At 69.2% G+C, this 55,104-nt stretch carries 60 protein-coding genes and 2 pseudogenes (1 of these 62 only partly in view); 24 read left to right on the top strand and 38 right to left on the bottom strand.

What is annotated here, in order from left to right:
- Positions 1 to 1,646: the 3' portion of a protein kinase gene (locus A5659_RS13515; protein ID WP_066861047.1), read on the top strand. Its footprint begins 103 nt before the window's first position; the window shows 1,646 of its 1,749 coding nt (coding positions 104-1,749); the start codon falls outside the window, past its left edge; it ends in the stop codon at positions 1,644 to 1,646.
- Positions 1,647 to 1,649: 3 nt separating this feature from the next.
- On the opposite strand, the gene A5659_RS13510 is transcribed toward A5659_RS13515, so the two are convergent.
- The 6 genes from A5659_RS13510 to yajC all read right to left on the bottom strand — a co-directional run bounded on the left by A5659_RS13510 (position 1,650) and on the right by yajC (position 9,862).
- On the bottom strand, positions 1,650 to 4,028 hold the full coding sequence (locus A5659_RS13510) for a bifunctional (p)ppGpp synthetase/guanosine-3',5'-bis(diphosphate) 3'-pyrophosphohydrolase (RefSeq protein WP_066861064.1): 2,379 nt from the start codon (positions 4,026 to 4,028) through the stop codon (positions 1,650 to 1,652).
- A gap of 43 nt (positions 4,029 to 4,071) precedes the next feature.
- The gene (locus A5659_RS13505) at positions 4,072 to 4,596 is read right to left on the bottom strand and encodes an adenine phosphoribosyltransferase (RefSeq protein ID WP_066882148.1); all 525 of its coding nucleotides are present in this window, start codon (positions 4,594 to 4,596) and stop codon (positions 4,072 to 4,074) included.
- A gap of 7 nt (positions 4,597 to 4,603) precedes the next feature.
- A complete protein-coding gene (locus tag A5659_RS13500; protein ID WP_067181752.1) occupies positions 4,604 to 6,313 on the bottom strand; it encodes an ABC transporter substrate-binding protein in 1,710 nt (569 codons plus the stop codon).
- A 5-nt stretch (positions 6,314 to 6,318) separates the two neighbouring features.
- Complete coding sequence (gene secF, locus A5659_RS13495; RefSeq protein ID WP_067181749.1) at positions 6,319 to 7,593, bottom strand: protein translocase subunit SecF; 1,275 nt, start codon at positions 7,591 to 7,593, stop codon at positions 6,319 to 6,321.
- Positions 7,594 to 7,596: 3 nt separating this feature from the next.
- Positions 7,597 to 9,432: a protein translocase subunit SecD gene (secD, locus tag A5659_RS13490; protein WP_067181746.1), complete on the bottom strand. Its 1,836-nt coding sequence runs from the start codon at positions 9,430 to 9,432 to the stop codon at positions 7,597 to 7,599.
- A gap of 103 nt (positions 9,433 to 9,535) precedes the next feature.
- Positions 9,536 to 9,862, bottom strand: a complete 327-nt coding sequence (gene yajC / locus A5659_RS13485) for a preprotein translocase subunit YajC (RefSeq protein ID WP_066863870.1) — start codon at positions 9,860 to 9,862, stop codon at positions 9,536 to 9,538.
- A 230-nt stretch (positions 9,863 to 10,092) separates the two neighbouring features.
- Here yajC and gabT point away from each other — a divergent pair, with 230 nt between their 5' ends.
- Positions 10,093 to 11,433, top strand: coding sequence for a 4-aminobutyrate--2-oxoglutarate transaminase (gene gabT, locus A5659_RS13480; RefSeq protein ID WP_066882211.1), 1,341 nt, complete (start codon positions 10,093 to 10,095; stop codon positions 11,431 to 11,433).
- Positions 11,434 to 11,581: 148 nt separating this feature from the next.
- Entirely contained in the window at positions 11,582 to 15,106 is a 3,525-nt protein-coding gene (car, locus tag A5659_RS13475) for a carboxylic acid reductase (protein ID WP_067181743.1), read from the top strand.
- Between the two features lie 64 nt (positions 15,107 to 15,170).
- Here the strand turns inward: car and A5659_RS13470 are convergent, their stop codons facing one another.
- The 6 genes from A5659_RS13470 to ruvC form a co-directional block, all read right to left on the bottom strand.
- Entirely contained in the window at positions 15,171 to 15,863 is a 693-nt protein-coding gene (locus A5659_RS13470; RefSeq protein ID WP_066863865.1) for a hypothetical protein, read from the bottom strand.
- Between the two features lie 132 nt (positions 15,864 to 15,995).
- Entirely contained in the window at positions 15,996 to 16,379 is a 384-nt protein-coding gene (locus A5659_RS13465) for a DUF1304 domain-containing protein (protein ID WP_067181739.1), read from the bottom strand.
- A gap of 118 nt (positions 16,380 to 16,497) precedes the next feature.
- A complete protein-coding gene (locus A5659_RS13460; RefSeq protein ID WP_066882157.1) occupies positions 16,498 to 17,193 on the bottom strand; it encodes a hypothetical protein in 696 nt (231 codons plus the stop codon).
- 256 nt (positions 17,194 to 17,449) lie between these two features.
- Positions 17,450 to 18,511: a Holliday junction branch migration DNA helicase RuvB gene (ruvB, locus tag A5659_RS13455; protein WP_067181736.1), complete on the bottom strand. Its 1,062-nt coding sequence runs from the start codon at positions 18,509 to 18,511 to the stop codon at positions 17,450 to 17,452.
- Entirely contained in the window at positions 18,508 to 19,110 is a 603-nt protein-coding gene (gene ruvA / locus A5659_RS13450) for a Holliday junction branch migration protein RuvA (protein ID WP_067024645.1), read from the bottom strand. Before ruvA ends, ruvB begins: the two co-directional genes overlap by 4 nt.
- Positions 19,107 to 19,673, bottom strand: a complete 567-nt coding sequence (gene ruvC, locus A5659_RS13445; RefSeq protein WP_066882161.1) for a crossover junction endodeoxyribonuclease RuvC — start codon at positions 19,671 to 19,673, stop codon at positions 19,107 to 19,109. The genes ruvA and ruvC overlap by 4 nt, the downstream gene beginning before the upstream one ends.
- 179 nt (positions 19,674 to 19,852) lie before the next feature.
- Here ruvC and A5659_RS13440 point away from each other — a divergent pair, with 179 nt between their 5' ends.
- From A5659_RS13440 to A5659_RS13415, 6 genes are all read left to right on the top strand, one after another.
- Positions 19,853 to 20,464 carry a DUF4178 domain-containing protein gene (locus A5659_RS13440; RefSeq protein ID WP_066863852.1) on the top strand — a complete coding sequence of 204 codons (612 nt, stop codon included), beginning with the start codon at positions 19,853 to 19,855 and terminating at the stop codon, positions 20,462 to 20,464.
- A gap of 17 nt (positions 20,465 to 20,481) precedes the next feature.
- Positions 20,482 to 20,979: a DUF2617 family protein gene (locus A5659_RS13435; RefSeq protein ID WP_067181731.1), complete on the top strand. Its 498-nt coding sequence runs from the start codon at positions 20,482 to 20,484 to the stop codon at positions 20,977 to 20,979.
- Positions 20,976 to 21,407 carry a DUF4247 domain-containing protein gene (locus A5659_RS13430; RefSeq protein WP_067181768.1) on the top strand — a complete coding sequence of 144 codons (432 nt, stop codon included), beginning with the start codon at positions 20,976 to 20,978 and terminating at the stop codon, positions 21,405 to 21,407. Before A5659_RS13435 ends, A5659_RS13430 begins: the two co-directional genes overlap by 4 nt.
- Before the next feature lie 26 nt (positions 21,408 to 21,433).
- On the top strand, positions 21,434 to 21,889 hold the full coding sequence (locus tag A5659_RS13425; protein ID WP_066863848.1) for a DUF350 domain-containing protein: 456 nt from the start codon (positions 21,434 to 21,436) through the stop codon (positions 21,887 to 21,889).
- A 41-nt stretch (positions 21,890 to 21,930) separates the two neighbouring features.
- On the top strand, positions 21,931 to 23,487 hold the full coding sequence (locus A5659_RS13420; RefSeq protein ID WP_369829378.1) for a polyamine aminopropyltransferase: 1,557 nt from the start codon (positions 21,931 to 21,933) through the stop codon (positions 23,485 to 23,487).
- A 76-nt stretch (positions 23,488 to 23,563) separates the two neighbouring features.
- Positions 23,564 to 24,028, top strand: a complete 465-nt coding sequence (locus A5659_RS13415; RefSeq protein WP_066863843.1) for an RICIN domain-containing protein — start codon at positions 23,564 to 23,566, stop codon at positions 24,026 to 24,028.
- A 10-nt stretch (positions 24,029 to 24,038) separates the two neighbouring features.
- On the opposite strand, the gene A5659_RS13410 is transcribed toward A5659_RS13415, so the two are convergent.
- From A5659_RS13410 to A5659_RS13355, 12 genes are all read right to left on the bottom strand, one after another.
- Positions 24,039 to 24,794: a YebC/PmpR family DNA-binding transcriptional regulator gene (locus A5659_RS13410; RefSeq protein WP_066863840.1), complete on the bottom strand. Its 756-nt coding sequence runs from the start codon at positions 24,792 to 24,794 to the stop codon at positions 24,039 to 24,041.
- Positions 24,795 to 24,931: 137 nt separating this feature from the next.
- Positions 24,932 to 25,531: a pyridoxal 5'-phosphate synthase glutaminase subunit PdxT gene (gene pdxT, locus A5659_RS13405; RefSeq protein ID WP_066863837.1), complete on the bottom strand. Its 600-nt coding sequence runs from the start codon at positions 25,529 to 25,531 to the stop codon at positions 24,932 to 24,934.
- A gap of 7 nt (positions 25,532 to 25,538) precedes the next feature.
- On the bottom strand, positions 25,539 to 26,378 hold the full coding sequence (gene tesB, locus A5659_RS13400; RefSeq protein ID WP_066863834.1) for an acyl-CoA thioesterase II: 840 nt from the start codon (positions 26,376 to 26,378) through the stop codon (positions 25,539 to 25,541).
- Positions 26,379 to 26,387: 9 nt separating this feature from the next.
- The gene (pdxS, locus tag A5659_RS13395) at positions 26,388 to 27,299 is read right to left on the bottom strand and encodes a pyridoxal 5'-phosphate synthase lyase subunit PdxS (protein ID WP_066863831.1); all 912 of its coding nucleotides are present in this window, start codon (positions 27,297 to 27,299) and stop codon (positions 26,388 to 26,390) included.
- 69 nt (positions 27,300 to 27,368) lie between these two features.
- Positions 27,369 to 28,394, bottom strand: a complete 1,026-nt coding sequence (locus tag A5659_RS13390) for an NUDIX domain-containing protein (protein WP_066863828.1) — start codon at positions 28,392 to 28,394, stop codon at positions 27,369 to 27,371.
- Positions 28,394 to 29,518 (bottom strand): glycosyltransferase family 4 protein, encoded by a 1,125-nt coding sequence (locus tag A5659_RS13385; protein ID WP_067024629.1) that lies wholly within the window; start codon positions 29,516 to 29,518, stop codon positions 28,394 to 28,396. The genes A5659_RS13390 and A5659_RS13385 overlap by 1 nt, the downstream gene beginning before the upstream one ends.
- Positions 29,518 to 30,456, bottom strand: coding sequence for a phosphatidylinositol mannoside acyltransferase (locus A5659_RS13380; RefSeq protein WP_156748900.1), 939 nt, complete (start codon positions 30,454 to 30,456; stop codon positions 29,518 to 29,520). Before A5659_RS13380 ends, A5659_RS13385 begins: the two co-directional genes overlap by 1 nt.
- Positions 30,457 to 30,500: 44 nt before the next feature.
- Positions 30,501 to 31,148, bottom strand: a complete 648-nt coding sequence (gene pgsA / locus A5659_RS13375; protein ID WP_067181725.1) for a phosphatidylinositol phosphate synthase — start codon at positions 31,146 to 31,148, stop codon at positions 30,501 to 30,503.
- Positions 31,145 to 31,729: an HIT domain-containing protein gene (locus A5659_RS13370; RefSeq protein WP_066863818.1), complete on the bottom strand. Its 585-nt coding sequence runs from the start codon at positions 31,727 to 31,729 to the stop codon at positions 31,145 to 31,147. Before A5659_RS13370 ends, pgsA begins: the two co-directional genes overlap by 4 nt.
- A gap of 2 nt (positions 31,730 to 31,731) precedes the next feature.
- A complete protein-coding gene (gene thrS, locus A5659_RS13365) occupies positions 31,732 to 33,798 on the bottom strand; it encodes a threonine--tRNA ligase (protein ID WP_067181722.1) in 2,067 nt (688 codons plus the stop codon).
- A 68-nt stretch (positions 33,799 to 33,866) separates the two neighbouring features.
- A complete protein-coding gene (locus tag A5659_RS13360) occupies positions 33,867 to 34,493 on the bottom strand; it encodes a PaaI family thioesterase (RefSeq protein WP_067181718.1) in 627 nt (208 codons plus the stop codon).
- Between the two features lie 36 nt (positions 34,494 to 34,529).
- Entirely contained in the window at positions 34,530 to 35,414 is an 885-nt protein-coding gene (locus A5659_RS13355; RefSeq protein ID WP_231997824.1) for an aldo/keto reductase, read from the bottom strand.
- A 58-nt stretch (positions 35,415 to 35,472) separates the two neighbouring features.
- Here A5659_RS13355 and A5659_RS13350 point away from each other — a divergent pair, with 58 nt between their 5' ends.
- Positions 35,473 to 35,973, top strand: a complete 501-nt coding sequence (locus A5659_RS13350) for a DUF1990 family protein (protein WP_066866084.1) — start codon at positions 35,473 to 35,475, stop codon at positions 35,971 to 35,973.
- Positions 35,974 to 35,976: 3 nt separating this feature from the next.
- Here A5659_RS13350 and A5659_RS13345 read toward each other — a convergent pair whose 3' ends face one another.
- Entirely contained in the window at positions 35,977 to 36,432 is a 456-nt protein-coding gene (locus A5659_RS13345; protein WP_067024659.1) for a DoxX family membrane protein, read from the bottom strand.
- A gap of 90 nt (positions 36,433 to 36,522) precedes the next feature.
- On the opposite strand from A5659_RS13345, the gene A5659_RS13340 reads away from it, so the two are divergent.
- Positions 36,523 to 37,221, top strand: a complete 699-nt coding sequence (locus tag A5659_RS13340; RefSeq protein WP_067181711.1) for a metalloregulator ArsR/SmtB family transcription factor — start codon at positions 36,523 to 36,525, stop codon at positions 37,219 to 37,221.
- Here the strand turns inward: A5659_RS13340 and A5659_RS13335 are convergent.
- The 5 genes from A5659_RS13335 to fdxA all read right to left on the bottom strand — a co-directional run bounded on the left by A5659_RS13335 (position 37,202) and on the right by fdxA (position 40,042).
- Positions 37,202 to 38,158: a nitronate monooxygenase family protein gene (locus A5659_RS13335; RefSeq protein WP_067181708.1), complete on the bottom strand. Its 957-nt coding sequence runs from the start codon at positions 38,156 to 38,158 to the stop codon at positions 37,202 to 37,204. The two genes, A5659_RS13340 and A5659_RS13335, sit on opposite strands and share 20 nt — an antisense overlap.
- Positions 38,159 to 38,163: 5 nt before the next feature.
- The gene (locus A5659_RS13330) at positions 38,164 to 38,508 is read right to left on the bottom strand and encodes a cupin domain-containing protein (protein ID WP_067181705.1); all 345 of its coding nucleotides are present in this window, start codon (positions 38,506 to 38,508) and stop codon (positions 38,164 to 38,166) included.
- A gap of 50 nt (positions 38,509 to 38,558) precedes the next feature.
- Positions 38,559 to 38,984, bottom strand: a complete 426-nt coding sequence (locus tag A5659_RS13325; RefSeq protein WP_067181702.1) for a hypothetical protein — start codon at positions 38,982 to 38,984, stop codon at positions 38,559 to 38,561.
- Positions 38,981 to 39,607: a metalloregulator ArsR/SmtB family transcription factor gene (locus A5659_RS13320; protein ID WP_231997825.1), complete on the bottom strand. Its 627-nt coding sequence runs from the start codon at positions 39,605 to 39,607 to the stop codon at positions 38,981 to 38,983. The genes A5659_RS13325 and A5659_RS13320 overlap by 4 nt, the downstream gene beginning before the upstream one ends.
- 87 nt (positions 39,608 to 39,694) lie before the next feature.
- Positions 39,695 to 40,042, bottom strand: a complete 348-nt coding sequence (gene fdxA / locus A5659_RS13315; protein ID WP_066882188.1) for a ferredoxin — start codon at positions 40,040 to 40,042, stop codon at positions 39,695 to 39,697.
- 144 nt (positions 40,043 to 40,186) lie between these two features.
- On the opposite strand from fdxA, the pseudogene A5659_RS13310 reads away from it, so the two are divergent.
- The 4 genes and pseudogenes from A5659_RS13310 to A5659_RS13295 all read left to right on the top strand — a co-directional run.
- Positions 40,187 to 40,723: pseudogene (locus tag A5659_RS13310) on the top strand (methyltransferase domain-containing protein); the annotation flags it as partial.
- Positions 40,724 to 40,888: 165 nt separating this feature from the next.
- Positions 40,889 to 41,098 (top strand): hypothetical protein, encoded by a 210-nt coding sequence (locus tag A5659_RS13305; protein ID WP_197497999.1) that lies wholly within the window; start codon positions 40,889 to 40,891, stop codon positions 41,096 to 41,098.
- A 178-nt stretch (positions 41,099 to 41,276) separates the two neighbouring features.
- Positions 41,277 to 41,540 carry a hypothetical protein gene (locus A5659_RS13300; protein WP_066882193.1) on the top strand — a complete coding sequence of 88 codons (264 nt, stop codon included), beginning with the start codon at positions 41,277 to 41,279 and terminating at the stop codon, positions 41,538 to 41,540.
- Between the two features lie 96 nt (positions 41,541 to 41,636).
- A complete protein-coding gene (locus A5659_RS13295; RefSeq protein WP_067181694.1) occupies positions 41,637 to 42,284 on the top strand; it encodes a TetR/AcrR family transcriptional regulator in 648 nt (215 codons plus the stop codon).
- Here the strand turns inward: A5659_RS13295 and A5659_RS13290 are convergent.
- From A5659_RS13290 to A5659_RS13270, 5 genes are all read right to left on the bottom strand, one after another.
- A complete protein-coding gene (locus A5659_RS13290) occupies positions 42,272 to 43,501 on the bottom strand; it encodes a lyase family protein (protein ID WP_067181691.1) in 1,230 nt (409 codons plus the stop codon). The genes A5659_RS13295 and A5659_RS13290 overlap by 13 nt on opposite strands.
- A complete protein-coding gene (gene pcaG, locus A5659_RS13285; protein ID WP_066882199.1) occupies positions 43,498 to 44,061 on the bottom strand; it encodes a protocatechuate 3,4-dioxygenase subunit alpha in 564 nt (187 codons plus the stop codon). The genes A5659_RS13290 and pcaG overlap by 4 nt, the downstream gene beginning before the upstream one ends.
- Complete coding sequence (gene pcaH / locus A5659_RS13280) at positions 44,054 to 44,827, bottom strand: protocatechuate 3,4-dioxygenase subunit beta (protein ID WP_067181688.1); 774 nt, start codon at positions 44,825 to 44,827, stop codon at positions 44,054 to 44,056. The genes pcaG and pcaH overlap by 8 nt, the downstream gene beginning before the upstream one ends.
- 66 nt (positions 44,828 to 44,893) lie before the next feature.
- Positions 44,894 to 45,379, bottom strand: coding sequence for a hemerythrin domain-containing protein (locus A5659_RS13275; protein ID WP_066866110.1), 486 nt, complete (start codon positions 45,377 to 45,379; stop codon positions 44,894 to 44,896).
- On the bottom strand, positions 45,376 to 46,347 hold the full coding sequence (locus A5659_RS13270) for a Rieske 2Fe-2S domain-containing protein (protein ID WP_067181684.1): 972 nt from the start codon (positions 46,345 to 46,347) through the stop codon (positions 45,376 to 45,378). The genes A5659_RS13275 and A5659_RS13270 overlap by 4 nt, the downstream gene beginning before the upstream one ends.
- A 276-nt stretch (positions 46,348 to 46,623) precedes the next feature.
- On the opposite strand from A5659_RS13270, the gene A5659_RS13265 reads away from it, so the two are divergent.
- From A5659_RS13265 to A5659_RS13245, 5 genes are read left to right on the top strand one after another with little or no spacing between them, the layout of a single operon-like run.
- The gene (locus A5659_RS13265; RefSeq protein WP_067181681.1) at positions 46,624 to 47,970 is read left to right on the top strand and encodes a Rieske 2Fe-2S domain-containing protein; all 1,347 of its coding nucleotides are present in this window, start codon (positions 46,624 to 46,626) and stop codon (positions 47,968 to 47,970) included.
- Positions 47,967 to 48,503 carry a 3-phenylpropionate/cinnamic acid dioxygenase subunit beta gene (locus tag A5659_RS13260; protein ID WP_067181677.1) on the top strand — a complete coding sequence of 179 codons (537 nt, stop codon included), beginning with the start codon at positions 47,967 to 47,969 and terminating at the stop codon, positions 48,501 to 48,503. The genes A5659_RS13265 and A5659_RS13260 overlap by 4 nt, the downstream gene beginning before the upstream one ends.
- Positions 48,500 to 48,766: a dihydrodiol dehydrogenase gene (locus tag A5659_RS13255; protein WP_066882209.1), complete on the top strand. Its 267-nt coding sequence runs from the start codon at positions 48,500 to 48,502 to the stop codon at positions 48,764 to 48,766. The genes A5659_RS13260 and A5659_RS13255 overlap by 4 nt, the downstream gene beginning before the upstream one ends.
- Complete coding sequence (gene hcaB, locus A5659_RS13250; RefSeq protein ID WP_067181673.1) at positions 48,763 to 49,557, top strand: 3-(cis-5,6-dihydroxycyclohexa-1,3-dien-1-yl)propanoate dehydrogenase; 795 nt, start codon at positions 48,763 to 48,765, stop codon at positions 49,555 to 49,557. Before A5659_RS13255 ends, hcaB begins: the two co-directional genes overlap by 4 nt.
- Entirely contained in the window at positions 49,554 to 50,285 is a 732-nt protein-coding gene (locus A5659_RS13245; RefSeq protein ID WP_067181669.1) for a class II aldolase/adducin family protein, read from the top strand. Before hcaB ends, A5659_RS13245 begins: the two co-directional genes overlap by 4 nt.
- Here the strand turns inward: A5659_RS13245 and A5659_RS13240 are convergent.
- On the bottom strand, positions 50,270 to 51,088 hold the full coding sequence (locus A5659_RS13240) for an IclR family transcriptional regulator (protein ID WP_067181666.1): 819 nt from the start codon (positions 51,086 to 51,088) through the stop codon (positions 50,270 to 50,272). The genes A5659_RS13245 and A5659_RS13240 overlap by 16 nt on opposite strands.
- 50 nt (positions 51,089 to 51,138) lie before the next feature.
- Here A5659_RS13240 and A5659_RS13235 point away from each other — a divergent pair, with 50 nt between their 5' ends.
- Together A5659_RS13235 and A5659_RS13230 are read left to right on the top strand one after the other, a co-directional pair.
- Positions 51,139 to 51,981: an SGNH/GDSL hydrolase family protein gene (locus tag A5659_RS13235; protein WP_082976050.1), complete on the top strand. Its 843-nt coding sequence runs from the start codon at positions 51,139 to 51,141 to the stop codon at positions 51,979 to 51,981.
- 3 nt (positions 51,982 to 51,984) lie between these two features.
- Positions 51,985 to 52,650, top strand: coding sequence for a DedA family protein (locus tag A5659_RS13230; RefSeq protein WP_067181659.1), 666 nt, complete (start codon positions 51,985 to 51,987; stop codon positions 52,648 to 52,650).
- On the opposite strand, the gene A5659_RS13225 is transcribed toward A5659_RS13230, so the two are convergent.
- On the bottom strand, positions 52,651 to 53,268 hold the full coding sequence (locus A5659_RS13225) for a TetR/AcrR family transcriptional regulator (protein WP_067025285.1): 618 nt from the start codon (positions 53,266 to 53,268) through the stop codon (positions 52,651 to 52,653). It abuts the gene before it with no gap.
- Between the two features lie 154 nt (positions 53,269 to 53,422).
- Between A5659_RS13225 and A5659_RS13220 the strand changes: the two genes are divergently transcribed.
- Positions 53,423 to 53,860: an anti-sigma factor antagonist gene (locus tag A5659_RS13220; RefSeq protein ID WP_067181656.1), complete on the top strand. Its 438-nt coding sequence runs from the start codon at positions 53,423 to 53,425 to the stop codon at positions 53,858 to 53,860.
- A 22-nt stretch (positions 53,861 to 53,882) separates the two neighbouring features.
- Entirely contained in the window at positions 53,883 to 54,968 is a 1,086-nt protein-coding gene (locus A5659_RS13215) for a glutamate--cysteine ligase (RefSeq protein WP_067181648.1), read from the top strand.
- A gap of 31 nt (positions 54,969 to 54,999) precedes the next feature.
- On the opposite strand, the pseudogene A5659_RS27750 reads toward A5659_RS13215, so the two are convergent.
- A pseudogene (locus A5659_RS27750) lies at positions 55,000 to 55,104 on the bottom strand (sulfite exporter TauE/SafE family protein); the annotation flags it as partial.

Genomic DNA, 55,104 nt, shown 5'->3' with positions numbered 1-55,104 from the left:
GGGTGGTGGCGCTCAAAGTGCTCCCGCCGCATCTGGCCGAGGATCAGGACTTCCAGCAGCGTTTCCGCCGTGAGGCCCGCATCGCGGCCGGCCTCACCGACCCGCACGTGGTGCCGATTCACGGCTACGGCGAAATCGACGGCCGGCTCTACGTCGACATGCGACTGATCGAGGGCCGCGACCTGTCGCACTACATCGCCGAAAGCGGCGGCCGGCTCAGCCCGGAGCAGACGGTAGCGGTCATCGAACAGGTTGCGGCAGCGCTGGATAGCGCGCGACAGGCGGGCTTGATCCACCGCGACATCAAGCCGATGAACATCTTGATCACCACCGCGCGCAACTTCGTCTACCTGATCGACTTCGGCCTTGCCCGCGCGGAGGCCGATACTCAGCTCACGCAGACCGGCGCCACGATGGGCACCGTCGCCTACATGGCGCCCGAGCGCTTCAAGGGCAAAACCGATCATCGTGCCGACGTCTACTCGTTGGCCTGCGTGCTGCACGAGTGCCTGACCGGCAAGCGCCCATTCGCGGGCGACAGCCTCGAAGAACAGCTCAACGCGCACCTGAACGCCCCGCCGCCGCGACCGTCGGCGATCGCGCCCGAGGTGCCCGCGGCCTTCGACGCGGTCGTCGCCCGGGGCATGGTCAAGGACCCCGAACAGCGGTATCAGACGGCGATGGAGCTCGCCGAGGCCGCCAGGGCCGCGCTGCCGAGCCCGGCGACGGGACCGGTCGGCGTCGCCCCGCCGGCACCGCCACCGCAGCCCGGCGGCAGCCCGGATCCGCGGCAAGCACCCGGCCGCCCAACGCATTCCAGGCGTTTGCTGGTGGGCATCGTCGGCGCGTCGGCACTGGCGCTGGCGGCGGTGGCGGCGCTGGTCTTCGCGTTGGTGACCCAGAGTCACGGCTCCGCGGACAGCGCGGCATCCTCCACCCAGACCCGGGCCCGGGCGCCCGGCAGGACCGGATCCAACCCCGGTTCCAGTGGCCCGGCGTCGGCGACGGCGCCGCCGCTGCCGGCGTTCGCACCGCCGCCCGACCTGGGTGCCGACTGCCAGTACCGGTCGGTGCCCGATCCGGTCAGCCGGCCGGTGAACCCGCCCCCGTCGGGCCGGGTGTCGACCACTCCCCCGCAGATCGGCGCCGTCATCTCCACCAACGTCGGTGACATCGCGATCCAGCTCGCCAATTCCGAGTCGCCGTGCACGGTGAACAGCTTCATCAGCCTGGTCAAGCAGCAATTCTTCGACAACACCCAATGCGCCCGGTTGATCAGCTCGCCCGATGGCGGGTCGCTGTTGTGCGGCGGCCCCGAGGTGGACGGATCCGGTGGCCCCGGTTACGAATTCGCCGACGAGTACCCCGCCGACCAATACAAGCCCGACGACCCCGCGCTGCGCGCGACGGTGGTGTATCCGCGCGGCACCATCGTCATGGCCACCGAGGGACCCAACACCAACGGCAGCCAATTCGCCTTGATCTTCCAGGATTCCGAGATGGAACCGCAGAGCACGGTGCTGGGCACCATCGACCAGGCGGGGCTGGCCACCCTGGACAAGATCGCCCGGGCCGGTATCGCCGGCAATCGGCAGAGCGGCGCGCCCACCAACCCGGTGAAGATCACCTCGGTGCGGCTGAGCTAGGGCTTAGGCCGCGGACGTCACGCGGTAGACGTCGTACACGCCTTCGACGTTGCGCACGACGTTGAGCAGGTGGCCGAGATGCTTGGGGTCGCCCATCTCAAAGGTGAAGCGGCTGATCGCAACCCGGTCACCGGAAGTGGTCACCGACGCGGACAAGATGTTGACCTTCTCGTCGGCCAGCACCCGGGTGACGTCCGAGAGCAGCCGGTGCCGGTCGAGCGCCTCGACCTGGATGGCCACCAGAAACACCGACGACGGCGAAGGCGCCCAATGCACTTCGATGATCCGCTCGGACTGCTGCTGCAGCGAGGCGGCGTTGGTGCAGTCGGTGCGGTGCACGCTCACCCCACCGCCGCGGGTGACGAACCCCATGATCTGGTCGCCGGGCACCGGTGTGCAGCACTTCGCCAGCTTGGTCAGCACACCCGGCGCACCGGGCACCGAGACGCCGACGTCGTCGCTGCTGCGCGGGCGGCGCAACATCGTTGTCGGCGTGGAGCGTTCGGCGAGGTCCTCCTCGGCCTGGTCGATGCCGCCGAGCTCGGCCAGCAGCCGCTGCACGACGTGCCGGGCCGACACGTGGCCCTCACCGATCGCGGTGTAGAGCGCGGAGACGTCGGTGTAGTGCAGCTCGCGGGCCACCGCCGCGAGCGTTTCGCCATTGACCAAGCGCTGCAACGGAAGTCCGCCCCGGCGGACCTCGCGGGCCATGGCGTCCTTGCCGGATTCGAGCGCCTCCTCGCGGCGCTCCTTGGCGAACCACTGCCGGATCTTGGCCTTGGCGCGCGGCGAGACCACGAATTGCTGCCAGTCCCGCGACGGCCCGGCGTTGGCCGCCTTGGAGGTGAAAACCTCGACGACTTCCCCGTTTTCCAGCTTGCGCTCCAGCGCCACCAGCCGACCGTTGACCCGGGCGCCGATGCAGCGGTGGCCGACCTCGGTGTGCACCGCGTAGGCGAAGTCCACCGGCGTGGAGCCGTTGGGCAGGGTGATCACGTCACCCTTCGGGGTGAACACGAAGATCTCTTGTACCGCAAGGTCATAACGCAGTGACTCGAGGAACTCGCCCGGGTCCGCGGCCTCCCGTTGCCAGTCGAGCAGCTGACGCATCCAGGCCATGTCGTCGATCTCCGCGGCGGCGTGCGGATGCGGAACGCCGTTGCGCCCCTTGGCTTCCTTGTAACGCCAGTGCGCGGCGATGCCGTATTCGGCGGTCCGGTGCATGTCGCGGGTGCGGATCTGCACTTCCAGCGGCTTGCCTTCCGGCCCCACCACGGTGGTGTGCAACGACTGGTACACCCCGTATCTCGGCTGGGCGATGTAGTCCTTGAACCGCCCCGCCATCGGCTGCCACAGCGAGTGCACCACGCCGACGGCGGCATAGCAGTCGCGGATCTCGTCGCACAGGATGCGGATGCCGACCAGGTCGTGGATGTCGTCGAAGTCGCGGCCCTTGACGATCATCTTCTGGTAGATCGACCAGTAGTGCTTGGGCCGGCCCTCCACCGTCGCCTTGATCTTCGACGCGCTCAGCGTGTTGACGATCTCGGCGCGGACCTTGGCCAGATAGGTGTCGCGCGACGGCGCACGCCCGGCGACCAGCCGCACGATCTCGTCGTACTTCTTGGGGTGCAGGATCGCGAACGACAGGTCTTCCAGTTCCCATTTGACGCTGGCCATCCCGAGCCGATGCGCAAGGGGCGCAATGACTTCCAGCGTCTCGCGGGCCTTGCGCGCCTGCTTCTCCGGCGGCAGGAACCGCATGGTGCGCATGTTGTGCAGCCGGTCGGCCACCTTGATCACCAGCACGCGGGGATCGCGGGCCATCGCGGTGATCATCTTGCGGATCGTCTCGCCCTCGGCGGCACTGCCCAGCACCACCCGGTCCAGTTTCGTCACGCCGTCGACCAGATGGCCCACCTCTTCACCGAATTCCTCGCTCAAGGCGTCCAGGGTGTATCCGGTGTCCTCGACGGTGTCGTGCAACAGCGCGGCCACCAAAGTCGTGGTGTCCATACCTAATTCGGCCAGAATGGTGGCGACGGCCAGCGGATGGGTGATGTAGGGGTCCCCGGAATGGCGTAACTGGGTGGCGTGGCGGGAGTCGGCGACCTCGAAGGCCCGCTGCAGCAGCGACACGTTGGCCTTCGGGTAGATCTCCCGGTGCACCGCCACCAGCGGTTCGAGCACCGGGTTGAGGGTGCTGCGCTGGGCGGTCATCCGGCGGGCCAGCCTGGCCCGCACCCGCCGCGACGCGCTGCTCGACGTTTTCAGGGACTCCGTCGGGGGCTCCGGAACCTCCATCGGCTGCGTGATGGCCGGCGACTCCGAGACGTTAGTGGGCGCGTCTAGCGCTTGCGCCGCGCTGTTGTCCTCCGCCACGTTGGTCACCTCCGAATTCGAGGATATCTCCAATGGGAGAGCGCTACTCGCAAGTCAGGCTGTGCACGGCCAATGGCGCGACCGCTTCCCGGCCGCACAGCGCGCTCAGTTCGAAGACCACCGCGGCCGTCGTCACGTGCGCCCCGGCGCGCTCGAGCAGCCGGACCGCGGCGGCCAGGGTGCCCCCGCTGGCCAGCACGTCGTCGATGATCGCGATGTTGCGCCCGCGCAGGTCCAGGCCGTCGGCGGGAATCTCCAGCGTGGCGCTGCCGTACTCCAGGTCGTAGGTCTCGGCGTGCACCGGCGGCGGCAATTTCCCGGCCTTGCGGATGGCCAGCACGCCGGTCTGCAGCCGCTCGGCGACGGCCGCGGCCAGCAGGAACCCGCGGGCCTCGATGCCGGCCACCAGATCGGCGCCCGAGGCGATCTCGGCCAGCGCGCCGGTGATCGCGGTCATCGCCGTCGCGTCCGCGAACACCGGGGTGAGGTCCTTGAACTGGACGCCCGGCTTGGGGAAATCGGCCACCTTGCGCGTCAGCGACGCGATCAACCCGGCGGGGTTGGTCATCGGAGCCTCACTGGATCAGGGCCCATCGGTCCATGTTCCAGCCCGCGCCCCAGCGGGTCGGGTTCTTGCTCACCGCGTACATCTTCTTCGAGGTCAGCAGCGTGCGCTGCTGCCGGTACAGCGGCAGGGTGGGCATGTCGCCCCACAGTACCGGCGCGGTCTCGGTCAGCAGCCTGGCGCGCTCGGCGGCGTCGGCCGAGACCGCCAGCGCCCCGATCGCGTTGTCGACCTGCGGGTTGCTGTATCCGGACAGGTTGTTGCCGTTGCCGGTGTGCAGCGCGTAGGCATCCAGCGCCGACGACCCCGTCGACCCGCTGCCGGTGGCCCCGCCGGTGCTGGCCAGCAGCGCGTCAATCTTGCCGTCCTTGAGCGCCTGCGGCCCCGAGCTGTCCAGGATGACGCCGGTAACGGTGATCCCGGCCGCGGCGCACGCCTTGGTGATGACGCCGACGTTGACCGCGAGCCGCGCGTTGGGTCCCTGGTAGCCGATCCGCACCGTCAGCGGCGCACCGCCCAGCGCGGCGCGCGCTGCGCCCGGATCGGCCTTGGCGAACGCGTCGGCCTCGCCCGCCCCGTCGGCGGCCGACACGGCGTCATCGATCGCCGGATCCAGGCGCGAGTTGGCGATCGGCGTCCCGGCGTCCTTGGCCAGCGAGTCGCGCGGCGTGCACAGCGCGACCGCGCGCCGGGCCTTGGGCGCGGCCAGCGGACCCTGCGGGGCGAAGATCAGCTGCTCGATGCCGCTCGACGGGCCATCGGAGCGCTCATAGTTATCGGGTGTGGTCAGGGCGCCGGACGAACCCGCGGCGACGTCGACCACGTCGACGCTGCGGCTGTTGACCCGATCCTGGATGTCGGGCCCCTGCGACCACACGGTGACCCGCTTGGTGATGGCCTTGGGTCCCCACCACCGGTCGTTGGCGACCAGCACCACCGCGCCGCCATCGAGGATGGATTCGATTTTGTACGGCCCCGACGACGGGAAACGCTTTTCGAGCACGTCTTTTTGGAGCCCGGGCGTGAGGTCCCAGATGGTGTTCCACAGCTTCGCGATCTGGGCCACCAGCGGCCCGTTGTTGCTGAGCAGGGCCGCGGTCACGTCGACGTTGAGTTGGTCGGCGATGACGTGCGACGGCATCAACGAGGTCGCGGTGAACAGCTGGTTGTAGTCGACGACGCCGCGGTCCGGGATGAACGACACCCGGGCCTTCTTCTGCCCGGGGATGCATTCGACGTTGGCGATGTCGAGGTAGCCGGCCTGGTTGGCGGCGCGGAAGTCGGGAAACCTGCCGGACTGCGCCGCCCAGGCGAGCACGATGTCGTCGCAGGTCACCGGCTTGCCGTCGGAGTAGACGGCGTTGTCGGCGATCTGGTAGTCCAGCACCAGGGGGGTGCCGCCGACCACCGACACGGTGCCGAAGTCGCGGTCGGCGACGATCTGCCCGTCGGGGCCGTGATAGCTGAACCCGGTGAGCGTGCGGGCGAACGCCTGCGCCCCGGCCGATGCGGCGCCGACGACGGTGTTGGTGTTGTAGGTGGACAGCGGGCCGTCGACCACGTAGTCGATCTGGGAGGCGGCGCTGCCCGAACAGGCCGTCAGCGTGACACCCGCCGCCAGCACCACCGCCAATCCGGCGCCGATCCACCCCGTCAGGGCTCGGCGGCCGACCAGCACGCTACGACGACCGGCCCCAGTTCCCCGGTAGCTGGTGGCCATGGTGACTACCGCCGGCCGACGTTCCGCTTGCCGGTGGGACGCCGGGTCCCGGTCGGCCGCACGGGGCGAGCTCCCGGTGCCGGCTTGCTCGGCGCGGGCTTGGCCGGCTCGGCCGCCGTCGTCGTCGTCGCTTCTTTCGCTTCCCCGGCGGTGTCGGCGTCGTCGTCACCGGCGGTCTCGGCCGCCGCGCGTGAACCGGGGCTGCGCCGCCGCGTCACGCGGCGGGTGTGGGTGCGCACCAGCTCGGTGCGCTCGCGCAGCGTGACCAGCAGCGGCGTGGCGAAGAAGATCGACGAGTACGTGCCGACCAGGATGCCGACCAGCTGCACCAGCGCCAGGTCCTTCAGCGTGCCGACGCCCAGCAGCCACACCGCCACCACCATCAGCGCGAGCACCGGCAGCACGCTGATCAGGCTGGTGTTGATGGACCGCATGAACGTCTGGTTGATCGCGAGGTTGGCCTGCTCGGCGAACGTGCGCCGGGTGGTGTGCTGGAAGCCGTGGGTGTTCTCCTCGACCTTGTCGAACACGATGACGGTGTCGTAGAGGGAGAAGCCGAGAATCGTCAGCAGGCCGATGACGGTGGCGGGCGTGACCTCGAAACCGACCAGCGAGTACACCCCCGCGGTGACGCTGAGGTCGAACACCATGGTCGTCAGCGCGGAGATGGCCATGTACCGCTCGTAGCGCACCATGATGTAGACGCCGACCAGCACCAAGAACACGGCCAGCGCGATCAGCGCCTTGTCGGTGATCTGATCACCCCACGTCTCGGAGACCGCCGCGTCGCTGATCGCCTGCTTGCTGGGCTTGCCGTCGGCGCCCTTGGGTCCGAACGCATCGAAGAGGGCGTTGCGCAGCTTGGTCGTCTGATCGTTGGTCAGCGTCTCCGAGCGAATCTGCACGGTCGCGCCGGCGCCGTTGCCGACGACCACCACCGATTCCGGATCCTTGCCGAGCGCCTGGTGGAACACCTCCGAGACCTGCGAGGTCTGCACGGTGCCCGTCTTCCCGGCGGCCGGCATCGACACCGTCGTGCCGCCGTTGAAGTCGATGCCGAAGGTGAAGCCCCGCAGCAGGATCGACAGGATGGCGACGGCGACGATCGCGCCGCTGATGCCGAACCACAGCCGGCGCCGCCCGACCACCTCGAAGGCGCCGGTGCCGGTGTACAGGCGCGACAGAAACCCGTGGTGCGGGGCGCTGTCGCTCAACTCGGTGGCGCCCTCGGAGGCTTCGGTGAGCTCGGTTGCGTCCTTGGAGGCTTTGGAGGAAGTCATGCGCTATCCCCGTCCCGTCGTGACCTGCGCCGAAGCCCGGCGTTCGCGGGCCACCTGCTGAACGGCGCCCAGGCCGTTGTAGGCCGGCTTTGCCAGCGTCGGGGACTTGGACGCCAGGTACACCAGCGGCCAGGTCACCAGGAACACCACCACGATGTCGAGGACGGTGGTGAGGCCCAACGTGAAGGCGAAGCCGCGCACCTGGCCGATCGCCAGGGCGTAGAGCACCGCGGCGGCCAGGAAGGTGACGGCGTTACCCGACACGATGGTCTTGCGGGCCCGCACCCAGCCTCGTGGCACCGCGGACCGGAACGAACGGCCTTCGCGGATCTCGTCTTTGATGCGTTCGAAGAAGACGACGAACGAGTCGGCGGTGGTACCGATACCGATGATCAGACCCGCGATGCCCGCCAGATCCAGGGTGTAGTTGATCTGGCGACCCAGGATCACCAGGATCGCGAAAATCATTGCGCCGGAAGCGCCCAGCGACAGGGCGGTGAGCAGTCCCAGCACCCGGTAGTAGAGCAGCGAGTACACCAGCACCAGGATCAGGCCGATGGCGCCCGCGATCAGGCCCGCCCGCAGCGAGGTCAATCCCAGTGTCGCCGAGACGGTTTGGGCCTCCGAGGCCTCGAAGGACAGCGGCAGTGAGCCGTATTTGAGGACGTTGGCCAGCTGCTTGGCCGTCGCGGCGGTGAACGGCGGATCGCCACCGCTGATCTGGGTGCGGCCGCCGGGGATCGCCTCCTGGATCATCGGCGCGCTGACCACCTGCGAGTCCAGCGTGAAGGCGGTCTGGGTGCCGATGTGGGCGGCGGTGAAGTCGGCCCAGGTGTTCGCCGCGGCGGACTTGAACTGCAGGTCGACAACGTAGCCGATGCCGCGCTGGTTCTGGCTGGCGCTGGCGTCCTGGATCTGGTCACCGCTGATGATCGACGGCCCCAGCAGGTAGGCGACCTTGTGGTCGGTGGAGCAGGTGATCAACGGCTGGGCGGGATCGTCGTTGCCGGCCAAGATGTCTTCCTTATCGCAGCGCGTCGCCTGGAATTGCAGGGCCAGGAACTGGATGCCCTGACGCGTGCTCTGGCGCCACTTCTTCTCGTCGGCGATGCGGTCGGCGAGTTCCTTGCGCGGGTCGGGCGGCGCGGGTTGTTCCCCGGGCGGCGCCTCGGCCGCGGGACCCCCGGGCGCGGGCGCCGGTGCGGGTGCCCCGGGCGCGGGCGCTGGCGCGGGGCTGGGTGCCGGGCTGGGAGTCGGGGGCGGGTCCTGCGGATACGGCCGGGGCTGGGCACCCGGGTGCGCGGGAGCCGGCTGAGCCGGTTGTCCCGGAGCCGGCTGTCCTGGCGCCGGTTGTCCTGGCGCCGGTTGACCCGGAGCTGGCTGACCCGGCGCCGGTTGTCCCGGAGCGGGCTGGCCGGGCGCGGGCTGGCGCGGCGCCGGCTTGGGCTCCGCGCTCTGGGCCGGCATGGAGTTGAGCACCGGCCGGATGTAGAGCCGGGCGGTCTGGCCCAGGTTGCGCGCCTCGTTGCCGTCGTTTCCGGGGACCGTGATGATCAGGTTGTCGCCGTCGACCACGACCTCCGAACCGGAAACGCCGAGCCCGTTGACCCGGGCGCCGATGATCTGCTGGGCCTGCGCCAACGCCTCACGGCTGGGCTTCGACCCGTCCGGGGTGCGCGCGGTCAGCGTGACGCGGGTGCCGCCCTGCAGGTCGATACCGAGCTTCGGAGCGGCTCGCTTGTCCCCGGTGAGGAACACCAGCAGGTAGACGCCGACGAGCAATAACAAGAAGACCGACAGGTAGCGGGCAGGGTGCACCGGCGCCGAAGACGATGCCACGTTCCTTCTATCTCCTCGAATATCGGTTACTTACCCCGGAGGAGAGCCTACGTGGCCCTCGATTACCGGTTGCGCAAGCGGTCCGCCGGGTGGCGATCGGCCGTCAGGAATCCTTGCTGATCGAGCCCTCGTCGGCGGGGTCGTCGCCGTCGGCCAGGTCCTCGTCGTCGTCGGGCAGGATCCGGTCACGGATCGCCAGCTTCATCCAGGTGGTCACCACCCCGGGGGAGATCTCCAGATCCACGTTGTCCTCGGTGATGGCGACGACGGTGGCCTGCAGGCCAGACGTGGTGTGCACCCGATCGCCCGGGCGCAAGGACTCGTGCAGGTCGATAGTGGCCTGCATCGCGCGCTTCTGACGGCGCGATGCCAAGTACATGAACCCGCCCATGATGAGCAGGAACGGCAGGAACAGGATCAGACTCTGCATGGACGCGCCTGTCTTTCGTCGTAAATATTCTTCGGCATACGGGGCATTACTACGGCTGGGTGCCGGTAGGACTCGTGCGTCGCGCACCTCGTAACGGTCCAGTGTGCCCGTTCAGTCTGGCAGGCCACGGGTCGCGACCGACCGCCACGGTGCACGCAGTGCCCGCCGGGGTCAAGCTCGATAGGCTTTTGATGCGACGTGACACGCGCGCCGCGGGGAGGAGTTTTGTGGTGGCCAGCCTCGAGCAGACCCGCCAGCTGGTCACCGAGATCCCCGGTCCGGCATCGCTGGAACTGAGCAAGCGCCGGGCCGCGGCGGTGTCGCACGCGGTGAACGTGTCGGTGCCGGTTTTCGTGGCCCGTGCCGGCGGCGGAATCATCGAGGACGTCGACGGCAACCGGCTGATCGACCTGGGCTCCGGCATCGCGGTGACGACGATCGGCAACTCGTCACCCCGGGTGGTCGAAGCGGTGCGCGCGCAGGTCGAAGAGTTCACCCACACCTGCTTCATGGTGACGCCCTACGAGTCCTACGTCGCCGTCGCCGAGACGCTCAACCGCATCACCCCGGGTTCGGGCGAGAAGCGCTCGGTGCTGTTCAACTCCGGCGCCGAGGCGGTGGAGAACGCCGTCAAGGTCGCGCGCGCCTACACCCGCAAGCCCGCCGTGGTGGCGTTCAACCACGCCTACCACGGCCGAACCAACCTGGCCCTGGCGCTGACCGCCAAGTCGATGCCCTACAAGGGCGGCTTCGGCCCGTTCGCGCCGGAGATCTACCGTGCGCCGCTGTCCTACCCCTATCGGGACGGCCTGGTCGACAAGGAACTGGCCACCGACGGGGAAAAGGCCGCCGCGCGCAGCATCAACATCATCGAGAGCCAGATCGGCGCCGACAGCCTGGCCGCGCTCATCATCGAGCCGATCCAGGGCGAGGGCGGGTTCATCGTTCCGGCCGAGGGCTTCCTGCCCACCCTGCTGGACTGGTGCCACAAGAACGACGTGGTGTTCATCGCCGACGAGGTGCAGACCGGATTCGCGCGGTCGGGCGCCATGTTCGCGTGTGAGCACGAGGGCATCGAACCCGACCTGATCTGCACCGCCAAGGCCATCGCCGACGGACTGCCGCTGTCGGCGGTCACCGGGCGGGCGCAGATCATGGACGCCCCGCAGGTCGGCGGTTTGGGTGGCACCTTCGGCGGAAACCCGTTGGCTTGCGCGGCGGCGTTGGCCACCATCGAGACGATCGAGAACGACGGTTTGATCGAGCGCGCGCAGCGGTTGGAACGCCTGATCACCGAGCCGCTGTTGCGTCTGCAGGCCGGCGACGACCGGATCGGCGACGTGCGCGGCCGGGGCGCCATGATCGCCATCGAACTGGTGAAGTCGGGAACCGCCGAGCCCGACAAGGAACTGACCCAGAAGCTGACCGTCGCGGCCGCCGCCGCCGGCGTGATCGTGTTGACGTGCGGCATGTGGGGCAACATCATCCGGCTACTGCCTCCGCTGACCATCAGCGACGAGCTGCTGGCCGAGGGCATCGACATCCTCGGCGGCCTGCTGCGCGAGCTGTAGACCGGGACATCCCCACCGCGCGTGGGCAATCTCACAAACACCACAAACGCCAGATCATGGTGGAATACCTTTACTTTAGCTAACGTTCTATATGTCAGCGCGAACAGCGCAATTTGACTCGCTAACTTTCATTTGCAAGGGATCTGTTATGTCGACTGCTATTCACGACGAAGAACTCAACCGCCGCATCGAGCAACTCATTGCCAACGACCCCCAGTTCGCCGCCGCCCGGCCGGACCCGGCGATCACCGCCGCCACCGAGCAGCCGGGGCTGCGGCTGCCCCAGATCATCCGGACCGTGCTCGACGGCTATGCCGACCGGCCCGCACTGGCGCAGCGCGTCGTGGAATTCGTCAAGGACGCCAAGACCGGGCGCACCACCGCCGAGCTGCTCCCCCGCTTCGAGACCATCACGTATGGCGAACTGGGCGAACGGGTTTCGGCTCTCGGCCGCGCCTGGGCCAGCGACTCGGTGAGCCCCGGCGACCGCGTCTGCGTGCTGGGCTTCAACAGCGTGGACTACGCCACGATCGACATCACGCTGGGCACCATCGGCGCCGTGTCGGTGCCGCTGCAGACCAGCGCGGCGATCTCGTCGCTGCAGCCGATCGTCGCCGAGACCGAGCCCAGCCTGATCGCCTCGAGCGTCAACCAGCTGCCCGACGCCGTGGAGCTGATCCTGGCCGGCGACCACGTGCCCGGCAAGCTCGTCGTGTTCGACTACCAGCCCGAGGTCGACGACCAGCGCGAGGCCGTGGAGAGTGCCGTGGCCCGGCTGGCCGGCACCGATGTGGTGGTCGAGAAGCTCGCCGACGTGTTGGAGCGCGGCAAGGACCTACCCCCGGTTCCCGAGCAGCAGACCGACGAGGACTCGCTCGCGCTGTTGATCTACACCTCCGGCAGCACCGGCGCCCCGAAGGGTGCGATGTACCCGCAGAGCAACGTCGGCAAGATGTGGCGGCGCGGCAGCAAGAACTGGTTCGGCGAGAGCGCCGCGTCGATCACCCTCAACTTCATGCCGATGAGCCACGTCATGGGGCGCGGAATCCTCTACGGCACGTTGGGCAACGGCGGCACCGCCTACTTCGCGGCCCGCAGCGACCTGTCCACCCTGCTCGAGGACCTCGAGCTGGTGCGGCCCACCGAGATGAACTTCGTCCCGCGGATCTGGGAAACGCTGTACGGCGAATTCCAGCGCCAGGTCGAGCGCCGGCTGGCCGACGGTGCCGATCGCCAGGCCGTTGAGGAAGAGGTGCTGGCGGAACAGCGCCAGTACCTGTTGGGCGGGCGGTTCATCTTCGCGATGACGGGCTCCGCACCCACCTCACCGGAACTGAAGAAGTGGGCCGAGTCGCTGCTGCAGATGCACTTGATGGACGGCTACGGCTCGACCGAGGCCGGAATGGTGTTGTTCGACGGGGAGATTCAGCGTCCGCCGGTGATCGACTACAAGTTGGTCGACGTTCCCGACCTGGGCTACTTCAGCACCGACCGCCCGCACCCGCGCGGTGAGCTGTTGCTGCGGACCGAGAACATGTTCCCCGGCTACTACAAGCGGGCCGAGACCACTGCGAACGTGTTCGACGAGGACGGGTACTACCGGACCGGTGACGTGTTCGCCGAGATCGCCCCGGACCGGCTGGTGTACGTCGACCGACGCAACAACGTGCTCAAGCTCGCCCAGGGTGAGTTCGTCACGCTGGCCAAGCTCGAGGCGGCGTTCGGCAACAGCCCGCTGATCCGCCAGATCTACGTCTACGGCAACAGCTCCCAGCCCTACCTGCTGGCCGTGGTGGTGCCGACCGAAGAGGCGTTGGCGGACAATGACATCGAGTCGCTCAAGCCCAAGATCGCCGACTCGCTGCAGAAGGTCGCCAAAGAAACCGGCCTGCAGTCCTACGAGGTGCCGCGCGACTTCATCATCGAGACCACCCCGTTCAGCCTGGAAAACGGTCTGCTGACCGGGATCCGCAAGCTGGCGTGGCCGAAGCTCAAGGCGCACTACGGCGAACGGCTCGAGCAGATCTACGCCGACCTGGCCGCCGGCCAGGCCAACGAGCTGGCCGAACTGCGCCGCAGCGGCGCCCAGGCGCCGGTGCTGCAGACCGTCAGCCGCGCCGCGGCCGCCATGCTGGGCGCGACGGCCGGCGACCTGTCACCCGACGCCCACTTCACCGATCTGGGTGGAGACTCGTTGTCCGCGTTGACATTCGGCAACCTGCTGCGCGAGATCTTCGACGTCGACGTGCCGGTGGGTGTGATCGTCAGCCCGGCCAACGACCTGGCGGCCATCGCCGCCTACATCGAGGCCGAGCGCCAGGGCTCCAAGCGGCCGACGTTCGCGGCCGTGCACGGACGCGGCGCCACCACGGTGCACGCCAGTGACCTCACGCTGGACAAGTTCCTCGACGAGGCCGTCCTGGCCGGCGCGCCGAGCCTGCCCAAGCCGGCGACCGAGGTGCGCACGGTGCTGTTGACCGGCGCGACCGGATTCCTGGGCCGCTACCTGGCGCTGGACTGGCTCGAGCGGATGGACATGGTCGACGGCAAGGTCATCGCACTGGTGCGGGCCCGCTCCGACGACGAAGCGCGCACCCGGTTGGACAAGACCTTCGGCGTGGGCTCTCCCGAAGGCGACCCGAAACTGCTGGCGCACTACCAGAAGCTGGCCGCCGACCACCTCGAGGTGATCGCGGGCGACAAGGGCGAGGCCAACCTGGGCCTGGACCAGCAAACCTGGCAGCGACTGGCCGAGGAGGTCGACATCATCGTCGACCCGGCGGCCCTGGTGAACCACGTGTTGCCCTACAGCGAGCTGTTCGGGCCCAACGCGCTGGGCACCGCGGAGCTGATCCGGATCGCGTTGACCTCCAAGCAGAAGCCATACACCTACGTGTCGACGATCGGCGTGGGCGACCAGATCAAGCCGGGTGAGTTCGTCGAGGACGCCGACATCCGGCAGATCAGCGCCACCCGCGAGATCAACGACAACTACGCCAACGGCTACGGCAACAGCAAGTGGGCCGGCGAGGTGCTCCTGCGCGAGGCGCACGACCTGTGCGGTCTGCCCGTCTCGGTGTTCCGCTGCGACATGATCCTGGCCGACACCACCTACTCCGGTCAGCTCAACCTGCCGGACATGTTCACCCGGCTGATGCTGAGCCTGGTCGCCACCGGTATCGCGCCCGGTTCGTTCTACGAGCTCGACGCCGACGGCAACCGGCAGCGGGCGCACTACGACGGCCTGCCGGTCGAGTTCATCGCCGCGGCGATCTCGACGCTGGGGACGCAGATCACCGACAGCGACACCGGCTTCCAGACCTACCACGTGATGAACCCGTACGACGACGGCATCGGTCTGGACGAGTACGTCGACTGGCTGGTCGAGGCCGGGTACTCGATCGAGCGCATCGCCGACTACTCCGAATGGCTGCGGCGGTTCGAGACGTCGCTGCGGGCCCTGCCGGATCGGCAGCGTCAGTACTCGCTGCTGCCGCTGTTGCACAACTACCAGAAGCCGGAAAAGCCGATCAACGGCTCGATGGCGCCCACCGATGTGTTCCGCGCGGCGGTGCAGGAAGCGAAAATCGGCCCCGATAAAGACATTCCGCATGTCACGGCGCCGGTGATCGTCAAGTACATCACCAACCTGCAGTTGCTCGGACTGCTCTAAGGGCAAGATAGCAATCGCCCAGTCCCGTTGCGGGACTGGGCGATTGCTGTTGATTGGCGCAGAACTACTGCTGCGGGTGCGGCCAACGCAGATACGCGGCGTTGGCGCCGGCCCCTGCGCCGGCGCGGTTACGGCGCCAGCCCCGCTTGGGCTCGGGGTCCGCCGCGGCGCGCGGCTTGGTCAGCGCGCCCGAGGAGACCTCGGCGGGCTCGTAAACCGAATCCCGGTAGGGCTCCACGCCCCCGGGGGCCGCGGCGGGTTCGGCCGCCACCGGATGCACGTCGCGGGCCAGGCGCACGGCGGTGCGGGCCAGCACGACCCCACCCACGAAGATGATCAGCGCGCCCAAGCCCGAGAAGTAGGTGACCTCGAGCACCGCGCGCTTGCGTTCGGTCGCCGCGATCGGGTCACCGGCGGAGCCGATTCCCAACAGCGGGGCGACCTGGCCGCCCACGACGAACCAGGCGCCGGCCAGCACGGCCAGCCAGCCGCCCAGCATGGCGGCGACCCGGTTTCCCGCGACGATCAACAACAGGCCGCCGAGCACGGTGGCCGCGCCCGGAGCCACTTCCAGCCAGCCGCGGGCGGAGCTCCACGCCCAATCCCGGTCCGGTGTATAGGCGAAATTAAAGTGCGGACCAACAAACGGTATTAACGCCCCCCAGGCTCCCAAAATGACCAGGAGCAATCCGCTGACCGCGCCTCGCGAACGCGGCATACTGAGCCCGCGGGTTTGGCCGTCTTGTGCGTATTTCATGACATCCCCTCGTTGAATACCGGGTCTGATTCCGGCCTGGGATGGTTACCCAGCGCCTTCCACTACTAACCCACACGGCAAACGAAAGCCACCGCTAGCCGGGGGCTTTTGAGGCTGGTGAGACTGGTGTTACTAGTGAAGGCCGAGCAACAGCAGCACGATCGCGATCGCGGGAAACGTGCCCTGCGTCGCGGCGGCACGGGCCTTGTCGCGCGCCGACGCGACCAGCACCACCGCCGCCGCGGCCATCGACCCGACGCCGGCAAAGACGAGCGCCGCTCCAATGCCCCTGTGCCCCAACGCGACTGCGGCGATGCCCACGCCGGTGACGATGGCCAGGAAAAGGTTGTAGAAGCCTTGGTTGAACGCCAGCGCCTTGGTGGTCTCGGCGTCGGCCGCGGTGGTGCCGAAGGTGGCGCGGGTGCGCGGCGAGGTCCAGGTCAACGATTCGATCACAAAGATGTAGACGTGCAGCAACGCCGCCAGCGCGGCGAACACCAATCCGGCGGCGATCATCGCTCCTCCTCGCTGTTCGGGCGCCGGTGAACTCTACCGATCGGGGGTTGACCGGGCCAGCCTGACGCGGCAAGGCCCCGGTAGCCGAGGGCTACCGGGGCCTTGCCGACTCAGCGGGTCAGGCGCCCGCGTGGTGGTGCCGGTGGAACAGGCCACCGCCTTCGCCGGTGCGCCGGCGGAACAGTCCGCCACCCGTGCGCCCGCGGGGCTGCGGTCCGGCCGCGACGGCGTCGGTCCGCGCCGGCGCCGCGCCGCGGGTCTCGTCGTACATGGCCGGTTCGGCGGCCGGCACGGCCTCGCCCGCGACCGGCGCCGGGTGGGTCACCACGACGTCGCGCGCGTGCCGCACGGCCAGCCGCGCCACCGCGGCGCCGCCCAGGAACACGATCAGCGCACCCAGGCCGGTGAAGTAGGTGACCTCGAGCAGGGCGCGTTTGAGGTCCGTCGCCGCCGCCGGTTGCCCGACGTCGCCGATCCGGAGCGTCGACGCGAACGCGCGGCCGACCACGAACCACGCGCCGCCGACGACCGCCAGCCAGCCGCCGAACACGGCGCTGGCCCGATTGCCGGACATGAGCACCAGCAGGCCGCCCACCGCCGTCGCGACGCCGGGGAGCACCTCCAGCCAGCCCTTGGCCGTGGTCCACGTCCAGGCCGGATCGGCCATGTACGCCCAGTCGACGTTGGGCCCGAAGAAGGGCACCAGTGCGCCCCACGCGCCCAGCAGTATCAGCAGTAGCCCGGTTAGCGCGCCGCGGGTGCGTGGCATGTACAGCGCGCGGGGTCGGTCGTAGTCGTCGCTCGTGGTCCTCATCGGAACCTCCTTCAACAGGTATCGCTGCTGTGAGCCTGGTTACCCGGCGATGCCGGGGTGTAACCGGTCGACGGCCGCGCGCGTGTTTGCTGGGGCGGTCGCAGCGGGGGTGCACACGGATGGCCCGGCGCCTGACCGGCGGCGGTCTAGCGGGTCTGACCAGGCCGGACGCCGGACCGCGCGAAGGGCCGGACCCCGCTGGGCGCAAAGGTCACGATTTGGCCGCGAAACGGCCCGGCGGGCACCGAACCAGCCGCTAGTCGAACAGGCCGGGTTGGCCCAGCCCGGTGACCCCGGCCGGCGGGACCATGCCGAGGTGCGTCCACGCCTGGGCGGTGGCCACCCGGCCGCGCGGGGTCCGCGCGACCATGCCGGCGCGGACCAGGAACGGCTCGCACACCTCCTCGACGGTGGTGGCCTCCTCGCCCACCGCCACCGCCAGCGTCGACACCCCGACCGGGCCGCCGCCGAAGCTGCGGGTCAGCGCCGAGAGCACCGCCCGGTCCAGCCGGTCCAGGCCCAGCTCGTCGACGTCGTACACCGCCAGCGCGGCCTTGGCGACATCGCGGGTGATCACGCCGTCGGCGCGCACCTCGGCGAAGTCGCGAACCCGGCGCAGCAGCCGGTTGGCGATCCGCGGCGTCCCGCGCGAACGGCGGGCGATCTCCTCGGCCGCATCGCCGCCCAGCTCGATGCCCAGGATCCCGGCGGAGCGGGCCAGCACCCGCTCCAGCTCGGCGGGCTCGTAGAAGTCCATGTGCGCGGTGAAACCGAACCGGTCGCGCAGCGGGCCGGTCAACGCGCCGGACCGGGTGGTGGCGCCGACCAGGGTAAAGGGCGCCACTTCCAGGGGGATCGACGTCGCGCCGGGACCCTTGCCGACCACCACGTCGACCCGGAAGTCCTCCATGGCCAGGTACAGCATCTCCTCGGCGGGCCGCGCGATGCGGTGGATCTCGTCGATGAACAGCACGTCGTGCTCGACGAGGTTGGACAGCATGGCCGCCAGGTCACCGGCACGTTCCAGCGCGGGCCCGGACGTCAGCCGCAGCGAGGACCCCAGCTCGGCAGCGATGATCATCGCCAGCGACGTCTTGCCCAGGCCCGGCGGACCGGACAGCAGGATGTGATCCGGTGTGCCGCCACGGTTTTTGGCGCCCTCGATGACCAGCTGCAGCTGTTCGCGCACCCGCGGCTGGCCGATGAACTCGCGAAGCGAGCGCGGCCGCAGGCTGACGTCGATGTCGCCCTCGCCGGACGCCAGCGCGCCGGAGACCTCCCGGTCCGCGTAGTCGTCGCCGACGTCGTGCGGACTCATCGGGCCTTGCCCAGCAACGACAGGGCGGCGCGCAGGGCGCCCGAGGTGGTGGCGTCGTGCTCGGCGGCCAGCACCTTGTCAGTGGCTTCCTCGGCCTGCTTGACGGCGAACCCGAGCCCCACCAACGCCTCCACCACCGGCCCGCGGACCGCGTGGCCGTTGAGCGCCGCACCCGGCGACGCTCCCCCGCCCGCCCCGGCGGCGCCGACCTTGTCGCGCAGTTCCAGGACCATCCGTTCGGCGCTGCGCTTGCCGATGCCGGGCACCCGGGTGAGCGCGGTGACGTCGCCGTCGTACAGCGCCTGACGCAGCGCCGCGGCGTCGTGCACGGCCAGCGTCGCCATCGCCAGCCGGGGCCCCACCCCGGACACCGACAGCAGCGTCAGGAACAGGTCGCGGGTATCGGTGTCGGTGAAGCCGTACAACGTCATCGAGTCCTCGCGCACGATCATCGCGGTGATCAGCCGCGCCTCGGTCCCGGCCCGCAACGTGGACAGGGTCGACGGGGTCGCGTTCACCCGGTAGCCGACGCCGGCGGCCTCGATCACCACGTGATCGAGCGCCACCTCGAGGACCTCGCCCCGCACAGAGGCGATCATCGCGCGGCCTTCAGCTTGGCGCCCAACTTGGCGCGGTATTTCTCGCGCTGCTCGGCGGCCATCGCTTCGGCCGCGGCCATCCGGGCGATCATCGGGGCCCGCCAGCAGTGACAGATCGCCAGGGCCAACGCGTCGGCGGCGTCGGCCGGCGACGGTTTGGCTTGCAGCGCAAGGATTCTGGTGACCATCGCGGTGACCTGCGCCTTGTCGGCCGCGCCGTTGCCGGTGACCGCGGCCTTGACCTCGCTGGGGGTGTGGAAGTGCACGTCGATGCCGCGTTTGGCGGCCGCCAGCGCGACCACGCCGCCAGCCTGGGCGGTGCCCATCACCGTCGACACGTTCAGTTGGGAGAACACCCGCTCGATCGCCACGACGTCGGGTTGGTGGGTGGCCAGCCAATGCTCGACGGCGTCGCTGATCCGCAGCAGCCGCTCGGCCAGTGGTGCGTCCGACGGGGTGCGCACCACGTCGACGTCCAGCGCCACCACCGTGCGCCCGCGCCCGCTTTCGACGACCGACAGACCGCATCGGGTCAGGCCGGGATCGACGCCCATCACCCGCATTCCCGCTCCCACCTAGTAGAACAGCTGTTCGATACCCTAGCGGCCGGCGCCGACGGGCCCGGGTAGGACACGCGGCGCCACCCCCGATTCCCGCCGCGACGTTACGGCGCCGAACCCGCGAAAAAGCTGTTAGCTTTAGCCCACGTTCGCTCGAGCAAGGTGGCAACGAAGGGGTTGGCGTGGGATCTCTGCTGGTCATGATCGCCGTGGTGCTCTTCATCGCGTCCATCGTGGTGTTAGTGGTGGCTTTGCGGCGGCCCAAGCAGCCGGCCCAGCGGGGCGGGCGCCCGGATCCGCTCGCCGCCGACGCGATGCCCCAGTTCGGGCCGCGCCAGCTCGGGCCCGGCGCCATCGTCAGCTACGGCGGTACCGACTACATCGTGCGCGGTTCGGTCACCTTCCGCGAGGGCCCCTTCGTCTGGTGGGAGCACCTGCTAGAGGGCGGCGACCAGCCGCTCTGGTTCAGCGTCGAGGAGGACGACGGGCGCCTGGAACTCGCGCTGTGGGTGACCCGCAAGGACGTGCCGCTGCGGCCCGGCGACCCCTACGTCGTCGACGGCGTGATGTTCCACGAGTCCGAACGCGGCCGCGCCTCCTATACCACCGAGGGCACCACCGGCCTGCCGGCCGGCGGCGAGATGGAGTTCGTCGACTGCACCAACGCCGACGAGTCAGCGCTGCTCTCGTTCGAGCGCTGGGCCCCGGACATGCCCTGGGAGGTCTCGACGGGCAAGTCCGTCTCGCCCGGCGAGATCACCGTGTATTCGGCGCCCCCACCCAGCCCGGCGTAGCGCAGAAGGTCAGGTCGGTGCCCCTTCATCAGCTCGCCGTGACCCCGGCCGATGTATCCGGCGAACGGCTGGGGCTGGCCCTCAACGCACCCGTGCCCGCGCCGCTGGCCAGCTGCCGGCTCGACCACCCCGGCGGCGGCCCGGCGCTACTGCTCGGGGTGCTCGGGGCCTCACACGTCGTCGCGGTGGAGCAGGCGTTCTCGGAGGAAATCTCTTGCACCGCGCGCAATCTCGGGGCCGACCTGCCCGAGCGCACCGACGCGCCCGGTTACCGCCTGCGGTCGCGCACCGACACCCACGACGAGGCGAGCTTTCGCCGGCTCGCACGGGACCTGCGCGCCCGGTGCGCCCGCCGGGCGGGCTGGCTCGGCGGCACCTTCCCCGGCGACGACGCCGCACTGACCGTGCTGGCCGCCGAAGCCGACGGCGCCGGCTGGCGCTGGCGGACCTGGCACCTCTACCCGGGGCGGCACGGCGGAACGGTGGTCCACACGGCCAGCCGGTGGCGCCCGTGAGCCGCAACCGCCTGTTCGTGATCGCCGGCGTGCTGGGCGCCGCCGGCCTGGTGTGCCTGATCTTCGGAATCATCTTGTTGCAGAAGAACATCGGGTCATACGTCGCCGGGCACTATCACGAATACGCCCGCGACGTGAACGGGACTCGCTACCAGTGCAGCGGGTCCCCCGACCAGGTGGCCGACGCGCTCGCCGACTATGCCGAACCCAACGCGCGGGCCGACAACGGCAAAACCGAGTACCTGCGCTACAGCAACAACATCGTGATCGTCGGGCCCGACGGCGGCTACCCGTGCAGCATCCGCGTCGAACCCCTGAGCGCCGGATACAGCCACGGCGCCTTCATCTTCCTCGGCCCCGGGTTTTCCCCCGGATCCCCATCGGGTGGCGCCGGAGGCACCCCCGGCGGCCCCGGCGGAACCAAATGACTCCCACCACCGCAAAGGAGAGCACCATGTATCTCGCCGTCGAGATCGGCACCGTCGACCTCAATCCCGTGCTGAAAGGCGCGGTCGCGACCATCCTGTACTTCGCGGTCGGCATGGCCGTGCTGCTCGTCGGGTTTTACGCGGTCGACGTGCTGACCCCGGGCAAGCTGCGCCAGCTGGTGTTCATCGACCGCCGGCCCAACGCGGTGGTGGTCGCCGGCGCGATGTACATCGCGCTGACGATCGTGATCATCACCGCGATCGCCAACAGCTACAGCCAGCTGGGCCAGGGCCTGGTGGGCGTGGCGGTGTACGGGTTGATGGGCGTGATCCTGCTGGGCGTCGCGCTGTTGACCATGCACCTGCTGATCCCGGGCAGTTTCCACGAGCACATCGACGAGCCCGAGCTGCATCCGGGATCGTTCGCGGTGGCGCTGATACTGCTCGCCGTGGGAGGGGTGACCGCCGCGGCGGTGTCATGAGCGCGGTCGGGTCTGCGGGCGAGGTGCGGGCGCCCGAGGCGATGCGGCCCGCGGCGACGTCGGGGCGGTGGCGGGCGCTGTTGCTGGCCGCCGTGGCGGCCTGCGCGGCGTGCGGCATCATCTACGAACTCGCGCTGCTGACGCTGTCGGCGAGCCTAGACGGCGGCGGCATCGTCGCCACGTCGCTGATCGTCGCGGGCTACATCGCCGCGCTGGGCGTGGGCGCCCTGGTGGTCAAACCCCTGCTGGCGCACGCCGCGATCACCTTCATCGCCGTCGAAGCGCTGCTGGGCATCGTCGGCGGCCTGTCGGCGGCGGCGCTGTACGTGGCGTTCGCGTTCGTGGACGGGTCGACGTGGGTGCTGGCGGTGGGCACCGCGCTGATCGGCGGCCTGGTCGGGGCCGAGGTGCCGCTGCTGATGACGCTGCTGCACCGGGGCCGGACAGGGCCCGACGAAGACCAGGCGGCCGATGCCGGCCGCACGCTGGCCAACCTCAACGCCGCGGACTACCTGGGCGCGCTGCTGGGCGGGCTGGTCTGGCCGTTCCTGCTGCTGCCGCAACTGGGGATGATCCGGGGCGCCGCGGCCACCGGCATGATCAACCTGGCCGCGGCGGCCGTCGTGGCGGTTTTCCTTCTGCGCCAAGTGGTTTCGATACGGCAGCTGGCGTTGGCGCTGGGCGCGCTGGCCGCCGCCGCGGCGCTGCTGGCCACCCTGCTGTTGCGCTCGGCGGACATCGAAACCACAAGCAGGCAAAGGCTTTACGCGGACCCGATCATCGCCTATCGGCACACGGCCTATCAGGAGATCGTGGTGACCCGCCGCGGCAACGACACCCGGCTGTATCTGGACGGCGGGCTGCAGTTCTCCACCCGCGACGAATACCGCTACACCGAGAGTCTCGTCTACCCCGCCCTCGGCGGGGTTTCCCAAGGCGCGCGATCGGTGCTGGTGCTCGGCGGCGGAGACGGCCTGGCGGCCCGCGAATTGCTGCGTGTCCCCGGCATTTCCACGATCGTGCAGGTCGAGCTCGACCCCGCGGTGATCGACATCGCGCGCACCACGCTGCGCAGCGCCAACGGCGGTTCGTTGGACAACCCGCGGGTGGCCATGGTGACCGAGGACGCGATGAACTGGTTACGCCGGCCGAACGTGGACCGCTTCGACGCGGTCATCGTCGACCTTCCCGACCCCGACACACCGGTGCTGGGCCGGTTGTACTCGACGGAGTTCTACGCGCTGATCGCCCGCGCGCTGACGCCCGGTGGGCTGATGGCGGTGCAGGCGGGCAGCCCCTTCTCCACCCCGACGGCGTACTGGCGCACGGTGTCGACGATCCGCGCCGCCGGCTACGCCGTCACGCCGTATCACGTGCACGTGCCCACGTTCGGGGACTGGGGATTCGCCCTGGCCCAGCGCGGCGACGCCGCCCCCGCACCGAGGGTGCCCGCGAATGCGCCGCCGCTGCGTTTCCTCAATCAGCAGGTGCTCGACGCCGCCGGCGTCTTCTCCGGTGACATCGGCCCGCGGCCGGTGGAGCCGTCGACCCTGGACAATCCGCGCATCGTCGAGGACATGCGGCACGGCTACGACTAAAACCGGGGTCGGGCCCGCGAAAAGTGGCCACCCTGAGCCGGCGTGTCGTCTCCGCGAACGAAAGGACCGAACCGAAATGCAGAAACCGCGGTTGGTGGGCGAGGCGCGCCGGGCCCTCGTGCTGTTGGGCACAGTGTTCGGTCTCGCGATGCTCGGTGCTGGTGGGGCAAGTGCCGATGGTCCGGTCCAGTTGAGAAGCCGGTTAGGCGATGCCTGTGTGGACGGCCCGGGATCGGGATGGCTGGCCCCGGTGGTGGTCAACCCGTGCAACGGTGCGGACTCGCAGCGTTGGACTCTCAGCGGTATCGGGCGACTCGAGAGCGCGGCCTTTCCCGGGCAATGCCTGAATTCCGACGGCACGGGGGCGGCGCACCTCGTGGCCTGTTGGGACAGCCAGCGGTGGAACGTGCAGCCCAACGGCCAGATCACGGCCGTCCTGGGTGGTTGCCTCGCCGTCCTCGGCGGCCCCGACCCGGGGACCTGGGTGTCAACCCGCTGGTGCAATGGAGATCCAGGCCAGGGGTGGGATATCGTACCCTGACGCCGCAGGCCTATTCTTCGTCGAGCGCGGCCAGCACCTCGTCGGACAGGTCGACGTTCGTCCAGACGTTCTGCACGTCGTCACTGTCCTCCAGGGCGTCGACGAGCTTGAACACCTTGCGCGCGCCCTCGACGTCGACCGGCACGCTGACGGACGGCTGGAAGCTGGCCTCCGCGGACTCGTAGTCGATGCCGGCGTCCTGTAGTGCGGTGCGTACCGCGACCAGGTCGGTCGGCTCGGAGATGATCTCGAAGCTGTCGCCGAGGTCGTTGACGTCCTCGGCGCCGGCGTCCAGCACCGCGGTCAGCACGTCGTCCTCGGTCAGGCCGTTCTTCTCCAGCGTGACGACGCCCTTGCGGGTGAACAGGTAGGACACCGAGCCGGGATCGGCCATGTTGCCGCCGTTGCGGGTGACCGCGACCCGGACCTCGCCGGCGGCCCGGTTGCGGTTGTCGGTCAGACACTCGATGAGCACCGCCACGCCGTTGGGCCCGTAGCCCTCGTACATGATGGTCTGGTAGTCGGCGCCGCCGGCTTCCTCGCCCGCCCCACGCTTGCGGGCGCGCTCGATGTTGTCGTTGGGCACCGAGGTCTTCTTCGCCTTCTGGATGGCGTCGTAGAGCGTCGGGTTGCCCGCCGGGTCACCGCCGCCGGTGCGGGCGGCGACCTCGATGTTCTTGATCAGCCGGGCGAACTCCTTGCCCCGGCGCGCGTCTTTGACGGCCTTCTGGTGCTTGGTAGTGGCCCACTTGGAATGGCCGCTCATCGCTGTCCTATCTGAAAGTCCTCTTGTTTTTGTGGCCAGACGAGTCTACGTGGACGCCCGATGCGCCGACCGTCACGCCAGCATGGCAGTCGTTACCGGACGTCACTCCTGCGTGACGCTCGGCGGCCCCGGTGCGGTCAATCGTCACCTCCGGTGACGAGGTCGACGAACAGGTGGTGGATGCGCCGGTCGCCGGTCATCTCGGGGTGAAACGCCGTCGCCAGGTTGCGTCCTTGCCGCACCGCGACGCCATGTCCGGCCGCGCTGGCCAGCACCTCGACGCCGTCGCCCGTGCGCTCCACCCAGGGGGCGCGGATGAACACCGCGCGCACCGGATCGTCGAGCCCAGCGAACGGGATGTCACCCTCGAACGAGTCGACCTGTCGTCCAAAAGCGTTGCGCCGCACCGTCATATCGATCGCCCGCAGCGGTAGCGCCTCGCGCCCGCCCGCGCCGGCGTCCAGAATCTCGCTGGCCAGCAGGATCATCCCGGCGCAGGCGCCGTAGGCGGGCAGCCCGTCGGCCAGCAGGCCCCGCAACGGCTCCAGCAGCCCGAGATCTCCCAGCAGATGGCTCATGGTGGTCGATTCGCCACCGGGGATGACCAACCCGTCGACCGACTCGAGCTCGCTGCGCCGCCGCACCGGCATCGATTCGGCGCCGGCCTCGCCCAGGGCGGCCAGGTGTTCGCGGGTGTCGCCCTGCAGCGCCAGCACCCCGATCCTGGGATGGGTCACGGCGCGCTCACGTCGGCTGGTATCCGCGCTTGAAGCGGGTCAGCCCCTCCTGCATGACCGCCGCGACCATCTCACCGGACTGGGTGAAGATCTTGCCCTGGCACAGCGAGCGGCCGCCGCTGGCCGACGGCGAGCTCTGGTCGTAGAGCAGCCATTCGTCGGCCCGGAACGCCCGCATGAACCACATCGCGTGGTCCAGCGACGCCACCTGCAGGTGCTCGCGCACGTCGAGATGGGTGACCTGGGCCGATCCCAGCAGCGTCAGGTCGCTCATGTAGGCCAGCGCGCAGATGTGCAGCACCGGGTCGTCCGGCAGCGGATCACGATGGCGGAACCACACCTGCTGCTGGGAAGCCTTGCCCGGCGACAGCTGCAGCCGATCGCGCGGCACGATGCAGACGTCCCACTCCTCGAACTGCTTGAATCCGGCGTCGTCGAAGACCTTGATCGAGTCCAGCCCCGGCAGCCCGTCCGGCGGCGGCGCGGCCGGCATCGGGTCCTGGTGGTGGATGCCCTCCTGGTCTGTATGGAAGGAGGCGCCCATGGAAAAGATGATTTCGCCGTGCTGGATGGCGTTCACCCGCCGGGTGGCGAAGGACCCGCCGTCGCGGGAGCGCTCGACGATGAAGACCGTGCGCTCCTTGGCGTCCCCGGGCCGCAGGAAGTACCCGTGCAGCGAATGCACCTGATAGTGCGGGTCGACGGTGCGCACCGCCGACACCAGCGACTGCCCGGCTACATGCCCCCCGAAGGTGCGCTGCAAAAATCCCGACTCTGGGCTGAAGATGCTGCCCCGGTAGATGTTGAACTCGAGTTGCTCGAGATCAAGAATCTCTTCGATCGCCACGGAGAAGTTTTACCAGCCGCGTTCGGCCAGCCGGTGCGGCTCCGCGATCTGTTCGACGTTGATGCCGACCATCGCCTCGCCCAACCCGCGCGACACCTTGGCCAGCACGTCGGGGTCGTCGTAGAACGTGGTCGCCTTGACGATCGCGGCAGCGCGCGCGGCGGGGTCACCGGACTTGAAGATGCCCGAGCCCACGAACACGCCCTCGGCGCCGAGCTGCATCATCATCGCCGCATCCGCCGGGGTGGCGATGCCGCCCGCGGTGAACAGCGTCACCGGCAGCTTGCCCGCCCGGGCCACCTCCACGACCAGGTCGTAGGGGGCCTGCAATTCCTTTGCGGCCACGAACAATTCGTCTTCGGACAGCGATGTCAGGCGGCGGATCTCGCCGCCGATGGCCCGCATGTGCGTGGTCGCGTTGGAGACGTCGCCGGTGCCGGCCTCGCCCTTGGAGCGGATCATGGCCGCGCCCTCGCTGATGCGCCGCAGCGCCTCACCGAGGTTGGTCGCCCCGCACACGAACGGCACGGTGAACTTCCATTTGTCGATGTGGTGGGTGTAGTCGGCCGGGGTGAGCACCTCGGACTCGTCGACGTAGTCCACGCCGAGGCTCTGCAGGATCTGCGCCTCGACGAAGTGGCCGATGCGGGCCTTGGCCATCACCGGGATGGTCACCGCGGCGATGATGCCCTCGATCATGTCCGGGTCGCTCATCCGCGACACCCCGCCCTGGGCGCGGATGTCGGCGGGCACCCGTTCCAGCGCCATGACGGCCACGGCGCCGGCGGCCTCGGCGATCTTGGCCTGCTCGGGGGTGACGACGTCCATGATGACGCCGCCCTTGAGCATCTCGGCCATGCCGCGCTTGACGCGCGCCGTCCCGGTTCGCCCGTTGCCGTTCGGGGGGTGGGCGGTACTCACTGCTTGATCTCCTTCAACCGTTGTCGACCCAGTCTAATGAGGCGCTTTGGCCGCGTTCACCACGCGGAGTCAGCGGATGGACAGCAGCGGGCCGGGCGCGCGGCCGCCGGCCAGCGCGGCCGCGTCGGTGAGCAGTCCGGATAGCTGCATGGGATACACCGTCTCCCCCGCCGCCACCAGCTGCGCGATGTCAGCAGCGTCACACCAGCGGTGGCCGTGGATGTAGCTGCGTTCCAGCTCGGTTCGTCCGGTGCGCGACGGCTCGAACCGCCGGGTGCGGTAGACGAAGTAGAACTCCTCGCTGTCGATCAGCGAGCCGTTGAACTCGAAGACCTCGTCGCGGCGCCAGACCGGCCCGATCATCTCGGCCGGCGCGACCCGCAGGCCGGTTTCCTCGGCCAGCTCCCGCGCGGCGGCCTCGGCCAGCCGCTCCCCTTGCTGAACTTCGCCGCCCACCGTGAACCACCATTTCGGCGCGTGCCGCTCGGCCAGCGCGGGGTCCGACCCGCACAGCAGCAGCACCGCGCCGGTCTCGTCGAGCAGCACGACGCGCGCCGAGGTGCGGTGGTTGAGGACGCCGTGATCGCCGTGGGCCAGCGCGTGTGGTCGCTCGACGATCTCGAAATAGCTCGGCAGCGCCGCGGTGCCGCCCAGGTGAAAGAGCCGCACCAGGGGCCGTTCGGCCAGGGCCAGGGTGTCGCGGACCGCGTCGTTGTGGAAGCGGCGGGCCAGCACCACCCGGGCCTCGGCGTCGGCCAGCTCGGCGATCAGCCCGGCCGGCAGCGACGCCGGATCGACGACGGCCAGCGCGGCCGACAGCTCGTTCTCGGCGTTCTCCCGCGCGGGCCGGGGCGCGCCTTCGGCGGCGTCGGCCAGCGCCGCCAGCCGTCGCCCTTCGGACGCGCCGCCGTAGGCGTCGATGGCGACCGCGCGCGACACCACCGCGCGCCGGGCCAGCGCGCCGTCGAGTGCCTGCCAGGACAGGTCGTAGCGGACGTGCAGCCGGTCCAGCCGGTTGGCGGTCCGGTAGGCCCAGGCGCCGACGACCGCCAGCACCGCGACGAAGACCGCGATGGCGACAATCAGCCATGTCATCAACTGGCCACCTCAACCTTGGCGCCTGACGCGGCGACCGTCTCGTACACCCGCATGATCTGGCTGGCGACCACTGACCAGTCGTAGCGCTGGACAGCTGCCGAACCGGCCGCCACATATCGTTCCCGCAGCACATCATCCTCCAGCACCGCGATCAGCGCATCGGCAAGCGCGTCGCTGTCGCCGACGGGCACCAGGCAGCCCACGTCACCGTTGGCCAGCACGCGCCGGAAGGCGTCCAGGTCGCTGGCCACCACCGGCGTCCCGGCGGCCAGCGCCTCGACGAGGACGATGCCGAAGCTCTCCCCGCCGAGGTTGGGCGCGCAATACACGTCCGCGCTGCGCATGGCCGAGGCCTTCCCGGCATCGTCGACCTGGCCCAGAAAGCGGAGGCGGTCCACGAATTCGCCTGCCGCGACGCGCAATTGGTCCTCGTCGCCGCGGCCGACGACCAGCAGCTGCACGTCATCGAACCGCTCGACCAGCCCGGGCAGCGCCTCGAGCAGCACCGACATGCCCTTGCGCGGTTCGTCGTAGCGGCCCAGGAACAGCACGGTCTTGCCGGCGCGCGGGTAGCCGTCCAGGGGCGGGGCGGAGGCGAACGAGGCGACGTCGACGCCGTTGGGGATCTCCACCGCATCGGTGCCCAGCGCCTCCATCTGCCAGCGTCGCGCCAGGTCGGAGACCGCGATCCGGCCGACGATCTTCTCGTGCATCGGGCGCAGGATGCCCTGAAACACCGTCAGCGTCAGCGATTTGGTGGTCGACGTGTGAAACGTCGCCACGATCGGGCCCTCGGCGATGTTGAGGGCCAGCATGGACAGGCTCGGTGCGTTCGGCTCGTGCAGGTGCAACACGTCGAATTCGCCTTCGGCGAGCCACTTTTTGACCTTGCGATGAGTGGCCGGCCCGAACCGCAGCCGGGCCACGGACCCGTTGTAGGGAATCGGGACGGCCTTGCCGGCCGAGACGACGTAGTCGGGCAGCGCGGCGTGCGGCGAGGACGGCGCGAGCACGCTGACGTCATGGCCCCGGGCGCGCATCACCTCGGCCAGTTGCAGGACGTGCGACTGCACCCCGCCCGGAACGTCGAACGAGTAGGGGCAGACCATCCCGATCCGCATCAGGTGTCCTTTAGCCGGGCCTGCTTGGCTTCCGGGAGGTCGGCCAGCCACTGCGGCTGCATCATGTGCCAGTCCTCGGGACGGGCGGCGATGTTCTTGGCGAAATGATCGGCCAACACCTGGGTGATGGCGCCGACGTCGCCGCCGGTGCAATCCAGCGGCGACTGTATGTCGACGCCCCAGCCCCGCTCCTCGAACCAGCAGTGCGCCGGCAGCAGGGCCGCGCCGGTCGCGATCGCGAGCTTCGCCGGCCCGGCCGGCATCCGGGTGGGCTCACCGAAGAAGTCGACCTGCACGCCGGTGCGGGTCAGGTCGCGCTCGGCCATCAGGCACACCACCCGGTTGGCCCGCAGCCGATCGCACAACACGTCGAACGCCGGCCGCTCTCCCCCGGACAGCGGCAGCACCTCGAAGCCGAGGCCCTCGCGGTAGGCGATGAAGCGCCGATAGAGCGACTCGGGTTTGAGGCGCTCGGCGACGGTGGTGAAGGTGCCGTGGGTCTGCGCCAGCCATACCCCGGCCATGTCCCAGTTGCCGCTGTGCGGCAAGGCGATCACCGCGCCGCGGCCGCTGGCCAGCGCCGCCTCGATGTTCTCTCGCCCCAGCACCGAGTCGTGCAGCGCGCGTCCCACCGCAACCAGGTCCATGCCCGGCAGCCGGAACGCCTCGCGCCAGTAGCGGGCGTAGGAGGCCAGCGAGGCCCGCATCAGCGAGTCCGGCACCTCCTCGGGCGGCACAGCAATGACGCGGGCCAGGTTCTTGCGCAGCTGGTCGGGGCCGCCGCCGCGCGCGGCATAGCGAGCCCCGGCCTCGAAGGCGTTGCGCGCGGCGAACTCCGGCATCGCCCGCACCGCCATCCACCCCGAGGCGTATGCCCAGTCGGCGCCCATCCCGCCGGTCAGGCGGCCCACCGTCCGGCTGGCCAGCTGGCGGGCCATCCGGCGTTGTGCCCCAAGCGTTTTCATGCCCGGCGGAGTGGGAATCACGGGCCGTCCGATCCGACCAGCCGGTCGGTCGCCCCCGGCGAGGTGCGCACCGCGTGCAGCCGCTGCGCGCAGGTGAGCAGGCTGGCCAGCGCCAGCACCCACATGGCGACCGGTAGCGCGGGCGGCCAGGCGACGTAGGGAAAGTCCGACACTCCCGCGCCGACCAGCACGATGATCAGCCGCTCCGGCCGTTCGATCAGGCCGCCGTCGCCGCGCAGCCCGCTGGCTTCCGCGCGGGCCTTGATGTAGGAGATCACCTGCGAGGTGACCAGGCAGATCAGCGTCGCCACCGCCAGCAGCTTGTCGTGCAGGCCGAAGACGATCCACCACAGCAGCCCGCAGAACACCGCGCCGTCGCTGACCCGGTCACAGGTGGCGTCCAGCACCGCGCCGAATCGAGTGCCGCCGCCGCGTTCCCGGGCCATCGCCCCGTCGAGCATGTCGAAGAGGACGAAGAACCAGACCACCAGCGTGCCGATGAACAGCTTGCCCATCGGGAACAGGATCAGCGCCCCGGCCACCGCGATGATGGTGCCCAGGACGGTGACGACGTCGGGGGTCAATCCCAGCCGCAGGCATGCCCGTGCGGTCGGAGTGGTCAGCCGCGCGAACGCCGCCCGCGACAGGAACGGCATTTTGCTCATGGTTGTTTCGTCCACTCCGTGGCCAGCAGCTGACGCGTCTCGCGCAGCAATTGCGGGATCACCTTGGACCCGCCGATGATGGTGATGAAATTCGCGTCGCCACCCCAGCGCGGCACCACGTGCACGTGCAGGTGTTCGGCCAGCGAGCCACCCGCCGACGTCCCCAGGTTCAGGCCGACGTTGAAACCGTGCGGCCGGGACACGTTCTTGATGACGCGAATTGCCTTCTGAATGAAGGACATCAGCTCCGCGCTTTCCGGGTCGGTCAGATCCTCCAGTTCGGAAACCCGCCGATAGGGCACCACCATCAGGTGGCCGGGGTTGTACGGGTACAGGTTGAGCACGGCGTAGACGAGTTCGCCGCGGGCGACTACCAGGCCGTCTTCGTCGGCGAGGTGCGGAATGTCGGTGAACGGCTGCTCGCTCTTGCTCGACGAGTTGGGGTCGCGCTTCAGCGGCGCCTCGGCCAGGTAGGTCATCCGGTACGGCGTCCACAGCCGCTGCAGGTGGTCTTGCTCGCCGACACCCCTGTCCAGGATGGTGTCATCGGTGCCCTGCTCGGCGGGTTGGCGATCACTCACAGTCACTCACCACTTGACACTTTCACGAGTTCGGCTGTGGGCACGGAATTCTCGCGATCGGCGATCCACTTCACGATCGCGTCGACCGCGCTGTCGCGGGGCACGCCGTTGATCTGGGTGCGGTCCCCGAACCGGAAGCTGACGGCGCCGGCCTCGACGTCGCGGTCGCCGGCCAGCAACATGAACGGGACCTTCTGATTGGTGTGGTTGACGATCTTCTTGGCCATCCGGTCGTCGCTGGCGTCGACCTCGATCCGCACACCGTGCGATTTCAACTGTGCGGCAATGCTTTCCAGGTATTCCACGTGGTCGTCGGCGACCGGTATGCCCACCGCCTGCACCGGCGCCAGCCACGCCGGGAACGCCCCCGCATAGTGCTCGGTGAGGATGCCGAAGAATCGCTCGATCGATCCGAACAGCGCGCGGTGGATCAGCACCGGCCGCTGCCGCGACCCGTCGGACGCGGTGTATTCCAGCTCGAATCGGTCGGGCATGTTGAAGTCGAGCTGGATGGTCGACATCTGCCATCTGCGGCCCAACGCGTCCTTGACCTGCACCGAGATCTTCGGGCCGTAGAACGCCGCGCCACCGGGGTCGGGAACGAAATGCAACCCGGACGCCACGGCGACCTCGCGCAGGACTTCGGTGGCCTCGTCCCACATCTCGTCGGAGCCCGAGTACTTCTCCGGGTCCTTGGTGGACAGTTCCAGGTAGAAGTCGTTGAGCCCGTAGTCGGCCAGCAGGTCGAGCACGAAGCGCAGCAGCGAGGTCAGCTCGTCGCGCATCTGCTCGCGCGTGCAGTAGATGTGGGCGTCGTCCTGGGTCATGCCGCGCACCCGGGTCAGGCCATGCACCACGCCCGACTTCTCGTAGCGGTACACGCTGCCGAATTCGAAGAGCCGCAACGGAAGCTCGCGGTACGAGCGGCCGCGCGACCGGTAGATCAGGTGGTGCATCGGGCAGTTCATCGGCTTGAGGTAGTAGTCCTGCCCGGGCTTGCGCACCGTGCCGTCCGCGTTGAACTCCGCGTCGAGGTGCATCGGCGGGTACATGCCGTCGGCGTACCACTCGAGGTGGCCCGACGTGATGTACAGCTGTTCCTTGGTGATGTGCGGGGTGTTGACGAACTCGTAGCCGGCCTCGATGTGCTTGCGCCGCGAGTACTCCTCCAGCTCGCGACGGATGATGCCGCCCTTGGGGTGGAAAACCGCCAGGCCGGAACCGATTTCGTCGGGGAAACTGAACAGGTCCAGCTCGACGCCCAGCCTGCGGTGGTCGCGGCGCTGGGCCTCTTCGATCAGCTCGAGGTAGGCGTCCAGCGCCTCCTGTGACTCCCAGGCGGTGCCGTAGATGCGTTGCAGACTGGCGTTGCTCTGGTCGCCGCGCCAGTAGGCGGCCGAGCTTCGGGTCAGCTTGAACGCCGGGATGTGCTTGGTCGTCGGGATGTGCGGACCCCGGCACAGGTCACCCCAAACCCGTTGCCGGGTACGGGGATTGAGGTTGTCATAGGCGGTGAGTTCGTCATTGGAACCAGGGGGGCCGACCTCCATTATTTCGGGGTCGCCGGACTTGTCGTCGACGAGTTCGAGCTTGTACGGCTCGTTGGCCAGCTCGGTGCGCGCCTGGTCCTTGGATTCGTACACCCGCCGCTCGAACAGCTGGCCCTCTTTGACGATCTGGCGCATCCGCTTTTCCAGCTTGGCCAGATCTTCCGGTGTGAACGGCTCCGGCACGTCGAAGTCGTAGTAGAAGCCGTCGGTGATCGGCGGCCCGATCCCAAGCTTGGCTTGCGGGAACAGCTCCTGGACGGCTTGGGCCAGTACGTGGGCGGCCGAATGCCGGATGACGCTGCGGCCCTCGTCGGTGTTGGCGGCCACCGGGACCACCTCGGCGTCGACGTCGGGCGTCCAGCTCAGGTCGCGCAGCTTTCCCGAGTCGTCGCGCACCACCACGACGGCATCGGGCGTGCCGCGCCTCGGCAACCCGGCTTCGCCGACCGCGGCGGCCGCGGTGGTCCCGGCGGGCACCCGGATAGGGGCAAGCGGGACGTGGTTGGCGGGGGCGCTCATGAGGCTGGTTCTCCAAGGTTGGTCGTGTGAGGCGTCGATCGCTGCAATGCTATCGGGGCCGACCCCGCTCAGGGCTGGCCAGGTTTGAGCCGCACGAACAGCGCTTCGGCTTCGGTCAGCAATCGATCGCCGTCGGTCAGCCGGCCCGACACGAAGATCTTGCGCCCGTCCACCCGATCGACGCCCGCGTCGAACTGCAGTTCCTTTTCGATCGGGACGATGTGGCGGTAGTCGATCTTGAGGTAGGCGGTGCGCTGGCGCGGGTTGCCGGTGAGCACCGAGGCCGACAAGCCAAGGACCGAGTCGAACAGCATGCCCAGCGCGCCGCCGTGCACGGCGCCATTGCGGCCCAGGTGGAACCGGGCGAAGCGGGCCTGGCCGTGGACGCGGCCGTCGTCGCCTCTGTGCGCCGACATCGGGATGGTCAGGATGTTGCCGCGCATCGGCAGGTCCATCCGCCGGCCCGACGGGGACGCCCATTCGTCGGCGTCGTAGGGGGCCAGCAGCGCCGACACCTTCTCCAGCAGGTCGGTCGCCTCGGTGATCACCTCGTCGGGCGCGTCGGCGGCCCGGGCGTGATCCTGCAACGAGCGCACGGCCTCGATGAACCTGCCGTAGTCGGGCCCGCCCTTGGTCGTCGGTTCCGGCGGATTGAACCCGCCGCCGGGGTGTCGCTGGTGTTCGGCCACCACCACACCGTATTGCCCGGCCGGCGGGCTTTCGCGCGGTGGTTAGGCCGGCTGCTGGGCGCCGGCCGCCGACAACGTCTCGAATTCGTCGTCGGACAGCTCGATCTCGGCGGCGGCGACGTTCTCCTCGAGGTGCGCGACCTTGGACGTCCCCGGGATCGGCACCATCACCGACGAGCGTTTCAGCAGCCAAGCCAGCGCCAACTGTGACGGCGAGGCGTCGTGGTCGGCGGCGATGCGCTGTAGCGGGCCGTCGGCGGCCGCCAGCGGCCCGGCCGCCAGCGGGAACCACGGGATGAACCCGATGCCCTGTTTGGTCGCCTCGTCGAGCAGCGGCTCGGCGCTGCGGGCCGTCAGGTTGTACATGTTCTGCACCGACACGATCTCGGTGATGCGCAGGGCGGTCTTCAGCTGGTCGACGTCGATCTCGGACAGGCCGATGTGGCGGATCTTGCCTTCGTTCTTCAGGGTGAGCAGCTCGCCCACCTGGTCTTCCAGCGGGAAGTTCGCATCGATGCGGTGCAGCTGGAACAGGTCGATGGTGTCGACGCCCAGCCGGCGCAGGCTCATCTCGCATTCCTGGCGCAGGTAATTCGGGTTGCCCAACGGAATCCAGACGTCGGGGCCCGTGCGCAGCAGCCCCGCCTTGGTCGCGATCACCAGGCCGTCGTAGGGGTGTAGCGCCTCGCGGATGATCTCCTCGGAGTAGTACGGGCCGTAGGAGTCGGCGGTGTCGATGAAGTTCACCCCGAGTTCGACGGCCCGCCGCAGCACCCGGACGCACTCGTCGCGGTCGTCGGGCGGGCCCCACACGCCCTTGGCCGTCAGGCGCATGGCGCCGAAGCCGAGTCGGTTGACGGTCAGGTCACCGCCGAAGGTGAATGTTCCGGACGCCCCTGCAACAGTTTTCGTGTTTTCTGCGGTCACACCTTTAGACCGTACGCGCCGAATGCCACCGCGCATCCCGGCGTGGCAAGCTGAGCACGTGGACCTGCGCGCGCTCGAGGAACTACCCCTGACCTACCCCGAAGTGGGGGCGACCGCGAGCGGCGATCTGCCCGCCGGCTACGACCATCAACACGCCGAGCGCCAAATCGGCACGGGCCAGCAGCGTTTCGAGCAGGCCGCGGCCGCCGTCATGCGCTGGGGCATGCAGCGCGGGTCCGGGTTGCGCGTGCAGGCCAGCTCCGAGATCGCCGTCGTCGACGCGGTGGTGGTGGTGAAGCTCGGCTTTGTGCCGGCACCCTGCCGCGTCGTCTACGTCGTCGACGAACCCGACATCCGCGGCTTCGGCTATGGCACCCTGCCGGGCCATCCGGAGTCCGGCGAGGAACGCTTCGTGGTGCGGCGCGACCCGGCCACCTCGGCGGTGTACGCAGAGGTGTCGGCCTTCTCCCGGCCCGCGACCTGGTGGAGCAAGGCCGGCGGGCCGGTGGTGAAGGTCGGTCAGCGCCTCATCGCCAGGCGCTACCTGCGGGCGGTGTGACCGTCATCGGGTGGTGACGGCACCCCCGATGGCGCCCGTGTGCACGCCCTGCGCCAGCCGGGCCAGCGCGATTGCGCCGACGAGCAGACCGAAGTCGCGCAGCGCGACGTCGTAGAAGCCGGGCCCGCTGACCAGGTCGATGATGATGCCGGCCAGCCACGCCGCGACCACCCAGGCGCCGAGCCGCGGCGCCACCGCAACCAGCAGCCCGGCCACGATCTCGATGACCCCCACCAGGTACATGCACTGATCGGCGGTGCCGGGCACCAGATCGTCGATCCATCCGGCCAGGTACATGCTCCAGCGATGCGGGTGCGTCAGCAGGTTGAAGAACTTGTCCAGGCCGAAAACGATGGGCGCGACCGTGAATACGGCGCGCAGCGCGAAGTATGCCGAGTAGGCCGGATCCCGCAGCTGATCGGCCAGGGCGTTGGTGGTGCTGACGTGGTTGGTGCTCATGGCGACCTCCATTTCTAACGGATAATATTTTGAACGTTAGATTGGGTAGACTGTAGCGTCAAGGATTTTGTCTGTTAGAACGGGTGGTCGATGGACGACGCGGACGCCCTGGAGCGCGACGCCGCTGGTATCGGCGCGCTCGCCGACCCGGTGCGCCGCCAGCTCTATCAGTTCGTGTGCGCCCAACCAGGGCTCGTGAGCCGCGACCAGGCGGCCGACGCGGTGGGAATCCCCCACCATCAGGCCAAGTTTCACCTGGACCGGCTCACCGCCGAGGGTCTCCTGGAAACCGAGTTCGCGCGCCGCACCGGCCGCTCCGGGCCCGGCGCCGGACGGACCTCCAAGCTGTATCGGCGGGCGCGCCGCGACATCGCGGTCAGCCTTCCGCAGCGCGAATACGAGCTGGCCGGGCGCCTGATGGCGACGGCCATCGCCCGCTCGGCCGGTACCGGGGAGCCGGTCACCGAGGTGCTCAACCGCGTCGCCCGCGAGTACGGCCACTCGATCGGCGCCGGCAAGCGACCGCCCGCCGACGCCGCGACCGCGCTGCGGCGCGCGGTCAGCCTGCTCGGCCGGTACGGCTACGAGCCGCGGTTTTCCGACGACGAGGTCGAGCTCGCCAATTGTCCCTTCCACGCGCTGGCCCAGGAGCAGACGGAGCTGGCCTGCAACATGAACCACGCGCTGCTCACCGGCGTGGCCGACGCGCTCGCACCGCACGGCCCCGACGCCCGGCTCTGTCCCGGCCCGGACCGCTGTTGCGTCGTGCTCAGGCCCGCCCGCCGGTAGGCCCCCAGCGGGACAGCAATTCCTCGGCGCCGGTACACATCTCGTCGATGACGTCGGCCACCGACGCGTCGTCGCGGATCATCCCCACGCCCTGACCGGCATCCACCGGCGCGATCCGGCAATCGCCGGCGGCGATCGCGGCGGCCAGCTCATCGCAGGCGCCCGCGTCCAGCGCCTCCTCGTGGCCCGTCCAGTGCTCGACGAAGTCGTTGGCCAACACCCGCGACGGGAAGCGTGCGGGCCAGGGCAGGCCCTTGGCGACGTCGAAGACCCGCGTGACGGCGGTGTCGGTCTCGGTGGCCGTGACCAAAGCCCGGCGGCCCGTGTCGCCGGTCAACGCCTCCGGACACGCCGACAACCGGGTGCCCACCCACGCCCCGCTGGCGCCGGCGGCCAGCACCGCCGCCAGGCTGCGCGCCGAGGCGACACCGCCGCTGGCCAGCACCGGCACCGTGACGGCGTCCAGCACCGCATCCAGCAGCGGCAGCAGGCCCAGCTTGTCCTCGCCATGTCCGCCGCCCTCGGACCCGCGCGCGACCAGGATGTCGACGCCTGCGTCGACGGCCCGCCGCGCCCCGTCGCTATCGTAAACCTGTGTGACCGTGGGGATTCCGGCGTCATGCGCCTTGGCGACCCACGACCATTCGGTGCCGAAGCTGACCGACAACAGGACGGGCCGGGCGGCCAGCGCGTCCTCGAGCAGCCCGGCCTCGTTGCGCATCACCCAGTCGACCATGCCGATGCCGAACCGGCCCTCGACATGCTGGAGCTGCTCGGCCAGTAGCGCTCTGGTCGCGACGCTGCCCATGCCGACCATGCCGAGTCCGCCGGCCGCCGTCACCGCCGCGGCCAGGCGGCCGCCCGCGACGCCGCCCATCGGGGCGTTGACGATGGGGACCCGCAATCCGAAGCTCGTTGACCAGGGCGTCGACAACATCGGGGCTAGTGCGCCGACGGAATGGTCTTCAGCACGGTCAGCAGGACCACCGAATCCTCGACCGCGTGCAGGGCGTGCCGTTCGGCCGGAATCGCGACGTATTCGCCGGCCTTGCCGTCCCAGGCGTCGCCGCTGGTGGTCAGCCGCACGTGGCCCTGCAGCACCTGCAGGGTCGCCTCGCCGGGACTGTCGTGTTCGGACAGGTCGTGGCCGGCCAGCAGGGCCAGCACGGTCTGGCGAAGCTCGTGGCTGTGACCGCCGTGGATGGTGTGGGCGGCGCGTCCGCTGTGCGATTGCTTGGCCTCGGCGATCTTTGCGGCCGAGAGGTCGGTCAGCGAGATGGAATCCATGTCGGTCCTTCGAACTTTGCAAGGCCGCCTGGGGCCTCGTCGGTGGGCAGTTAGCCGCTCAGTAGCAGTATCCCCGCCACCACGAGGGCGACCACCTTGACCGCCTCCAGCGCGACGTAGAAGTAGTGGGCGCGCGAGCGCGGTCCGTCCGATCCGGCGAGCACCTTGTCCGCACGACGGGTCAGCGCCGGACGCACCGCGACCAGCTGGATCGCCAGGGCGGCGACCGCGACGGCGACGGCCACCGTGACGCCCGCCCGGGTGGGACCGGCCACCACGATGGCCCCGATGACCAGGGCGAAGGCCACCTCAACGGTGTTCAGCGCCCGAAAGACCAACCGCCCGATGCTCAGTCCGATCTGCAGCGTCACATTGGGCGCCCGGAATTTCAGCGGGGCTTCCAGGAACGAGATGGCCAGCACCATGCCGAGCCAGACGAAGGTCAGCGCGACGGCAAACGCTGTGCCGGTGGTCATTTGGCCGCCCCTTGCAGCGTCAGGTGAGCCACACACAGGTCCGGCTCGACGAATGGGTCGAGCCGGTCCACCGAGACGGGCGCCCCCCAGGTCTCCATGGCTCCCTGCATGAGGCCCAGATGCACCGGGCACACCACACTGGAGCGGTTTTCGGCCAATTCCAGAAACGGGCAGTGCCGCAACCCGACCTGCTGCTGTCCGTCGCTCACCCGTCGCTCGGGGGCGAAGCCGAGTTCGTCGAGCACGTCGATCAGATGGGCGATCGCCTCTTCGGCGCTGTCGGCGTCGTCGGGCAACGGGTGCAGCTCGGCGTCCATCTTCTGCCCCCACGCCCGGCCCGCGGCCAGGGCCTTGGGGCCGGGATCGCGCTCGGTGGCAAACGCCGTCGCCAAAATCTCGGCCAGCAGCCGATAGTGCCGCGTACCGCCGCGATCCATCTGCCGGACCGCCCGGAACATCAGCGGCGGCCTGCCCGGTCCCTTGCGGCCCAATTCGACGAGTTCCACCTGGCCGTCGGCGACCAGGCTGTCGAGATGGAAGCGAACGGTGTTGGGGTGCACGCCCAGCACGTCGGCGATCCCGGCGATGCTCATCGGATCCGGCGACGCCCGCAACAGCCGCATCACGGCCCGCCGCCGGCCGGCCGATTCCCCGCCCGACGAGTCCTGCGACTTGTCCACCTTCAACGCGCCCCTCCCGCTGCTTGCCCGTTACGCCTCGGTGACACTGGGCTGGCCCGCCACCAGCGGTGTATCGACACCGAGCGGACCGAGCTTGCCCGCCCCGCCCGGGGACCCCAAGGGGGCATCGCGACCCGGCAGCGTCTCCGCGAAGAACGCCTCATTGTCTGCCAGGTGCGGTTTGAGCTCCTCGGGCAGGTCATCTTCGTAGTAAATCGCCTCCACCGGACATACCGGTTCGCACGCGCCGCAATCGACGCATTCGTCGGGATGAATGTAGAGCGCCCGGCCGCCTTCGTAAATGCAATCCACCGGGCATTCGTCGACGCAGGCGCGGTCCATCACATCGATGCATGGCTTCCCGATCACGTAGGTCATGCGCTAGAGTTTACACAACGCCACTTGTAAAAACTAGAGGCGAAGTCGGAGAACCCATGGCGGCCAACGAACTTGACGTGCGCGGGCTGCGCAAGCCCGACCTGCATCCGAGGATCAAGCCGCTGGAAAGCTCTGCGGGGCAGGAGATCTGATGCCAGGACAACGAGCAGGTTTGCGGCCGACACCGGATTGCCCAACGCCAGCGGCGATGTCGTCATCTCAGAAGCGATGCTGAGCATGCAGGGCGACGCGGCCAAGCGGGCCATCGTCGCGGAGGCGGCGCGGGTATTGCGGCCTGGCGGACGCTACGCGATCCACGAACTCGCCCTCACTCCCGACGACGTGCCCGAGGAGATCAGCATCGACATCCGGCAGGCACTCGCCCGGGCGATCAAGGTGAACGCCCGGCCGTTGGCGGTCGCGGAGTGGTCGAACCTGCTCGCCGAGCACGGACTGGTGGTCGACCAGGTCGCGACGGCGCCGATGGCGCTGCTGCAGCCGCGCCGGCTGGTGTCCGACGAAGGGCTTCCCGGCGCGCTGCGATTCGCCAGGAACGTGCTGGCGCATCGCGACGCCCGCAAGCGGGTCCTGACCATGCGCCGCACGTTCCACAGGCACCGCAAGCGGCTGGCCGCCGTCGCCATCGTCGCCCACAAACCGGAATCCCCGGGCACCGCCTGACATCCGCTGCACCGCTTCGACCTTCGCCTTTGCACTCCCGGCGACTTTGGGCCCGTTCCGCAATCTGTGCGTGACGGTTTAGTGACGCCCCCTGACGTAACTTGGCTGCGGCAGTTGCGGGGAGAACAAAGGAGATTGCCGGCTATGGGTGTTACCCCACCGTTGTTGACGGAGTCCGACCTCGAGGCGCTGGCGTCGGACTTCCTGCAGTCGCATTACCTCGGATCGATCTACGCCGATTGGTCACCGGACCGACGGCTCGACGTGTTCCTGCGACGGCGGGGCCTCGTACGGGTGGCCAACGACGGCGACCTGTCCCACAACGTTTTGGAACGCATCATGGACCGGGGCCGCGCCACGATGGCGCGGCATTGACCCAACCGTTATTTCCGTAGGGCCAGGTAGGCGATCCGATGACCAAAAACCTCAAAAAAACGCGATTTCGCGCGGCGAAAATACCGGCCAACGCATTGGTACAGACGTACTATTGCGCCCTAGAGCTGAACGCGCCGCCGGGGTCGGATGAGTCGTTGAGGCTAGCGGGGAGGGCACGATGAATTCACCGAAATGGATGGTTCATTGGTCGCAGCGCAGGCCGACGGCCACGATCTACCAGCTGACCGACCGCCTCCACAAGGGACACATCGCTCGGGTGCCCGCGCACCAGATCACGGCGACGGTGGCGGCGTGGCTGGCCGACCTCGGTGCCGACAGCCCGTTGGTCGACGAGCTCGAGCGCGCGGTGTGCGGCGGCGACTGGGCGGCCGCGCACGCGCTCAGCGAGTGCTTGTCCATCGAGATCGCGGTGGCCGACTGAGAAGTCGCCAGCAAAGCGCGGTTCTTAATCGACATTATTGCTGGTTTTCATCGACAGTTTTGGTGACGTATATCGGCGTGCCCAACAGTTACGGGCGTGTCCGACCTCCCGACACAAACACGGTATCCGCAGGCCTCGCGGGGCCGCCGCGCGTCACACCACTGTCGTGACGACCGCGAGCAGGCGATACTCGCCACCGCCGAGCGGCTGTTGCAAGAACGGCCGCTGGCCGACTTTTCCGTCGACGATCTAGCAAAAGGCGCCGGGATCTCGCGGCCCACCTTCTACTTCTATTTCCGGTCCAAAAACGCGGTGCTGCTCTCGCTGCTCGACGAGATGAACGGCAAGGCGCAGGCGGCGCTGGGCGCCCTCGACGTGGTGTCATCCGGTGACCCCGAAGCGATCTGGCGGGCGCGCATCGAATCGTTCTTCGAGGTGTCCGGGTCGCACCGGGCGGTCGCCGTCGCCGGTGCGGCGGCCACGGCGACCAACCCGGAGGTGCGGCAGCTGTGGTCGGCGCTCATGAGCAGCTGGATCGCCTACACCACCATCGCGATCAAAGCCGAGCGCGGCCGCGGCGCCGCCCCCGACACCATCCCGGCCGCGGAATTGTCCGTGGCGCTTAACATGTTGAGCGAGCGGATGATGGCCGCGGCGTTCACCGCCGAGGATGGGGCCGTCCCCGAAGACCGGGTGATCGACACCCTGCTGCACATCTGGCTGGCCAGCATCTACCAGCGCTGAGCGAGCGCCGTTGCCGCACGGCTCAGGCCCGCGTCGATCAGCCGGTCGGCGGCGCCGACGTAGGTGGCGGACGCCTGCTTGCCCACCAGGTCGGCGATCGCCCGCTGCTCCCCCAAAACGTCCGTTGCGGCCAGGTTTTCGGCCATCCGCTGCGTGTGTACGGTCAGCCCCGCGAGCAGTTCGCCGCTGTGGGATGCCGCGACCAGGGTGCGCCGGGCCAGGGTGCGCAGGGTGTCCCATTCGGCGTGCCATGCCCCGTCGGGACGTTCGTCGCCGGTCAGCGCCGCCGCGGTGTGCAGCGTCGCGGCCAACGGGGGTGCGGCGATCGCGGCACGGCGGATCAGGATGGAGAGCACTGGATTTCGCTTGTGCGGCATCGACGACGAGCCGCCGCGGCCGGCCACCGCCGGCTCGCCGAGTTCGGCGATCTCCGGGCGGGCCAGCGTGACGACGTCGGAGGCGATGCGGCCCCAGCAGTCGGTGCAGCCGACGAAGGCGTCCGCGGCCGCGGTGACGGGCGCGCGGGCGGTGTGCCACACGGGCCGCTCGGCCAGGCCCAGTGCGGTCGCCGTGGCGTGCACCAGTTGCAGCGCGACCCCGGCCGGGTCGGTGGTAGCGGTGAGCAACGTCGCCAGCTCCGTCGTCGCCGCCAATGTGCCTGCGGCGCCGCCGATCTGGATCGGTGTGGTGAGCGCGGCCACCCGCTCGAACGCGTCGACGGTCGCGTTGAGCCAGGCGGTGGCCTTGGCGCCGAAGGTGGTGGGCGCGGCGTGCTGGGTGAGCGTGCGGGCCACCATGGGGGTGGCCCGGTGCCGGGTGACGAGTTCGGACAGCGCGGAAATCTGCTGGGCCAGTTGGGTTGTCAGGTCGTCGACGGCGGCGCGCACGGCCAGCATCAGGCCGGTGTCCAGGACGTCCTGGCTGGTGAGTCCGCGGTGAATCCAGGGCGCGACGGCCGGTTCGGCCCGCTGTCGTAGCAGCTTCACCAGCGGAATGGCCGGGTTGCCACCGTCCTCGGCGCCGACCGCCAGGGCCTCGCAATCGTGGGGTGTCACCAGATCCGACAGGTCCGCCGCCGCGCAGCCGGCCGGAGCCAGGCCGGCGGCCACCAGGGCGCTCAGCCACGCGGATTCCGTCGCGACCATCGATCCCAGCAGGGCCGCGTCGGTCAGGTGCTCACCGGCGCGATGGTCACCGGGCCACAACAGGTTGCTCATCGCGCGCCTTCGGAGTACGCCAGGAACACGGTCTCGGCCGGGCCCTGCAGATGGATGTCGAATCGGTAAGCGGCGCCGTCGTTTTCGGCGACGCAGAACAATGTGGGGCGGCGTTCGGCGGCGACCGCCGCCAGCAGCGGATCGGTGTGCGGGTCGGCGCCGGGCAGGTAGGCGCGGGTGAACAGCCGGTTGAGCAGTCCCCGCGCGAACACGGTGAGCGCGAAGAACGGCGGCGCCCCGCTGGCCGCCGGGCCGGGGGTCAGCGTGGTGAAGGAGTAGGTTCCGTCGGGGTCGGTCGCGCAGCGGCCCCATCCGGTGAACAGGGCGTGCTCGCGGCGCAGCGAACCGGGCTGCCGCACAACGTTTCCCGCGGAGTCGGGTTGCCACAGCTCCACCAGGGCGTCCGGGACGGCGACGCCGGCCCCGTCGTACACGGTGCCGTGCAGCCGGATGGCCCCCGGGTGGCCGGCGTCGACCATCAGGTTGTCACCGGGATACGGCAGTCCCAGATCGAGGAAGGGGCCGACGGTTTGCCCTGGCGTGCAGGGGAATTCAGTCATGCTCGCCCTGCGCCGGGGTCCGAGCAGCGCCCGCCAGCACGATGTCCCACCGGTACCCGGTGGCGTATTCCGGCTCGGTGAGGTCGTGGTCGTAGCGGGCGATCAGTCGTCGGCGTGCGGCGGGATCGAGGATCGACTGGAAGATCGGGTCCAGCTCGAACATCGGGTCGCCCGGAAAATACATCTGGGTGACCAGTCGCTGGGTGAAAGCCGTTCCGAAAACGGAGAAATGGATGTGCGCCGGGCGCCACGCGTTGTGGTGGTTGCGCCACGGGTACGGGCCGGGCTTGATGGTCAGGAACCGGTAGCTGCCGTCCGGCCCGGTCAGGCAGCGGCCCGCGCCGGTGAAGTTCGGGTCCAGGGGCGCCGGGTGCTGGTCGCGCTGATGGCGGTAGCGCCCGGCGGCGTTGGCCTGCCAGATCTCGACCAGCTGGCCCGCGACCGGCCGGCCGGCGGAGTCCAGGACGCGTCCGGTGACGACGACGCGCTCCCCTATCGGCTGGCCCGCCTGGCCGGCCGTCAGGTCGGCGTCGCGAGGGTCGACGTCCTGATGGCCGAAGCACGGTGCCCAGCGCTCGACGCCCTCGGGATCGACGACCACCAGGGGCTGCTTGGGATGGCGCAGCATGGTGCCGCGGTACGGCGGGTAGTCGAGCCGCGGCTGCCCGTGGTGCGCCCCAGCCGAGGCGGTGCCCCGGTATTGCGCTGCGATGCGGGCGATCTCCGCCGTGATGTCAGCCTGGCAAGCGACCCGCTCGGCGTCCATGTGCCGTGAGGCTACTCTCGGTGGCCCACCGAATCCCGCAAGCGGGCGATGTCGCCGACCAGACGTTTAGAGGGCGCGCACCAACGCCGCGCGGCCCTTGGTCCGCAGGCGGTGCAGGGCCGAGCCGCGATATTGCTCGATCTTGGCGGCCATCTTGTTGCCCAGCTCCTCGATCTGCGCGTCGGTGATCTGCACCTCCGGCGGAGCCGGGATCATGTCGCGTTCCTCTTCGTCGGCGTGCGCCTCCAGCACGGTCTTGAACGAGTTCCACTCGTCCTCATAGCCGGGTGCGCTCTGCGGCGTCTTGAGCAGCACCGAAAGCTGGTCCACCACCTGGCGGTGCTCGGCATGGGCGACCGCGATCAGCTTGCTGGCATCCTTGAGCGCCGGGTAGTACAGGTCGTCCTCGATGCGGAAGTGGATGTCGAGTTCGATCAGCAGGTCATCGAAAAGGGCATGGCGCTCTTCGGAATTCACCGGTGCGTCGCTGATCTTGCGGCCGAGGCCCTTGATCACGATGTGGTGTTCCTTCAAGACGTCGTAGGCGTTCAATTGACTCCTCCTTTGGCGATCCCTACCGCGCCGCCCGGAGCGGGCTGCCGCTCGCCGCGGACTTCGACCACTCCGTCGACCAACCGGGCCTCGTAACACGGCAGCGGCGCCGCGGCCGGACCGCGCACCACCTCGCCGGACTCGGCAGCGAACCATGAACCGTGCCAGGGGCAAACCAGCCGGCCGCGGTCCAACCAACCGTCGGCCATCGGCGCGGCCAGGTGCGGACAGAATTCGCCGTACGCCGCGACCTCACCGGGCTTGGTCTTGCAGACCACCAGGCCCACTCCGTCGACCTCGACGCGCACCGGCTTGCCGTTCAACGAACTCGCGGGCAGCACCGGCGTCCACATGGAGGTGCGCAGCCGCGGACCGGACTGGTCGATGCCGATCCCGGACTCGAAGACCAGCGCGCCGCCCAGGTAGCTGCCGGCGACGGTAATGGCGTAGCCCAGGGCGGTGAGCGCGATGCCGCGACCGTGGCGGCCCTTGTGCCGGTCCCACCAGGACTGCAGGTACAGCGCGGTGGCGGCCACGTTCACCAGGCCGTGCACCGCGCCGACGCGGCGATCCTCCTCGTGGGTGTGCTGCCAGTCGGTGACACCGGTGAGGGCCGAGCCCAGGCTGGCCAGGATGCCCACCCCCAGCGCGCGCGAGGCGAATCGGGAGGCGTCGACGACCTCGGATGCCGGCTGGCCGGGCAGGATGCTGAGCGCGTCGAGCGCCACCGTCGTACTCAGGGCGCCGCTGGTCAGCGACGCCAGCGGCGGGTGCACCGGGTGCCCCAGCCAGACGCCGTTGAGCGCGTTGGTGACGGTGTTGCGGGCGCCGCCGAGCCCGTTGTAGGCGAAGCTGAGCAGGTGTTCGAACCGATAGCTCGGTCGGTCGATCCACTCCTGGCGCCCGATAGCGGCCAGGACCCTCGATCCGACCTGCTGCAATCGACCCCCCCGTGGCCGACCAACCATGGCACCAGTTCCTTCCTCAGATCAGTAGAAAACCACGGTTAATCACCGCAAAACCGAATGATTACCCGTTGTTTACGCCGCGCTCACGGGCGCGGAGTGGCTGTCGTGAACCACCGTAGCCGCGGGCTTCGGCCGCGTAGTTGTGTGCAACCTGTGAATTGGCACCAAGCATTCTTGTAGAAACCTGGTGGCCTGGCTGCCTGGTGATTGACCTGCGCCCTCGGCTGCGGGACTCTACTAAGCGGAGAACATTTCTGTAGAACAGAAAGAACCGGAATGGCAGACCCGTGCCCCGACTTGGTCGAGGTGTTCGAGAACGTGCGCCGGGGGATGATCCCCGCGCACATCTACAACGACTCCGAGCTGTTCGCGCTGGAGAAGCAGCGGCTGTTCGCCCGGGCGTGGACGTTCGTGGGGCACGAGTCGGAGATCCCGCAGGACGGCGACTACATGGTGCGCCGCGTGCTCGACGATTCGTTCATCATCACCCGAGGTTCCGACGGCACGGTGCGGGCCCTGTTCAATATGTGCCTGCATCGCGGGATGCAGGTCTGTCGCGCGGAGATGGGAAACGCCTCCAACTTCCGCTGCCCCTACCACGGCTGGACCTACCGCAACGACGGCCGGCTCACCGGGTTGCCGTTTCACCGGGAGGCCTACGGCGGCGACGAGGGCTTCGCCAAGGGCCAAACCCTGTTGCCCGCACCGAAATTCGCCAGTTACAACGGCTTGCTGTTCATCAACATGGACCGAGGCGCCGAACCGCTCGAAGAGTTCCTCGGCGACTTCAGGTTCTATCTGGACTACTACACCAGGCAAAGCGCCGGGGGCGTCGAGGTGCGCGGGCCGCAACGCTGGCGGATCAAGGCCAACTGGAAGATCGGCGCGGAGAACTTCGCGGGCGACATGTACCACACCCCGCACACCCACGCGTCCATCGTCGACATCGGGTTGTTCCGGGAGCCGAAAGCGCAGAAGCGCAAGGACGGCGCCACCTATTGGGCCCACCGCGGCGGTGGCACCACCTACAAACTTCCGCCGGGCGGCTTCGAGGAACGGATGCGCTACGTCGGCTATCCCGACGACATGATCGGCCGGATCAAGGGCGTCTGGACACCGCAACAGCAACGGGTGGTCGGCGAGGACGGCTTCATGATCTCGGCCGCCACCTGCTTTCCCAACCTCAGCTTCGTGCACAACTGGCCCAAGGTGCACGACCGGGAAGAGCAGGTGCTGCCGTTCATCTCCATCCGGCTGTGGCAGCCGATCAGCGCGAACGAGACCGAGGTGTGCTCGTGGTTCGCGGTGGACTCCGCCGCTGCGCCGCAGTACAAACAAGACTCGTACAAGGCGTATCTGATGTGCTTCGGGTCGACCGGCATGTTCGAACAAGACGACGTGGAGAACTGGGTGTCGCTGACCACCACCGCGGGCGGCTCGATGGCGCGACGGCTGCTGCTGAACAGCAGGATGGGTCTGCTCGCCGACGACCGCCCGGTCATCGAGGCGTTGCCGCCCAACGCATTCCACGGGCCCGGCCGCGCGCAGGTCGGCTACAACGAACACAACCAGCGAGCGTTGCTGAACATGTGGGCCGACTATCTGCAGCGGGTCCCGGCATGAGAAAGCCATTGCCATTCAACGACATTCGTCATCTCCAGGCGCATCAGTTCCTGGTGGACGAGGCATACCTGCTCGACGCCCAGCGGTATGAGGCGTGGCTGGACACCCTGACCGACGACGTCCGCTACGTCATGCCGGTGCGCGTCACGACCGCGCGCGGCGCCGGGTTCGACACCTCACCCGGCATGGACCATTTCGACGAGGACAAATACTCGCTGAGCCAGCGGGTCGCGCGCATGGGCACCGAGCACGCGTGGGCGGAGGACCCACCGTCGCGGCTGCGCCATTTCATCACCAACGTGCGCACCTTTGAGCCCGACGACCCAGAAGACACAGCGCACCTGGTCGTCGAATCGGCCGAGCTGCTGTTCCGCAGCCGGGGCGACGTCAACGACGGCGCCCTGCTGTCCTGCGGGCGCGAGGACGTGTTGCGCTGGAGTGATGAATCCAAAAAGACACTGAAGCTGGCCCGGCGCAAGATCATCGCCGACGAGTCGGTGCTACGGATGCAGAACCTGGCGGTGTTCTTATGAACGACGAGCTGCAGCGGCTGCTCGACGGCGCGGTCGGCGAAGCGATCAGTGTCGCAAACGAATTCACCGAGGTCGTGGTGCGCCGGGTCGACACCCGTAACGGGTCACGGCTGTTGATCAGCGCACCCAGATCCGGCCAGTGGATCACCCTGGACGCCCTTGAAATCGAGGCACTGACCTGGCAGAACCCCCGTACCCTGGCTGCCATGGTCGGCAATTCCCAGGCGCCACTGCTGCCCGACGACGGCGAACCCCAGCCGTGACCGGCTGGCTGGAAGGCAAACGTGCCCTGGTCGTGGGCGCAGGTTCGGGCATCGGACGGGCCGTGGTGGCGGCCTTCGGCGCCGAGGGTGCGAATGTTGCCGTGCTGGAACGTGATCCACACAAGTGCGACGCGCTGCGCCAGCAGTTGCCGCAGGTGCCGGTGATCGAGGGCGACGCCACCACCCGGGAGGCCAACGACCGGGCCGTCGCCGCCGCGGTGGATACCTTCGGCGGGCTGGATACCCTGGTCAACTGCGTCGGGGTGTTCGACTTCTACCGGGGTGTGGGCGACATCGAGGCCGACGCGCTTGCCGAGGCGTTCGACGAGATGTTTCGCACCAATGTGCTCAGCCATCTGCAATCGGTCAAGGCGGCGACCCCGGCCCTGCGGGCCGCGCCGGGATCCTCGATCGTGCTGACCGAGTCCGCGTCGTCGTTCTACCCCGGGCGCGGCGGCGTGCTCTACGTGTCGTCGAAATTCGCTGTGCGCGGCCTGGTTTCGGCGCTGGCCCACGAACTGGCCCCGCACATCCGGGTCAACGGGGTGGCACCCGGCGGCACGCTCAACACCGACCTGCGTGGCCTGTCCAGCCTGGGACTCGACGCGACCCGGCTGGACGACAGCCCGGGCCGGGCGAGCGACATCGCCGCGCGCACTCCCCTGCGCGTCGCGCTCACCGGCGAGGACCACGCGTGGAGTTACGTGTTCCTGGCCTCCGAACGGTCCCGCGGGATCACCGGCGAAACCGTGCGACCCGACGGCGGATTCGGGTTGGGCGCACCGCGATGACGGACCTGGACCAGCACCGCGCCGTGGTGGCGCAGGGCTGCCGCGTCGCCGCGGCCCGCGGCCTGGTCGACGGCGTCCTCGGCCACCTGAGCCTGCGAATCGACGACGAGCACCTGCTGGTGCGCTGCCGAAGCGATGCCGACACCGGGGTGGCGTTCACCCGGCCCGGCGACATCCGGCTCATCAGATTCGATGGAACCGCCGGCGCCCCAGGCGAACTCGATGGCTACCGCGTACCCAACGAATTGCCGATCCACGTCGAGACGATGCTGGCCGATCCGGGGCACGCCGCCGTCGCGCACCTGCACCCACCCGACGTGGTCGCCGCCGACCTGGCCGGCATCACGATCCGGCCCATCTACGGCGCCTACGACATCCCCGGCGCCCGGCTGGCCCGCGGCGGCGTCCCCGTCTACGAACGCGCGGTGCTGATCCGAAATTCGCGCCTGGGCAAGGAGATGGTGGCGGCGATGCGCGGCCGTCCGGTGGTGATCTGCCGGGGACACGGAATCACCAGCGCCGCCGCCACGGTGGCGCAGGCGGTGCTGCAGGCCATCAGCCTCGACGCGCTGGCCCGGATGTCGTTGCGGGTGCGCGCGGCCGGGGGCACGCTGCGCGACATCGACGACGCGGACTGGGATGACCTGCCGGACTTGGGATCCGCGTTCACCGCCGAGGCGGCCTGGCGCCACGAAGTGGCACGCCTGGGCGATCAACAGCCGAGCTGATCGCCGATCTCCTTGGCGGCCGCCACAAGTGCGGCGGCCACCACCGGATACCGGGCGGCGTCCAGCCGGTTTTGCGGCGCCGCGGCGTTGAGCGCGAGCCGCAGCCCCGGCGCGCGGCTCGGGATCGGCACGGCGACCGAGGCGACGCCTTCCTCGCTCTCCTCGGAGTTGGTGGCGTAACCGCGCTCGCGGATTCCGGCGAGCTCGGCTTCCAACTCGGTGCGGCTGCCGATCGAATGCGCGGTGATCCGCTGAAGCTGCTCGCCCGGCAACAACGCACGCAACTCCGGTGACGGCAACTGCGCCAGCATGACCTTGCCCGTCGACGTGCAATGGGCCGGCATGGCCCGGCCCAGCCGCGACGCGACCCGCACCGCGGCCGGCCCCTCGACCGCGGCAACGAACCGCACGCTGGCCCCGTCCAGCATTCCGACGTGCACGGTCTCACGCAGCTGTTCGGACAGGCTGCGCATGACGGGCGCGGCGGATCGGGCGATGTCGATGCGACCGAAGATCGCGAACGCCACCCCGGTCAACGACGGGCCGGGCAGGTACGCCTTGGACACCGGGTCTTGCCGGACGAACCCGCGATAGGCCAGCATCGCCAGCAACCGGTGTGCGGTCGACGACGCCACACCCAGATAGCGGGTCGCCTCGCTCAACCGGATCTGGGGCCGCTCGCCCAACAGCAGCAGCAGCTTGAGCGCGTTGTCCACCGACTCGATCGGGTACTGCGGCGCAAGCGAATCGGCGTCCGGCGCCGTCGCGGCGTCCCCGGCGCCCGGCTCACGCTTGTGTGGCATGGGTCCACGGTAACCAGTTATGGGCGCTGATTCGGGTTATTCTCGGCTGCGTGAGCGGGGCTGTTCGCGCTGGATACCGCCGTTACGTCGCCATCGGCGACAGCCAGACCGAGGGCTTGTGGGACGGCGACGACACCGTCGGCCTGCTCGGGTTCGCCGACCGCCTCGCGGTGCGGGTCGATTCGCTCTATCCCGGCCTGCAATACGCCAACCTGGCGATCCGCGGTAAGCGGATCAACCACGTGCTCACCGAGCAGCTTCCACAGGCGCTGGCGATGCGCCCGGACCTGATCACCGTGTGCGCCGGGATGAACGACGTCATCCAGCCCGGGCGATCGTTTCGCCCCGCCCTGGCCGACCTCGAACACGTCTACGCCGCGCTGGCCGAATCGGGGGCGACGGTGGTGACGACGACCTTCCCGAACGTCGCCCAGTTCCTGCCCCTGGGGTGGCTGGTGGCCGGGCGGCTTGCCCGCATCAACGCGGCGATCACCGCGGCCGCCCACCGCTACGGGTTCGCGCTCGTCGACCTGTACAACGCGCCCTCGATGCGCGAGCTGGACACCTGGGCCATCGACCGGGTCCACGCCTCGACCAAGGGCCACATCCTGTTCGCCGATGCGGCCGCCGAGGCGCTCAATCTGCCTGACAGCAACCATGATTGGGCCCTCGGCCGCCGCAACCCCGCCCAGCGTTCCTTTGCGGCCGGCACATACGAACAGTGGCGCTGGACGCAGGAGAGTTTCTTTCCGTGGATCTGGCGGCGGCTGCGCGGCCTCTCGTCGTACGACGGGCGCGAACCCAAGCGTCCGCGCCTGGCGGGGCTGGACACCCCGCGCGAGTTCGACCGCGCACCTCAAGGCACGGAACCGAGGTCGGTCAGGCATCCTTGACGCATGAATCTCGAGCCCCTGCTGCACTCGATTCCGCCGCTCGCGGTCTACCTGGTGGTCGGCGGCGTCGTCGGGATCGAGAGCCTGGGCATTCCGCTGCCGGGTGAGATCGTGCTGGTCACCGCGGCGCTGATGTCGTCGCACCACGACCTGGCCGTCAATCCGCTCGGGGTCGGCATCGCCGCGGTGATCGGCGCGGTGATCGGCGATTCGATCGGCTACGCGATCGGACGCCGCTTCGGCATGCCGCTTTTCGACCGGCTCGGGCGGCGGTTCCCCAAACACTTCGGGCCCGGACACGTCGCGCTGGCCGAAAAGCTGTTCAACCGCTGGGGTGTTCGCGCCGTCTTCCTGGGCCGCTTCATCGCACTGCTGCGGATCCTGGCCGGGCCGCTCGCGGGTGCGCTGAAGATGCACTACCCCCGATTCCTGGCGGCCAACGTCTCGGGCGCCATCTGCTGGGCGGGCGGCACCACCGCACTGGTGTACTTCGCCGGAATCGCCGCCGAACGCTGGCTGGAACGGTTCTCCTGGATCGGGCTGGTGATCGCCGTCGTAGCCGGGCTGACCGCCGCAATCCTGTTGCGGGAACGCACATCTCGGATGATCGCCGAGCTGGAGGTCGAGCATTACCGCAAGGCCGGCAGCACCGCGCCGGACAGCGTCTGACTAGACGGCCTCGCCGGTGTCCGCCACCAGCGGCGGCCGGTGTTCGTCGATCAACGCGCGGGCCATCTTGCGGGCGCGCAGCGCGGCGTCGAGATCCCCGACGGCGGCCAGGATGATGGCGCCCTTCATCAGGATGTGCCACGACGACGCGAAGTCCTCGACGTCGGTCAAACCCGCCGCCACGGCGCGGCGACGCACGATGTCGCGGACGTGCTCGATGTGGCCGATGCAGGCCTGCCCGATCGGATGTTCGGGCCCCAGCTCGAGCAGCACGTTGATGAACGAGCAGCCCTCGTACCGGTCGCGCAGCTGAAACCAGTCGTGCATGACGTCGAAGATCGCCAGCAACTGTTCCTCGGGGGTGCTGCCGCGCTGCCGCGACTGCTCCTCGATCAACCCGTGCGTCCAGAGCTCCTCGCGACGCTGCAGTACCGCCAGCACCAGGTCATTCTTGGTCGCGAAATGGCGGTACAGCGTCGCCCTGGCGACACCGGCCCGCCCGATCACCTCGTCGGTGCCCACCGCGCGGATGCCACGCCTGCTGAACAGGTCATACGCCGCGGTCAGAACGCGTTCGCGGGGCGACGCGGCCGGGGTTCCGACATCGGGAGTTGTCATACCAGGCCTTACCGTACTCTTAGGCCCCTGCAGGTAGACAGACCGCCCTGTCTCGTTATAGAAATGAGATTCGCATCCGCGAACAGTCTGTCTTCAGACATTAGGACGGGCACCATCGAGGCGTCTGCGACGCCTGTCGATCAGGGGGTCCATCATGAATTCCGTCATTGTCGAGGCGATGCCGACCACTCATCTGACGCTGAGCACAAAACTTGTCTACGAACTCGGCGACCCGAACAGCACTCTGCGGGCCACCGCGGATCGCAGCGGCCCGTCGGTGGTGATCTACGCCGGCGGCGAGGTCGACGCCTGCAACGAGGGCACCTGGCGCCACCTGGTGCGCGAGGCGGCCAGCGGCGTTACCGCCCCCGGCCCGTTCGTGGTCGACGTCACCGGGCTCGACTTCATGGGTTGCTGCGCGTTCGAGGTCCTCGCCGACGAGGCGAAAAGTTGCCAGGACCGCGGCATCGACCTACGCCTGGTCAGCTGCGAGCCGCTCGTCGCCCGCATCGTCGACGCCTGCGGGCTGTCCGGCGTGCTGCCCATCTACCCCACCGTCGACTCCGCGCTGTCCGCGGCTGACCGCTGGTAGACACCGGGCCGTAACCGGCTCAATGGCCGACCATCCCACGATGGGTGCCGAGGAGGAATTCCTCCTCATCGACCCGAGAACCGGCGAGCCCGCCCCGCACAACGCCGCCGTGGCCGCAGAGGCCAAGAAGCGCGGGGTCGAACTGCAGCTCGAGCTCAGCAGTTGCCAGGTGGAAACCACGTCGAACGTGGCGGCCACCAGCGCCGAGCTCGGCGCGGAGCTGAGCCGGCTGCGGCGTACCGCGGCGCAGGCCGCCGAGGCCGCCGGGGTTACGCTGCTGGCCTGTGGCCTGCCGCCTTCCACGCCGCACGAGTTCCCGGTCACCGACACCCCGCGCTACCGGCGGATCGGTGAAGAGTTCGGCATGATCGCCCACGAGCAGGGAATCTGCGGATGCCACGTGCACGTGCAGGTGCCCGACCGTGCCGCGGCCATCCATGTCAGCAATTGGCTTCGGCCGTGGTTGCCGACTTTGCTTGCGCTGTCGGCTAATTCACGGGTGTACCGCAGCGCGGACAGCGGCCATGCGAGCTGGCGCAGCGTGCTGTGGCGGCGGTGGCCCGCCGCCGGGGCGCCGCCCTATTTCGCCTCGCCCGACGAGTATGACGACGCCGTGCGCATGCTGGTCGACAACGGGGTGATCCTGGACAAGGACATGATCTATTGGGACGTGCGCCCTTCCGCCGATTTCCCGACGGTGGAGGTCCGGGTGGCCGACGTGCCGGCCACCGTCGCCGAAACGGTGCTGCTCGCCACCCTGATCCGGGCGGCGGTGATGACCGCCCTCGACTCGACCGACGACGCCCGGCGGCTGCCACCCGGCGCGCTGCGCGCGGCGTACTGGAAGGCCGCACACGACGGATTGTCCGGCCACACACTCGATTTGATCCACGGCCGCGGCGCGGTACCGGCGGCCGAGCAGCTGGGGGCGCTGGTGCGGCGGGTGCGGCCGGCCCTGGAATCGCTGGGCGAATACGACCGCGTTCGCGACGAACTCACCCGCGTGGTAGCCGACGGCAACGGGGCGATGCGTCAGCTGCGGACGTGGCGCAAGCGCGGCGAGGTGTCCGATGTCATCGCCGAAGCCGCCGCGGCGACGCTGAGCTGACACGAATCGCGTTGGTGTACGTGATTTCCCGTCAGGTCACCGCGAGCAGGCGATAGAGCCCGATCAGTCCCACGGCCACGATGATCGCCCGCAGCGCATTGCCCGACAACCGCCGCCCGTAGCGCGCGCCGAGCAG

It is taken from the genome of Mycobacterium sp. 1165196.3 (assembly GCF_001673415.1).
GTDB lineage: Bacteria > Actinomycetota > Actinomycetes > Mycobacteriales > Mycobacteriaceae > Mycobacterium > Mycobacterium europaeum_A.
This window is presented reverse-complemented; position numbering and strand designations above follow the sequence as displayed.

Excerpts from the sequence above, each read along its gene's own strand:
- A5659_RS13240 (WP_067181666.1), bottom strand. The coding sequence starts at position 51,088 with ATGCCACACAAGCGTGAGCCGGGCGCCGGGGACGCCGCGACGGCGCCG.
- A5659_RS13385 (WP_067024629.1), bottom strand. The coding sequence starts at position 29,518 with ATGCGGATCGGGATGGTCTGCCCCTACTCGTTCGACGTTCCGGGCGGG.
- A5659_RS13330 (WP_067181705.1), bottom strand. The coding sequence starts at position 38,508 with ATGGATTCCATCTCGCTGACCGACCTCTCGGCCGCAAAGATCGCCGAG.
- A5659_RS13345 (WP_067024659.1), bottom strand. The coding sequence starts at position 36,432 with ATGAGCACCAACCACGTCAGCACCACCAACGCCCTGGCCGATCAGCTG.
- A5659_RS13255 (WP_066882209.1), top strand. The coding sequence starts at position 48,500 with ATGAACGACGAGCTGCAGCGGCTGCTCGACGGCGCGGTCGGCGAAGCG.
- ruvB (WP_067181736.1), bottom strand. The coding sequence starts at position 18,511 with ATGAGTCCGCACGACGTCGGCGACGACTACGCGGACCGGGAGGTCTCC.
- A5659_RS13320 (WP_231997825.1), bottom strand. The coding sequence starts at position 39,607 with ATGCGGCTGTTGCGGGCGTCGCCGGATCCGATGAGCATCGCCGGGATC.
- pgsA (WP_067181725.1), bottom strand. The coding sequence starts at position 31,148 with ATGAGCAAAATGCCGTTCCTGTCGCGGGCGGCGTTCGCGCGGCTGACC.
- fdxA (WP_066882188.1), bottom strand. The coding sequence starts at position 40,042 with ATGACCTACGTGATCGGGAAGCCATGCATCGATGTGATGGACCGCGCC.
- A5659_RS13215 (WP_067181648.1), top strand. The coding sequence starts at position 53,883 with ATGGCCGACCATCCCACGATGGGTGCCGAGGAGGAATTCCTCCTCATC.
- A5659_RS13505 (WP_066882148.1), bottom strand. The coding sequence starts at position 4,596 with ATGACCAACCCCGCCGGGTTGATCGCGTCGCTGACGCGCAAGGTGGCC.
- A5659_RS13415 (WP_066863843.1), top strand. The coding sequence starts at position 23,564 with ATGCAGAAACCGCGGTTGGTGGGCGAGGCGCGCCGGGCCCTCGTGCTG.
- car (WP_067181743.1), top strand. The coding sequence starts at position 11,582 with ATGTCGACTGCTATTCACGACGAAGAACTCAACCGCCGCATCGAGCAA.
- A5659_RS13420 (WP_369829378.1), top strand. The coding sequence starts at position 21,931 with ATGCGGCCCGCGGCGACGTCGGGGCGGTGGCGGGCGCTGTTGCTGGCC.
- A5659_RS13260 (WP_067181677.1), top strand. The coding sequence starts at position 47,967 with ATGAGAAAGCCATTGCCATTCAACGACATTCGTCATCTCCAGGCGCAT.
- A5659_RS13265 (WP_067181681.1), top strand. The coding sequence starts at position 46,624 with ATGGCAGACCCGTGCCCCGACTTGGTCGAGGTGTTCGAGAACGTGCGC.
- ruvC (WP_066882161.1), bottom strand. The coding sequence starts at position 19,673 with ATGCGGGTGATGGGCGTCGATCCCGGCCTGACCCGATGCGGTCTGTCG.
- pcaG (WP_066882199.1), bottom strand. The coding sequence starts at position 44,061 with ATGACTGAATTCCCCTGCACGCCAGGGCAAACCGTCGGCCCCTTCCTC.
- A5659_RS13410 (WP_066863840.1), bottom strand. The coding sequence starts at position 24,794 with ATGAGCGGCCATTCCAAGTGGGCCACTACCAAGCACCAGAAGGCCGTC.
- secF (WP_067181749.1), bottom strand. The coding sequence starts at position 7,593 with ATGACTTCCTCCAAAGCCTCCAAGGACGCAACCGAGCTCACCGAAGCC.
- A5659_RS13335 (WP_067181708.1), bottom strand. The coding sequence starts at position 38,158 with ATGTTGTCGACGCCCTGGTCAACGAGCTTCGGATTGCGGGTCCCCATC.
- yajC (WP_066863870.1), bottom strand. The coding sequence starts at position 9,862 with ATGCAGAGTCTGATCCTGTTCCTGCCGTTCCTGCTCATCATGGGCGGG.
- A5659_RS13220 (WP_067181656.1), top strand. The coding sequence starts at position 53,423 with ATGAATTCCGTCATTGTCGAGGCGATGCCGACCACTCATCTGACGCTG.
- A5659_RS13340 (WP_067181711.1), top strand. The coding sequence starts at position 36,523 with ATGGACGACGCGGACGCCCTGGAGCGCGACGCCGCTGGTATCGGCGCG.
- ruvA (WP_067024645.1), bottom strand. The coding sequence starts at position 19,110 with ATGATCGCCTCTGTGCGGGGCGAGGTCCTCGAGGTGGCGCTCGATCAC.
- A5659_RS13225 (WP_067025285.1), bottom strand. The coding sequence starts at position 53,268 with ATGACAACTCCCGATGTCGGAACCCCGGCCGCGTCGCCCCGCGAACGC.
- A5659_RS13425 (WP_066863848.1), top strand. The coding sequence starts at position 21,434 with ATGTATCTCGCCGTCGAGATCGGCACCGTCGACCTCAATCCCGTGCTG.
- pcaH (WP_067181688.1), bottom strand. The coding sequence starts at position 44,827 with ATGGACGCCGAGCGGGTCGCTTGCCAGGCTGACATCACGGCGGAGATC.
- A5659_RS13245 (WP_067181669.1), top strand. The coding sequence starts at position 49,554 with ATGACGGACCTGGACCAGCACCGCGCCGTGGTGGCGCAGGGCTGCCGC.
- A5659_RS13300 (WP_066882193.1), top strand. The coding sequence starts at position 41,277 with ATGAATTCACCGAAATGGATGGTTCATTGGTCGCAGCGCAGGCCGACG.
- A5659_RS13325 (WP_067181702.1), bottom strand. The coding sequence starts at position 38,984 with ATGACCACCGGCACAGCGTTTGCCGTCGCGCTGACCTTCGTCTGGCTC.
- A5659_RS13380 (WP_156748900.1), bottom strand. The coding sequence starts at position 30,456 with ATGGCCCGCCAGCTGGCCAGCCGGACGGTGGGCCGCCTGACCGGCGGG.
- A5659_RS13290 (WP_067181691.1), bottom strand. The coding sequence starts at position 43,501 with ATGAGCAACCTGTTGTGGCCCGGTGACCATCGCGCCGGTGAGCACCTG.
- A5659_RS13470 (WP_066863865.1), bottom strand. The coding sequence starts at position 15,863 with ATGAAATACGCACAAGACGGCCAAACCCGCGGGCTCAGTATGCCGCGT.
- A5659_RS13230 (WP_067181659.1), top strand. The coding sequence starts at position 51,985 with ATGAATCTCGAGCCCCTGCTGCACTCGATTCCGCCGCTCGCGGTCTAC.
- A5659_RS13270 (WP_067181684.1), bottom strand. The coding sequence starts at position 46,347 with ATGGTTGGTCGGCCACGGGGGGGTCGATTGCAGCAGGTCGGATCGAGG.
- A5659_RS13390 (WP_066863828.1), bottom strand. The coding sequence starts at position 28,394 with ATGACATGGCTGATTGTCGCCATCGCGGTCTTCGTCGCGGTGCTGGCG.
- A5659_RS13465 (WP_067181739.1), bottom strand. The coding sequence starts at position 16,379 with ATGATCGCCGCCGGATTGGTGTTCGCCGCGCTGGCGGCGTTGCTGCAC.
- A5659_RS13460 (WP_066882157.1), bottom strand. The coding sequence starts at position 17,193 with ATGAGGACCACGAGCGACGACTACGACCGACCCCGCGCGCTGTACATG.
- thrS (WP_067181722.1), bottom strand. The coding sequence starts at position 33,798 with ATGAGCGCCCCCGCCAACCACGTCCCGCTTGCCCCTATCCGGGTGCCC.
- A5659_RS13500 (WP_067181752.1), bottom strand. The coding sequence starts at position 6,313 with ATGGCCACCAGCTACCGGGGAACTGGGGCCGGTCGTCGTAGCGTGCTG.